This window comes from Parasphingorhabdus sp. (assembly GCF_048269915.1).
In the GTDB taxonomy this organism is placed as follows: Bacteria; Pseudomonadota; Alphaproteobacteria; order Sphingomonadales; family Sphingomonadaceae; genus Parasphingorhabdus.
Genome location: NZ_JBLWTY010000001.1, coordinates 1 through 57671 on the forward strand (window position 1 = coordinate 1; position 57671 = coordinate 57671).

Here is a 57671-nt window from a genome sequence, read left to right on the forward strand (position 1 = left end):
ATCAATCTTATGGTCGGCGCATCATCGGCGCTGTCGAGCAGATCTTCGGCGCTCGGAATATCCCCGGCAATATCGTCGAGCCCTTCTCCCGCCAGCGCCATATCGCCACTCATATTATGGGCCATGGCGGCGGCAGAGCCGTCCATCGCATAATGCGCGCTGAGCAGCTTCTCGAACGCCGGCCCGTCGACCATCTCGACATCAAAAGGCAACGCCAGATAACGCCGCACCTCCAGCAGGGCCGAGGGATCGGAACCCCCGCGCAGCGCGATCGAGGCACGCTCGCCGTCCATCGACTGCAGCAACACACCGTGATCCCGCGCATAGGTATAGGGTAGGTCGAGCAATGGTGATGGCGAAAGGATTACATCCGCATTATCGGACATCTTTCCGTCCGCAGAGAAATTTGGTCCGCTCACTGAAACATGCTCGGGCATACGCCCACCTGTTGCCTGTCAGAAGTTGGTCGACGCGAGACCGAAGTCTCGGGAAATCCGCCGCGCATCACGATTACCTTCCCACTGCTATCCAGATATGGGATAGGAAAATAATGTGACGACGCAGCGACTCCTTTTTGACAGATAGATTACAACGTGCAGCCTAGAATTTCAGAGCGGCGCTGAACGAAAAAGTGGTTCCATAATCATAACCATTGTTGATGATCACCGAATCGTTCAGCGTTTGCGATTCGGTGTAGCTTTCACCAAAAATGTTCCGTGCCTCGAATTTGAATTCGAATTGCTGACCCAGGATCACCGCCCCCTCGCGCATGATGAAATCGACCTGCAAGCCTGGTTTTTCGATCAGGTCAGGCTGATCCTGCGGACCGCGAGCGGTAGCACGCGGGCTGTTATAGGTCACCAAAATCGTCTGCTGCGAAAGATCGTCGCCCTCTTTTTCCATGCCGAATTGCAAATTGGCGACATGTCGCGACTGACCAGTCAAACGATCACCATCGGTAAACAAGTTGCTAGCGGCGATAGGCAGGAATGTAATCGGACTGATCGCCGTGTCATTGGCACCGACTTTGATCTTTGAGTCCGTAAACGTATAGTTGGCCGCGAGCATCAAGCGGCGTTCTTCCCAGAAGCTGCCACCCAGATCGTAAAGCGGGAAATATTTGACCGCCTCTAATTCAACACCCGTAAGTTGCGCGCTGGGAGCATTGGAAAAGCCTTGGAAAAACGCGCCACCACCTTGAACGAAGGCCACGGATTCGATCGGATTTTTGATGTCCTTGTAGAAGCCGGCGATTGTCAGCCGTTCACCGCGACCGATATAATATTCGTAGCGGGCCTCGATATTGGTTAGCTCACTGTCGGTCAGCAGCGGATTACCAATGAAGGTACGGTCGGTTTCCAGATCGAGAAACTGCTGCGGCGCCAGTTCGCGAAATTGCGGCCGGGCCAGAGTTCGCGATGCAGCAACACGGAACTGCATATCATCGGCAAAATTCCATGTCAGCGTCCCGGCCGGCAGCCAGTAGCTGTTGCTCAGCGTCGTTGCCGGTGTTGGCGCGCCACCGGCGAGCGTGAACGGCGTTACAATCTGATCCGCATCCTCATACCGGACCCCGAGATTCAACCGAAGACCTTCGGCCAATTCGACATCGGTTTGCACATAACCAGCCTGGACCTCGAGCTGTGCGGTGTACCGCGGCACGGAATTCTGGGCACCCACTTCGCGCAATTCGATGTCAAATGCATCAATGACAGCATCCCCGAGCAAGGAATCGATCCGCAACAGGTTGACGCCAAATGGCAAACCATTGGCTGGAACGAAACGGAAATCTCGACGGGAAGCGGAGCGGTCGTTCTTGTAATAATTATATCCACCCGAAACCGTAATCGGCGTAGCAGTGTCCAGTTCATAGCCGAGATCGGCGCCGGCACCATACACATCATCAATAAGATTGCTGAAGCGTATACGGGCTGACTGGCCAGGTGATGTCAGGTCATTAACGAACCGGTTGAGCGGCTGACCACCAGGCGTCTGGGCTTCGAGAAAATAGCTGTATGTGCGTTCATATGGCGCCTCGCGCTGCGAATTCGAATAGCTGCCGCGGAAATCGATCGACAACCGGTCAAACTCAAATTCACCTACCAGCTGCGAACTGAAGAGCTGTCGTTCGAACCAGCTCGTCCTTCCGGTATTGATCGGCTGGTTCGGGTCGACGCTGATTGCATCAATTCCGGCACTGATCGAGGCTTCCTTCACGGTATCGCGGATATATAGATTGGTGAAACGTATCTTGTGCTCACCAATTTCCGCGTTCAGGCCGATCATGCCATTGGCCACCATCCGGTTTTGTGTGGTCAGATACCGGAAGTCTCGGTCAGGCAAAAGACCATCCTGACCATCAATCTGGACGATGCCCTGCGTCTGCTGTTGCAGGCCACCGCGCGTACGCCAACTGTTACTGAGACCAGCGGTAGCAAAAATACCAATAAAGGCGCCGCCGGTGTCTATCGAATGACCACCGGTAATTTCACCGCTAAAATTAGCGGGAATGTCGTGATTTCGTTGAATCAGCGAAGTTTTCGCATTGACCAGACTTTGACCGAGGACCTGCAGGTCTTCGCTGGAAAAGTTCACGCCGTCATTGGCGATCAGGATATTGCGGTCGATTGCGCTTTGCAATTGCGTCGGGATATCACGCAATCCACTATCGAACCCGAACCAGTCATAATCGCTGCCATCATAGGCATAGCCAGTCTTGTTCGTCGTTTCGGTATTGCCGCTAATGCTGGTGCTAATTTCCAGAAAGGATTCATCAACATTGGACTTGGTGGTCAGGTTGATCAGACCACCGCCAAACTCTCCAGGATAATTGGCCGAATAGCTTTTCTGAACGACAGTAGAAGCGATCACGCTCGTTGGGAAAAGATCGAGCGGAACCACGCGGCGCAACGGCTCCGGTGAAGGCAGCGGGTTGCCGTTGAGCAGAGCCAGCGAATATCGCTCGCCGAGCCCTCGCACAAATACAAAACGCCCACCAACTACGCTCAGACCGGTTACCCGACTGAGCGATCCCGCGATATCGCCTTCTGCGGTTCGTGCGATTTCTTCCTGCCCCAGCACCGCCACCACTTCCGGCGTGGCGCGAATGGGATTGGGAATGTACCGGCCCCGCACGATGATTTCTCCGCTGAACCCTCCGGGCGCGGAAATATCTACATCTTCATCCGCTTGATCCTGCGCAGGCTCGTCGATGGTTGGTTCTTCTGGTCCACCGTCTTCATCGGACTTCACAGTCTCGGCAGTCGGCGCAGTCTGTGCCAGTGCAGCCGGCGAAATTAGTCCAGAGGTAAGGAGAATGGCTGAAATATACGAGGCCCGCTTGGTCATAGGAACCAGTCCTTGATTAAATTAACAAAAGGGGATGGCGGACAAAAGCCGCCATCCCGCTGTTCAAACTTCAGTATTAACCGATGACCGGCGCATCGGTACAAGCAGGGTCGACAGCATAGAGACCGCAAGTCCAACCCATGAACCGCGCGTCATTGGCATCTTTGACCGCACCGATATAGCTAACATCTTCAAACCATGCGTCTGCGCCGCTGGCCGCAAATGGCGTCACGCCATTTTCATTGGCGCCATTGATGAACGCCAGTGGCCAAGCACCAGCTGCCAATGTCGAAGTGCCGTTCGCAGTGTTGTTCGATCCGGCATTGAAGATGGTCTGGATAACCGCAACGGTGATATTGCCATCATCCTTGAAAGCCGTCCCGCAGCTCAGGAAGGTTGATTCGAAGATCGGCGGTCCGTTTTCGTCTGCTGCTGCACCGGCAGCCTGAACGATAGCGGCACCATCAAGATTGATACACTGATCCGGGCCGCTCATTACGGCGTTATAGAATTCAAAGTCGGCGCCGCCACGCAGGTGGAGCACTTCATCACCGCCGTTTGATACGAAAGTGACGTTGGCCAGCTTGTGACGCTGACGCGGTTCGGCATCTTCATCACCATTGGAATCACCTTCGACGATCTTGTCGCCACCGTTGGGGCGCTGCACCGCAAGGACGAACTGGTTCGCCCCCTGGAAACCAGAGTCGGAGTCAACCGAGTCATCGTCAATTCCGGTCATCACCAGGTTTTTGCCATTTACCCGGCCACCAAACCATTCCACGCCATCGTCAGAACTGTTGTGGACTTGAATGTTCTGGAAAAAAGTGCCGCTGCCTATACCAGCCATTGTGATGCCATTGAGCTCATTGCCTGGCGACACTTCGAAACCGGGATAACGAACCTGCACATAAGAAAGACGGCCACTCGAATCGGCTGGCAGTGTGCCACCGTAAACCGCGTTGGAAGGACCTTCCACGATAGCATCACAATCGGTGCGCGCACCGCCGGGGTTGGACGCACTGCCGGTTGCACAATCAGAGATGGGAGCACGACCCAGGATAACAATTCCGCCCCACTGGCCGATGCTGTCCACACCGGATGTGCCAAGAACATTCTGGCGCGAGGTAAAGATGATCGGCTTGGAAGCCGTGCCTTCAGCAAAAATTTGAGACCCGCGATTGACCAGCAGGAAGTCACCACCGGAAGATCCGAAAATGGTAACGCCGGGCTCGATTGTCAGGATACCGGAAGTCCCGCCGTCAATCCCGACTTCAACTGCTCCTGACAAGGAATATACCGTGTTCTCGGTGTCGGGCCGTTTGGGCAGAATCAGATTTCCCTGAATGACACCGGAAACCTGACAGTTACGAGCCATTTCACCGCTACCGGTTGTAATCGTTCCAACATTTGCGGTGCCCACCGGACAATCAGTGGCCGGCGTTCCTGGAGGGGTTGGCGTAGGGGTAGGTGCCGGAGATGGAGCAGGGGTAGAATTGTTGTTAATCGTAACATTGCCGCCCTCACCGGGCGAAGCAACATCGTCAGCACCACAAGCGGTTACTGCCAAGGCTGCAACACCAGCAAAGAGAACGGAACGGGTTTGCTTATTCAACATGGGATTAGTCTCCGCAAAAATAACAGGTTTGATACGTTCGAATCAAACGATGCGGAATCGAATCAGAAGCTCCCCATCGCCCTCAGCGAAGGGCTCTAGGGATGGGAGGTGACCCTGCGATGCACTTTGCATGACTCTTTGGCGACACAAATATTACGGATATTTTGCATTACTGCCGGCAACCGCGGATAAGCCCAAATTATACGCCTATCGCACGAAGAAACAGATCAAAATGCACAAAAAAGGCAGCCCGAAAAAGGGCCGCCTTTTGCATTATATATAATGGCGCGAAAATTTCCGCCGATATATTGCTCCGTTACCGAACGGCAAGCTGACTGTTCAAATTCTGCAATGCCTGATCGGCAGCATCCCGGGAATTGACCACGGTGCCGTTGGACAGAACCAGATCAAAATTGCGGTCGCTTTGCATAGCAGCCATAAACATCCGCGCGGCGTCCCCCGTACGGCCCATGCGCACATAGACCTGACCAAGATTGATCAAGCGTGCAGGATCATTCGCATCTACTTTTTCCGCCATCTCCAACTGCTGGAGTGCGATCTCATTGTCGCCAGCAACAAGAGCATCATAGCCCAAGGCACCCTTGGCATAACCAATTTCACCTGATTCTTGTGCGATAGCGGGCGCACCCATCAGCATCATTCCGGCTGCGATTCCGATTATTTTAGCGGTTTTCATAGCATCTTCTCCTAATCCGATATGACTTTGTTACACTTATATGACAGTCAATGCAACATAACTGTAATATTAATGTCAAATATCTGTAGGATAAGAAATATTTCTATGTTTTTCAGTGCGTTGAATCGCCGGCTTCTAATATCGAAAAACGGGGAAGACGCCATCGCCCCGCGCCGGTCAACGGCGCAGCGCATCATAGCTGCGCTTGCATAAGGGATGGAGCAATATCTGGAGGCCCGAGCCGGAATCGAACCGGCGTACACGGATTTGCAATCCGCTGCGTCACCACTCCGCCATCGGGCCGAAGAGAGGGCGCGAATTGCTTCTCTTTGCCCGGAAAGTCAACCCAAACTTACGTCCGCTGTTTCTGATACCAAAAATTATGCGAAAGCCCCCCCGATTGTCGCGCAAAAGACGCAGTCGGTATAAATTCACCGGAATCCATCTTGGCGCGGATGCCAAGGCGGGCTAGAAGCGTCGAAATTTCATCCATAGTGTATTGTGTAAATAATACAGACATGGCATGGACGATGGAACATTCATTGCGAGGATTGACGTTTGGGCCAGGAAAATTTCAAAGAGATGCGCAAAGCTATGGTCGTCAGCCAATTGCGTACAACCGAAGTCAGCGATCCACGCGTCATCGCGGCCATGAGCCACATTGCTCGCGAAGATTTCGTGCCAGCAACCCATCGCAGTTTCGCATATGCTGACCGCGGCGTACAGATCGGCGAAGGACGGTCCTTGAATCCGCCCCTCACCACCGGCCGGCTGCTGAACGTGGCGCATGTGACGAATGATGAAAAGGTGCTGCTGATCGGTGCGGCTACCGGCTATACAGCAGCCGTACTCGCTCAGCTTACAAACTCGGTCACCGCTATCGAACAAAATGCGAAGCTGGCCACCATTGCGAAAAAAAATCTAACAGACTTTTCCGCAATCAAAGTCGAAACAGGAAATCATGCAGCAGGCTGGGCCCAATCGGCTCCTTATTCCGTGATCGTGATCGACGGCGTTGTGGAGCAGATTCCCCAAACCTTGATTGATCAGCTTGCGCCAGATGGACGAATTGTGGCTGCGATAATGGACGAAGGGGTATCGCGTCTTGCGTTAGGCCGAAAAGCAGGAAATCACGTCGGCTATCAATATTTCGCCGATTGCGGAGCATGTCCCTTGCCCGGCTTTGAAAAAGTAAAAAGCTTCAGCTTTTAAGGCGTCCGGGAGAATGATGAAATGAGTAGAAGCGGCCTTTATATCGGAACAGCGATTCTAGCGGCACTATCTGCGCCGGTACAAGCCGACACCCTGCGTAACGCTTTAATAGCGGCTTATCAGACCAATCCAACGCTATCTGGCGCCCGCGCGGCGCAGCGGGCAACCGATGAAACCGTCGCTATCGCCAAAGCCGACGGACGCCCCAGTGCCACCAGCGATTTTGGTTTTCAGGAAAATTTTCTGCGTAGTGCCAATAGCTTCACGGCGCCGTTGCGCCAGTCCACAGCAGGTGGGTCGATAGAAGTTCCAATCTATTCTGGCGGTGCCGTCAAAAATGCTGTCCGTGCCGCCAGAACCCGAGTGGAAGCCGGCCAGCTTGACCTCCGCGCGACCGAAGCAAGTATCTTCAGCAATGTTGTCGCCACTTATATGGATGTCATTCGCGATTCGGCGATCGTCAAACTGAACCGGGCCAACGTCGGCGTTCTCTCCGTCAATCTGGACGCGACCAGCGACCGGTTTGAAATCGGCGACTTGACCCGCACCGACGTTGCACAATCCGAATCCCGGCTGGAAGTGGCGAAAGGCGATCTGGAAACCGCGCGAGCGAGCCTGATCCGCAGCAAGGAAATTTATATTGCGCTGGTCGGCCACGAACCCGGCGATCTAGAGCCGCCTCCACCCTTGCCAAATTTGCCGGCAACACCCGATCAGGCGGTTGATATCGCGCTGACCTACAACCCCGACTTGCTCGCGGCGAAAGAGCGGAGTCAGGCGGCTGAATTTGATATAAAAGCAGCCCGCGCCGGCAACAAACCGCGGGTGTCCACATACGCCCAAGGGCGCTATTTAAATTACCATGGTACGCTTGGCGGCAATATCGCTGGCACAACTTTCGTACAGGAACAGTCTACGGCCGAAGTCGGAGTCCGGGCAACCATGCCGATTTACCAGGGTGGTCGGCCGGCCGCGCGAATTCGGCAGGCTCAGGCGCGCTCTGGCCAAGCCTATGAGCAACTGATCGCCATCGAGCGTGATGTGATCTCGCAGACCCGCGCAGCCTATTCCAGCTGGCGCGCATCGGAGCGGGTTATCCAGTCTTCGGATCGGGCCGTGGCTGCCGCGAGCCTGTCACTGGAGGGTGTGCGCGCGGAAAATTCCGTCGGCAACCGGACCATTTTGGACATTTTGAACGCCGAACAGGAATTGCTCAACGCTCAGGTCCAGTTGGTGACGGCACGCCGCAACAGCTATGTCGCGGGTTTTTCCCTGCTCGCCGCTATGGGTCGGGCAGAAGCGCGTGATCTGGGCCTGGAAGGTGGTCCCCTTTATGATCCCGATGTCAATTACGAACGGGTCGATGATATGTTCTATGACTATCAGAGCGATCCAAATCCTGAGCCCCAGGCCACTAGAACCGTTGACACCCCGGCGCAAAAAGCAGACATAGAGCCCTTGCCGGAGGTTCCGACGCGCCGATAGGTTTAACGGCGTCGATCCACTCGGGGAGTTGGGGCGCAAGTTTTAGGGGTTTCGCATATGGCTGAGCAGAACAGGGAATCATCGATGGAGGAAATCCTCTCTTCGATCAAACGTATCATCGCAGAAGACAAAGAGATTGATGAGGAGCGCTCCCAGCCACGCCGCAAAGCCGCGCTAAAGCCGGCTTTGCAGGCCGTCCCGGATTTTGCCCCTGCCGACCAGAATGAAGAAGTCCTCGAACTGACCAACGAACTGTCGGACCATGAAAATCCATCAGCCAAGGGCGTGTTTGGAGACCGCCGCAAGGAAGAACGGCTGATTGATGACAACAAGCTCGATAGCATGCGCCAATCGCTCTCCGTGCTGGTCGAGAAAGAAGCGATCGAGCGCCATGCCCCGCGGCGCCAACAAGGCGGCACGTCGTTGGAAGATATGACCCGCGAACTGATGCGACCAATGATCAAACAATGGCTGGACGAAAATCTGCCGGACCTCGTCGAAGAGTTGGTCGCGCGCGAAATTCATCGATTGAGCGACAAATAGGCTTGCAGACCTAATCCCAATTGCCTTGTCGGACAGCCGTGCTAGACCGTTGGTCATGACAAATTTTTCCAAAGCACTTACCGCCGTTCTGCTCCTGACCAGCGCGGCATTAACGCCCACACTTGCTTCAGCAAGGCCAATGACAGCGGAGGATCTCGCCACGCTAAAGCGGATGGGTTCGGTAACCGTTTCTCCGGATGAAAAATGGGCGGCCTATGATGTCACCGAAACCGATCCCGAAAGCTACGAACGGTCCAGCGCATTATATATACTTGACGTTAACACAACCAATGCGATTCCTGTTCGGATTGCCGATCAGGCAGGTAAAAGCGAACATAGCCCGGCGTTCGCACCGGATGGCAGTCTCTATTATCTCAGCGACGCCAGCGGTTCGGACCAGCTTTGGCACATCGATATTGCTACGGGCGATGCGGTTGGTCAACCGGTTCAAGCAAGTGCATTGAAAGCCGATATTGCTGGGTTCAAACTTTCCCAGACTGGCGGAAAAATCGCGCTTTGGGGCGATATTGCCAGAGATTGCCCGACCTTCGGCTGTGACAAGAGCGGGAACAAAGCCGAGCCCGGCCCTGGAACCGGTCGGGAATATGATGAGCTTTTCATCCGCCACTGGTCGAGCTGGGAAACACCGGGCAATTACAGCCGGATATTTTCCTTTGATCTGAAAGACGGGAAAGTCGCAGGCGAAGGTGTAGCACTGGATGGGGATCTGATCGGCGACAGTCCCTCCAAACCTTTTGGTGGCGGTGAGGAAGTCACATGGGTGCCGGGAGAAGACGGTGTCTTCTTTACGCTCAGAATTGCTGACCGGAATGAACCCAGTTCCACCAATCTCGATATTTACGGCGCCAAGGCGGATGGCACGGAAACCGTCAACTTCACCGGCCAGAACAAGGCTACCGATACGCTTCCGGCCTTTTCATCAAACGGTGATTGGCTGGCTTGGGCGGCGATGGATCGGCCGGGCTATGAAGCTGATCGTCTGGTAGTCAAACTGCGCAAACAAGGCAGCGGTGAAGACGAGGCCATTGCGCTGACCCAGGATTGGGACCGCTCGGTCGGCTCAATCGTCTGGACCCCCGACGATAAGGGCCTGATCGTGACCGCGCAGGAGGTGCTCGATCATCCTGCCTTTCACGTAGACATAGCAACCGGCCAAGTTACTCGCCTAACCGGCGCCGGCAATGTTGGCGCGACCATTCCGCTGCAGGACGGCTCGCTTATTTATACGATGAACAGCTTGCAACTCCCCACCGATCTATATCGCCGCGCGGCGGACGGAACCGTTACTCAACTCACAAATATCAACGGACAGGAACTGGCCGAGATCGACGCTGTGGACATCGAGCGTTTTGAATTTACCGGCGCGGAAGGCGATCCGGTATGGGGCCAGATTATCAAGCCGCAGGGTGCTACAGGCAAGCTGCCGATGGCATTTCTGGTCCACGGTGGACCGCAGGGCAGTTTCGGCAATAGCTGGTCCACCCGCTGGAACCCGAAGGTGATGGCAGCGCAAAACTATGCGGTGGTTACGATCGATTTCCATGGCTCCACTGGCTACGGACAAAAATTCACTGACAGCATTAATCAGGACTGGGGCGGCAAGCCGCTCAAGGATCTGAAGCTGGGCTATGCGGCGGCAGTGAAAACCGATCCGCAAATCGACGGCGAGCGTTCCTGCGCCCTGGGTGGATCCTATGGCGGCTATATGATGAACTGGATTGCAGGCAATTGGGCGGACCGGTTCGACTGCCTCGTTAATCATGCCGGTGTTTTCGATTTGCGGGCGATGGCGCTCAGCACCGAGGAGCTGTGGTTCGACCAATGGGATCATGGCGGCCCCTGGTGGTCGCGGCCCAATCCGGAAAAATGGAATCCGGTCAACAAGATCGCCAACTGGCAAACGCCAACGTTGTTCATCCACGGCGAGAAGGATTTTCGCATTCCCTATACCCAGTCGATCATGCCGTTCACCGTCGCGCAGGAAATGGACATCCCCTCCAAATTGCTGATCTATCCGGATGAGAATCACTGGGTGCTCAAAGGCAAGAACAGTGTGCAGTGGTACGGAACGGTGTTCGGCTGGATGAACAAGTGGACAGCGGAAGAAGGTCTGGAGGGAAAAGACTGATGGTCTGGTTCCCGACCGAGGATCGCGATGGCACGATCATCGTCACACTGACCAATTCTGAGCGCAATACGCTCCAACCGGCGTTGCTGGAAGAAGGCATTGCAGTCTTTCGGGCATTGGCGGAGAACCGGCCAGAGGGGGGTATTGTCCTGACTGGTGCCGGCGAACATTTTACCTGCGGCATGGATACGAAAGTGGCCGCCTCGCTGGACAGAGCGGGCCAGAAACAGGCTGCCGCCGCGATTGATGCCTTTGCCGCGGCTCTGCACCGCCTGCCCTGCGCCTTTGTGGTAGCGCTGAACGGCAATGCTATTGGTGCAGGTGGCATCATGGCACTCGCTGCGGACTGGATCGTCGCGGCACAAGGCAACTACAAAATTGGTCTGCCCGAAGCCAAGGCAGGCCTGCCTTTTCCTCCTATACCGCAAGCGATTCTGGACCACTGGCTGGACCCGGTCTGGCGACGCCGACTAGCCCTCTCATCGCATTTACTGACCCCCGCAGAAGCGCTGACGGCCGGACTAGCCGACGAGCTTTGCATGCCGGACGAACTGCTCGATTACGCCGTTGCACGCGCGAAGGAGTTGAACGGTCAGCGCGGTTTTGCCGCCTGCAAGCGACAATTGCGGGCAAAGGCCAATGCGGAGATTGATGCTATCTTGGGTGCATGATCCCTCCTCACAAGGAATATCTTGTCGATATAATCGTGTTCCGCACTTGATACGGAGCTCCTGGCCGCTGGTATCGCGCTGCGCGGGGCCCCGCATCCGGTGCGGAGCACAACACGGCTTGAACCTGACCCAAAGCAATGCCAAAGGCTCACCATGACCTTAGACAAAAATTTCGATCCTGCCGCCATCGAGGCTCGCTGGTATGAGCATTGGGAAAGCAAGGGCCTTTTCCGGCCCGAACGCGACGACCGCGAACCGTTCACGATCGTCAATCCGCCGCCCAATGTTACGGGCAGCCTGCATATCGGCCATGCGCTGGACAACACGCTGCAGGATATCATCATCCGGCACGAGCGGCTGAAGGGCAAGGATGCGCTGTGGGTCGTCGGCATGGATCACGCCGGCATCGCTACCCAGATGGTGGTCGAACGGCAAATGAACGAGCGCCAGCAGAAGCGCACCGACTTCACGCGAGAGGAGTTCGTCGCAAAAGTCTGGGAATGGAAAGAGGAAAGTGGCGGCTCGATCACTCGGCAGCTGCGCCGACTGGGCTGTTCGATGGACTGGTCCAACGAACGATTCACCATGGACGAGGGCATGAACGAAGCCGTGCTCAAGGTCTTTGTCGATCTTTACAATGACGGCCTGATCTACCGCGACAAGAGGCTGGTCAACTGGGACCCGGCGCTGAAGACCGCGATCTCCGATCTGGAAGTCGAGACGGTCGATACCAAAGGAAGTTTCTGGCATTTCAAATATCCGCTGGCCGACGGCGTGACGCTGGATGACGGACGGGACTATATCGAGGTCGCAACAACCCGGCCGGAAACGATGCTGGCCGATATGGCGGTCGCCGTCCATCCAAGCGACGAGCGGTACAAAAGCGTTATCGGCAAGGAAATCGAGCAGCCAATCACCGGACGCCGCTTCAAGATAGTCGCCGACGAACATGCCGATCCGGAACTGGGTAGCGGTGCGGTAAAAATCACGCCGGGCCATGATTTCAACGATTTCGAGGTGGGTAAACGCGCTGGTTTTGCAGCGGGCGAGATGCTCAACATGCTCGATGGCGAAGCCAATGTCTGCCAGACCGCCGACGGGCTGGTGCCGGATGAATATCTCGGGCTGCATCGCTTCAAGAAAGACGGCGCCAACGGCGCGCGCGAACTGGTCGTCCAGCGGATGAAGGAACTCGGCTTCCTGATCCCGCATATGTCAAAAAACAAGGATGGTGAAGAAACCGAGCATGATGCCGAACCGCGGACCATTGCGACGCCTTTTGGCGATCGCGGCGGCGTGGTGATCGAGCCATGGCTGACCGATCAATGGTATGTCGATGCCGAAACCTTGGCTCAGCCCGCAATCAAGGCGGTGCGCGATGGCGCTATCGAGATTGTCCCGAAAAGCTGGGAAAAAACATATTTCAACTGGATGGAGAATATCCAGCCATGGTGTGTGTCACGCCAGCTGTGGTGGGGGCACCGAATTCCGGCCTGGCATGGGCCGAGCATAGAAGCAATCGATGGCTTGGATACAACATCGCCAGAAAAGGCGTTCGTTGCAAACACTGCTGAAGATGCTTTGGTACAAGCAAAAGAGTATTATTCAAAAGCTGACCAGAGCCGTAGAAAAATTTGGGTCGATATTGACGAATTGCCAGAAACGTGGATCAGGCAAAGTGAAGGATTGGGGATCCGGTTGCAGCGCGACCCCGACGTCCTCGACACCTGGTTCTCTTCCGCGCTCTGGCCTTTCGGCACCCTCGGCTGGCCGGAACAGACCAAGGACCTCGAGCGCCATTACCCCAATGATCTGCTGATCTCCGGCTTTGACATCCTATTCTTCTGGGACGCGCGGATGGCGATGCAGGGTATCCAGTTCATGAAGGACGTTCCGTGGAAGCGGCTCTATCTGCACGGACTGGTGCGCGCTGAAGATGGCTCCAAAATGTCCAAATCCAAAGGCAATGTCGTCGATCCGCTTGGCCTGATCGACCAATATGGCGCCGATGCATTGCGCTTCTTCATGGCGGCGATGGAAAGCCAGGGCCGCGACATCAAGATGGATGACAAAAGGGTCGAGGGTTATCGGAATTTTGCCACCAAGCTCTGGAATGCCTCCCGCTTCTGTGAAGTCAATGGCATTGGTGCGAGCAAAACGCTCGCTGCGCCCGAAGCCGCCCTGCCGGTCAACCGCTGGATCATTTCTGAAGTCGTGGAAACCCGGCAGGCGCTCGACAAGGCGCTCACCGACCTGCGCTTTGATGCCGCGGCCAACACTATCTATCATTTCACCTGGGACCGGTTCTGCGACTGGTATCTGGAACTGATCAAACCGGTACTTCAGGGCGAAGATGTAGGCGCAGCCGATGAAACCCGGACCGTCGCTGGTTGGGTGCTCGACCAGATCATCGTCATGCTCCACCCGTTCATGCCCTTCATTACCGAAGAGCTATGGCACAGCATGGGCGAAAGAAATTATGACCTGATCGTTGCCAAATGGCCGCAACCGAAGGCAAAAATCGATTCAGAAGCGAAAGCGGAAATCGATTGGCTCATCAAATTGATATCCGAAGTGCGTTCGACAAAGGTCGAACTGAATATCGCGCCCGGAACCAGAATGTCCGCCCATATTGGCGATGCCAGCGGAAAACTTCAGGAACAGATTGCCCGCCAAGGAGCAGCGCTGGATCGTGTCGGACGGCTCGAAACAATTTCGTTTGATCCGGCACCCGAAGGCGCATCGGCACAAATTGTTGTCGAAGGCGCGACCTATGTTTTACCGCTCGCGGGAGCCATCGACATTGATGCCGAAAAAGCACGTCTGGGCAAGGCACTGGAAGCTTCGCAAAAGGAAGCCAAATCGCTTTCAGGTCGGCTTGGCAACCCGAATTTTGTCGAGAAAGCCAAACCCGAAGCGGTCGAAAAAGCCCGTGCCGATCTGGCCGAGAAAGAAGCAGAATCAGAGCGGTTACAAGCGGCCTTGTCGCGCTTGGGCTAGCCGACCTTCCTCCTGAATTTACCAATGGTTGCGGGGACTAGCTATCGTCCCCGCGCCGCATTTTTGCCGCGCCGGCGCGCATTTTCTCGGCACCTTTGCGCATTTTTTCTGCACCACGCCGCATTTTGGGGACGCTTTCCAGTAGTTGCTGAGCGGTAATTTTCTTCTCACCACGCTGATTTTGCCGCGCCGCCTCATGTTCACGGAAGGCGGGGTCTCGTTCCAGCCGTTTCGCATAGGCTTCCATTTCATCGGCTCCGCGAAGCATCTCGTCGGCACCCTTCTCCATGCCGATAGCACCTTCAGCCAAACCTGCTGTCACCGCAGCCTTCACATCCCGAGCGAGCGTTTCGTTCCATTCTGTATTAAATACAGATGCACTATCACGCGCATGAACTGCCATTGTTGGCAATATCAACGCTGCGGCGAGACCCATTCCCGCAAATAGCGGGAAATAACGCTTATCAACCATCAGATTCTCCATGTCAGTCTGCCGCGCCCGATGTGCGGCCCATCGACTACAGTCGTAATCGATCATTGGGTATTTGCTACCCAACATCGACAAACCGCCAATGGAGATGGACGAACGGTAAGGACCGGAGTTACCGGCCTTGCGCTCTCCAGCGCTTGATAACCCGCTGGACTATTTCTTCTTCGCCGCCATGTTCGCGCCACAGGTCCGAGAAGATCGGGTCTTCCGAAGCCGGACGGCGTTCTGCGGCCAGCGTATCCAGCGAAACGCGGATCGGGATCGCGACACCTTCGCCGCAGCATATCACCTCGCGATTGCGCAACGCAGGGATAGAGTCGAGGAACCCGCGCGCGCCTTCCGGCATAGCCGCTTTCACGAACGCCTGATCCCGGTCATTATTGAGACGCATCGACAGGATAGTACCGCATTGTGAGAGGACACCTTCCGCCAGATCGGAGGGGCGCTGAGTAATCAGACCAAGCGACACCCCATATTTTCGGCCTTCCTTCGCAATTCTGCTAAGAATATCGCGAACGCTGCTTTCATCAGCAACGTCATCATTGGGAATATAGCGATGCGCTTCCTCACAAACCAATAGCATCGGGCGCTGTTGTTCATTGCGCGCCCAGATCGCATAGTCAAACACCAAGCGACTGAGCACGGAAACCACAGTGGGCGTGATTTCGGACGGCATTGCCGAAACATCAATAATCGAAATCGGCTTGTCCTCGGACGGCAGCCTGAAAATTTTGGCAAGAAATGCAGCCATCGTGTCACCCACGAGCATGCCGGAAAACATGAAGCTGTAACGCGGATCGGCCTTGATCTCGTCAATCTTGCTTTTCAGCCGTTGATAAGGCGCACTGTTGGTTGCCTTGTCGAGCTTGCCCATCTCATTTTGCAGGATCGATGTCAGGTCAGACAATAAATAGGGAACGGGAGAATCTACCGTCAACTTTCCGGTACCTGCAGAAGCCTGACTTTTTGCTTTTGCGGCAAGCAGACATTTGGCGAGAATGTCACAGTCCATCTGCTTGGCATCGCCTTTGGACTGCACGAACACTTCGCAATGCTCGCGAAAGTTCATCAGCCAATAGGGAAGGTTCAGATTGTTCACGTCGAACAACTTGCCGTTTTCCTTGAAAGCTGCAGAATATTCGCCATGGGGATCGATCATGAGGATGTGCCCTTCGGGGGCCAGCTCACAGATTTTGTGGAGAATCAGCGCTGCCGCAGTCGACTTACCGGTACCTGTAGATCCCAAAAGCGCGAAATGCTTGCCGAGCATCGCATCGATATAGAGCGCGCCGCGGATGTCATCCGTCGGATAGACCGTGCCGATCTCCACATTAGCGCGGCCATCAGACGCATAGACTTGTTTCAGGTCCGCAGTTGTCACTGCATAAACGACAGATGCTGGGGTAGGATAGCGGGTTACACCGCGACGGAAATTATAGATATTTCCGGTCAATTGTTCTTCATCCCCTTCACCAAGAAAATCAATCTCGGCGATAACTAGTCCCGACTGTCCTTCATGAAGGCGCTGGGTTCGAATATTGGCCAACAACCACGTCTGGCCAACGCGAATTTTAACCTGGCTACCCACCTGACCAGCCATTTTGATGGTAGGATCGGAATGGTCATTCAACCCTGAAAGAATGGCACCGTCCATCAGAATTTTGGAACTTGATCCTGCGATTTCTATGACTTCGCCAATTTTATGACCTTCGCTGCGCATTGAAGCGACACCGGGGTCCAAATTGTTCTGCGGTGCGTTTGTAGAGCCCGGCAGAGGATTTGCTGCGGGAAAATTGTGGGAACCCATGTCGGCCATTGCCGTTCTTCCTGTTTTGTTTTTCAAGCCACCAAACTAGTGGATCATGGTTAAGGAAGATTTACCCCCTGACAAAAAACATAGAGCAAGGAACCGGGTGCGGAACCAACGTCACATCTTGCGGAACAGATATCCGGCAGACCACCCCAAGAACACCGATATGAACACAGCGATCAGTCCATAAATAAAACCATATTGCTGCGAAAGATTGGTAATGAACCGCCCCATTCCCGTTTTTTCGATGGTGATATCCTTGACTTCAGCAGCCTCTACCCGGCCATCGATAATCAGAAATGTTTCCGCCGTATAATCACCGACTGGCACACTGGCCGGCAAGTTAATCCGTGCCTGATACAGCACACTATTGGTAATCTTGACGCTATTGGGCAAATTCTTGAACAAATCTCCCCGGGAATTCAGGTCGACCAGTCCATCGACAAAACGGTCCAGTTCCCGGCTGTCAATCGCACCGGCAGGAGAAAGCTGCAAATGATGTAGCCCCAATTCGTAAATGTCCGCCGTCTTGCCATCAACAATCTGTTCAATGGGCTTTGAAGAAGCAACTGCATAAAAGCCGGGAGATGAACGAAACTCGCTACTCGCCGCATTGATCCAGATACCGGCAATCTGCTGCTTCTCGCGCACAATAATCGATTCAACCGGGCCTTTGAGGACGACCACGATATCGGCCCGATCGGTATTGCGGGTATTAGGTGGATATGTGATAGCACCGAACAGAAGCAATTGCGCGCCGTTGAAATCACCTCTGATACTGATGCGATCCTGTGATACTTCGGGAACAAGAACGGGCGAAGCGGCCACCGTCAATATGGCAATGCCGAAAACGGCGAGCAAACGAGCCAGTATGAAACGGCACCGGTTCACAGGAGCTGTACCGTGTAAATCTCATCCGGCTGGAACCCAAGTCCAAGCGCCATGCGCAGCGCAACGAGGAGCACCATGGCGGCGAGACTCAACCGCAAATATTCGGGGCGCATCCGCTGCGCAAATTTTGCCCCCAGTTGTGCGCCGGTTACACTGCCGAGCAGCAACAGCGAGGCCAATACAATATCAACCGCTCGCGTGGTCATGCTGTGCATCATCGTCGATGCGATCGTGACGAACAGGATTTGAAACAGTGATGTACCGACGACCACTTGCGCGCCCATGCCAAGTAAATAGAGCATGGCCGGAACCATGATAAAACCACCGCCAACACCCAGCAACATCGTCAGAATGCCGGTGAGCAGACCGAGTATGAAAGGAGCAATCGGAGAAATATAGAGACCTGATCGGTAAAAGCGCCACCGCATCGGCAGACTGGCTACGAGTGGATGGTGTCGTCTTTTGCGTGCGGGCAGTGGTTTACCGGCGCGCAAGGCTCTCACGCTCTGCAATGATTCCTTGAACATCATTCCCCCGATGCTGGAAAGCATCAGAACATATAGCACATTGATCACAGTATCGATCTGCCCCCATCGCAGCAAAATCTGGAACAGCCCAGTTCCAATCCCGGTGCCAACAATACCCCCCACCACCAATATGGCACCCATACGAAAATCGACTCCGTGGCGACGCATATGGGCGGCAACGCCCGATATACTGGCGCCAGTGACCTGAGTGGAGGCGGAAGCGGCTGCGACCGTGGGCGGAATACCATAAAAAATCAGCAGTGGTGTGGTGAGAAAACCGCCACCGACGCCAAACATACCAGACAAAATTCCGACCAAGCCGCCCAGCAAGACGATGACAAAGGCATTGACCGAAAGATTGGCGATTGGCAGATATATGTCCATATTACCAATGGACTAATCTCTTTTTGTTACGGGATAAAGGGCGTTACCGCTTCGAGAGCGCAAAATCATCCAGTTTATCGAACAATAACCAAATCTTGCCTGCTTAAAAGCTGGTCGACATGGTTATCGTCAGTCCGCTTCCAGGCCGAGCATCTCCAGCGATCCTCGCCCTCCAGTCGACAGCAATGCGCGCGGTGGTGGCGGCGATAGGAACTCTGATATCAGCCCGTGGCCCAACATCCATTCGGGTGAGTTTGCGCTGGCCTCCGATCCACATGCCGGGCCCTATTGAGATAGTGTTTGCAGAAGATTCCACAATTGAGCGTTGTAACGTTGCAGACGCATCAAAAAAATACGTTTCATTCTTGCCCAGAATATAACCTCCTTGGACGTAGGTTTCGAGCGCAATGTCTGCGACAATTTGATCCGGCCCGGTACCGCCAGCCACATAAAAGGCGGTTCCGCGATTGCCGCCCGAGTTTACGTCCAGCCTTTGCTCAACATGGAGCGCAACGGGTAAATCGCGAACCAGGTGCATGCTTGCACCAAAGGCAACCTCCTCTTGTGCCAATGGCGTTAATGCCGCCGTCATTCGGCCATAAACCGATAGTTCCGACTCCGGCCTGGTCCGAATCGGATAAGATAATATCGCTCCGGCCTGGCTTCCGCCATATTGGCCGTTCGATATGGTGGGCCCTTCCCTAATTGCACCCAAGTGAGTCCCATTGGTGCCTTGCCGTGCAAAGAACCACAAATAACCCTGCAGACCGTTACGATGCGGCTTCTTGGAAGAATTTTCCGGGGGTGTAGAAAATTCTATACTCCGTTGGACAAGACTTCCCGATTGCGCGGGTAATTCCGTTGGTAAAAACTGGGCTCCGGCCAGTCGTAATTGAGACGCCGGCAATGAATATTGGCTGAGCGTATAGGACCAAGCGGGGCCAGTCAGACTTTGAGACATCCGCTCTGCCTCGTATGCCTCGCCAATAACCTGCGTTTCACTTGCCCCGGCGGAAAAATTGATTGGCGTCAAAAAATTGAGCTTGGCCGAATCTCGCGATTGTGCGCTTGCGGCCTGCTCCGTGGCATGAATCGCGGTATCCTCCGGCTTCGGTATCACCGGAATGACGACAGTATTTCCCGGAAGATTCCAGGCGACAATCCGTCCCAATATCCAAATCGCAGCAAGCGTTGCGATAGCGCGAAGCGGCGCTCCGGTAGCCGTCTGGCGCAGACTATCCGTTTCGTTTGCCAATGGCATTATTTGGTCTGAGCTGCTGGACATGCTCGGTTTCAGGGTAAAAGTGACGCGTTTTTTCCCAATTGGCTGGTCGGCCGGAAAGCTGGTCCAGATAATGGCCAATAGCACGCCAAGCTGCCAAAATATTGATCAGATTGCCAACGATCGTCCGGGGTAGAGACAAAAGTGCTTCACGAAAGCCATAAAGCGCAAAGACAAAATATCCTTTCATCAGCAGCCGCCAGGTAAGAAACCCTGCATTGACGAAAAGTAAAAGTTCCAGAGATTCAGACACAGGCTGAAGCCTGCAGGCACCAAAAAGTTCAGCGAGCAACAGTACGCCCGTCAAAATTATGGCAACATAAGCGATGGCCAAGACAATGGCGGCAAAACTGGCTTTGCGATCGCGCAATCGCATCCAATTCTCTCTCCAGCTCTTTTTCCAGCCAAGTCGATCCCATCCGGACAATGCGATACCCGCCATCCACCGGCTTTTCTGACGAATGGCATCTTCCAGTTTTTCCGGAAAAAATTCCTGTGTAGCGACCAGTTGCCCATGCTGATCGTGAAGCCGCGCAAAAATACCGCGTGCTGGTCCTCCCGTCAGATTGAGTCCGAGCTCATAATCTTCGGTCATGCTGCCGGCGTCAAATGGCTTCCCCTTCGTTCGGACAGCCAAATTTTGCAGCGCATCTCGGTCAAAGGCACACCCTACACCGGCTGAGGGGATGGAAGCGCCCAACGCCTCGCGCATAACCATTTGTTTGCCATGCAGCTCGGCAAACTCATCGCCATAATGGCCGGCTATCCACCGCGATCTTTTGGCGCGACGCGGAATGACCGGTAGTTGGATCAGGGTGGCCCTTCCGATCAAATGGCCAAACAGTCTTAACGCCTGAGGATGAACCAGGTCCTCGGCATCATGCAAGATAACCGCCGCATAGTTATCCTTTTCTTCAACTTCGTCCCTGCACAGAGCATCCCAGAGGTGATTGAGGCAATCCGCCTTTGTCGTCGGTCCGTCCTGACGACAAATAACAAGGCGAATTTTCGCAGTTCCGGAGGATGCAGCCGCCACAGCAGCTATGGTTTCTCCGTCATTTGGGTAGCAGCCAACATAGATTCGATAGCTGCTCGATGTCCATTGCTGCAGACATCTCGTCAGCATTGCACCAATGACCGGCGCTTCTTGCCATGCGGGAACGAATATCGCCAATCGGCAGTCCGATGAGATATCGTTCAGGCTTTCCACGGTTGCACGTTGGTGGACTGAATAGACGAACAACCTGCGCTTCAAACAGTGGAAAATCCATAATCCGTCGAACACCAGATCGTCGATCGAACCAACCAGAAAACACAGGCTTCCAAAAAGCAGCAGCTCCTTTTGGACGAAGTCGAGAAATAGCAAAATATGAGTGATCACCATAGCCGTGTTCCAAGGCTCGCAGAAGCCGGGCTTGTGCAAAAAGGAAAAAAACAATCAGAAAATATGCAGCCAGTTGCGCGCAGACACTAACCAGAATCGATATCGCCGTTCTGTAGCGTCGCCACATTTTCATTGGATCCGATCGCCAGAACCACAAGCATAGGATAGGCCCAGAACACCGCTCCAGTTCCAAAAGCTCGAGGAGTAATCTGCGGCGCCATCATAACCGCAGTATGAATCGTCACCGCGAGCAACTGAAATGCTGTCACCCACATCGGCCAGAAGCGGTCGGATTTGAAAGCTAGATATGTCAACGCAATAAGTGCACCAATGTCGACAGCGAATATGCCACTCTCCGGCTCTGCCCAAGAATGTCCAAATAGTCTAGCTACGACCAACGTACATAATGACCCGATGATAATAATGGCTGCCCCAAGATATTCGAAACGGGAACCACGATAAACTGCATATCCACAACAGATAATGAGAAATATATAGTAGATATAAGCCCACAATGTATTGAAGATAGTAGCCTCCTAGCCTTGTTCATGTTCATTTCAACCATTGATAGGACACATCGAAATACAGATAGCTAAGCCGCATGGTCACTCATGGTAACGATGTTTTCATCCCGCTCGTATACATACGCTTTTGGTTTCATATCGTCGGTCCCCAACGCCATAGCTTGCAAACCGATCTGATCGCGCGTCTCTGCCAATCGGTTATGGGTTGCGACCAACAGCCCTCTAGCTCCAACCAACGCAGATAATGTCTCGGCTGCCTGGGCGATGGCATCCTGACCAACAACCGCTGACAAATTTGCGTTCGCCCGCGCAATCGGCATATATCCGGTTAAATCAGCCATTTTGCATATCGCATCGTCAATAGCCTGTTCCGCCAAAAATAGTTTTTTTGTCAGTTTCTCGGCTGCATCGCGTCTCTGTTTTAGCATGATTATTCCTTTCGCAAAGGATACACGTCCCAGTGAACCTATGTGGCAAAATCAACGAGCAAAGGCGCTGCGCTGAACGGGTAACAATTACCCATTGAGGCGGGAAAGGGCTTCCAATCCCGCTATAAGACCACCGAAAGATAAAGCGGATCCGATCGCGATGGCCAATATCCATCCTAACCTCTCCACCGCACCGAGACTGTTTTTCTCTCCGCGATATTGCGGAATCGGAAACCGTCGGTGTCTGACTTCAGGTTTTTCAAACGCTCCGTTGGGAACACCAGCATTCCCGTTCGAATTATGATCCACCAAGTCAGCGCAATCACTTCCAACGCCCCCGGCAATAGTTCCGGCGGCAATACTTCCGGTCGATGACCGCAAGTTTGCGATTTTTGTCTGCAGTGCAACATCCGATGGTTGATATATCAACGATTGATATGCGTTTTCTTGGTCAAACGCGGCAAATTTCTTCGCCGCATCAAAGCGGGACTGTGCATTCAATATGCGCATGGCCATGCGCAGCCTTTGATCTACAGTATGCGGAGAAACATCCAGTTCCCGAGCAATTTCCTTAGAATTAAAATGCGCCAGCACAAGCCGCAAACAATCGCGTTGCCCGTCATTCAATCTATCTACCGCGGGCATGCTCATGTTTGGCAGAGCCCGCGAAGCCGGATATCCTGGCTTCGAATGGATCGAATATCACCGACAAATTTGCCGCAAAACTCTATTCTCAATAGCGGATAATGGTCTCCGCGTGCCATATCTGCCCCATTGTTGCGATAAATTGATCAGCTTATACCGTTCGTTACAATATCAGAAATCTGCCACTTCGTGAAATTTATTCATAATGCCCGACCATAGCGATTCTGAACCGTCACCCTAGCCGGATCGCCTTAAAGTCCTCTGGACTTGAAAGGAAGTTCAGGCCATCACCGAAAAAAAAAGGAGAGAGCATGAACGCGACACAGGCACAGGCTGTGACCAATTCCGGTGTGACCAATACCGGGCAGGCATTTGGAACCAGTGGTTATCGAGGTTATGTTCTTTTCTCACTGCTCGTAGTTTACACGCTAAACTTTATCGATCGCGCCCTGATTGGTGTCGTTTCGGAACCGATCATTCGAGAATTTCAACTCACCGACCTGCAATTTGGTTTTCTTTCCGGTTTCGGCTTTGCCTTGACCTATACGTTGTTCGGGATTCCTATCGCCCGCTTTGCGGAACGATTTAATCGCGTCCGTATTATCGCATTCAGCGTCATTCTCTGGTCCGCTATGACGGCTCTCTGCGGAATTGCCGGCAGTTTTGTTGCACTTCTGATATTTCGTGTTGGCGTCGGTATCGGCGAAGCTGGCTGTACGCCGCCGGCGAATTCGATCATTGCCGACTATTTCCCACCGCGAAGCCGAGCGCGCGCCTTGGCGATTTATGCGATGGGTGTGACGCTGGGCAGCGCATTGGCGGCTGCTTTTGGCGGCCCTATTGCCCAAGCGTTTTCCTGGCGAGAAGCGTTCATCATCCTGGGGCTGCCAGGGGTGGTCGTCGGGCTCGTCATCCTATTTTCCATAAAGGAGCCGCCGAGGGGCTATTCAGATCCTCCAGGAACCCCGCATGTAGAAAAGCTGGGCTTCGGTGAAACCCTTAAAAAACTAAGTGGTAATCGCAGCTACTGGATTAACGCGCTGGCGGCCACGATTGTCGCTTTTGTCGGCTATGGCGTTTCCAGCTTTCAGGTTTCCTTCTTCGTCCGCGTCCATGAATTGAGCATTTCCGACGTAGCTCTCCAATTGGTGCTTCCGATATCACTCGCTGCCGCTGCCGGTACATTCGGCGGAGGATTTGCAATTGAACGGCTGAGCAGCCGTTTCCCCAACGCCGTCGCCTGGGTTCCCGGCTGGTCGCTGCTTGCTTCGCTGCCGCTTTACTGGATTGGCTTCACAACAGACAGTCAATCGACTGCTTTGATGATGCTGATCGCTGCCGGATTCCTCCATTACACCTATCTCGGTTCGCAATATACCATCGCCCAGGGGGTGGTCGACGTAAAGGCCCGGGCGACAGCGATTGCCATATTGCTGTTCGTCGTCAATTTGATCGGATATGGTCTCGGCCCGCTGTTTGTCGGAGCGATCAGCGATATCCTGTCACAATCCTATGTCAGCAGCGCTGCAATCAGTGGTCAAATGACCCTGGAACTTTGCAAGGGTACTGATGCCGACATATTGGCGACTGGGAGTCAGGCCATGCTTGAAGCCTGCCGCCAGGCCACCGGCGAAGGTGTCCGGGATGCACTGCGCTTCACCGCTATGATCTATGGCATCGCAGGACTTTGCTATCTCTGGCTTTGCAAGCATCTACAGGCAAATCTATTGGCAAAAATGCATTAATCAAAATGATCAGACACCAGTGAAAGCGAATTGCGTCTATGGCCCGACCTGAACCATGGCAGCTCGATCCTGCCAACTATCCCATATCCGTCATCACGCAGACGCGATTTCAGGATATTGACCCTAACCGGCACCTGAACAACGTCGCCTTCGCGGCGATGTTCGAAAATGCGCGGGTTCGGCTGAACCGTAACCTGCGTCCCTGGGCCGACCGGCCGAAGAACGAACGGAGCATGGTCGCGGCGGTGACGATCAACTATCTCCGCGAAGGACAATATCCCGATGACGTCGAGATCAGCTCGGGCGTCAGCAGGATCGGCACGTCCAGCTACGTGATCACCCAGGCCATGTTTCAGAACGGCCATTGTATCGCCACCTGCGATGCCGTGATTGTCTGTCGCACCGATGGCGAAGGCAAACCCCTCCGCCAGGCGGTGATTGATGAACTCGAGAAGATGCGGACGAAAACTTAGTCCGTAAAATTGGCCGCCCGTTTTTCCATGAACGCCATCACCGCTTCTACCTGATTGGGTGTTCGGCTGACTTTGTCCTGTCCGACCGATTCCATCATCAGGATTTCATCTTCGTTCATATCGGGCAGCTTGTTGATCAAGTCCTTGGCGAGTTGCACGGCCTGCGGATGCTTGCTGGCGATCTCTGCAGCAATTTCCATCGCCCTGGCATGCGGATCATCCGACAGATGCGTGACAAAACCCAGTTCTTTGCCTTCTTCACCGGAAAATATCCGGTTGGTATAGGTCAGTTCGCGCAGGATATCATCGCGGACGAAACTGCGCCAGGTGGTGAAACTGCCCATGTCCGGGATCAGGCCCCAGCGCATTTCCATAATCGACATTTTCGCATCCGGCGCCACCACGCGAATATCTGCGGCACTGGCAAACTGCAGGCCGCCACCGATACAGGGACCGTGGACAGCGGCAATCACCGGGGCTTTCAATTTTCGCCACTGGAGCACGATATGCTGATATTTATTGGCATTGCCATGAGTGCGTTCGGCTAGCGTCGCCGCAAGCGGTGAACTGTCGCTATTCTTGCTTGCTTCGACAGCAGCAGCAGCGGATGCTGCGAAACTACCCATATCAAGGCCTGCGCAAAAAGCCTTACCTTCCCCCGACAGAACAATGGCTCTGATGCCGTCGATCGCCGCCAGCTTTCCGCCCGCCTCTACAATTGCGTCAATTTGAGCGGCATCGAGCGCGTTCATTTTTTCCGGTCGGTTGAACCGGACGTCGGCAATATGATCCTTGACGGAAATGGTGACGCGTTCTGACATGATTTGCTCCGTTTCTTGGGATTCGGGTCTGATTATTAGCCCCGTTTAATCGCCCAATTAACCAGCGGCAACTGATCATTGCCGAAATACATTCTTTCACTTTGGCGTTCACCCTCTGCAAAGGGTACAAAAATGCTGGGCGACCCATAGGCACCGCGAGCGACCGCCTCTTCAGTATTGGAGCGCAGCCGATCCTTGATTGCTTGCTCCTGCGTCTGCGCAGCTAGCGCTTCACCATCCAGGCCGATTTCATTTGCGATAGCAATCAACACTTCCGGATCATCGAGATTCCGCCGATCGCAATAATAGGCATTAAATGCTGCCGTTGCGAATTTGTGCAGCGCTACCTGATCCTCCTCCAACGCACAGCATAGCCGCATCGCGTGCACCGACTTCACTGGATGATGTTCGCTCGGGAAGTTCATCGGCAGACCGGCCAGCGCTGCCCAATCCTTGAGCACATGGAAACTGTGGACGAATTTCCGATTATCAGGGTTTTCCCGCGCCGCGTAGACGTCCTGATTGACCGCATTGAATACGCCACCAACCAGAAACGGCTTCCAGATGATCGCGGCGTCATTATCTTTGATAATCGGCTGGATATTGTGGAAGGCGAGGTAGGTCCACGGTGATGAGAGGTCGAAGTAGAATTCTACGGTTACCGTCATTGCGTCATCCTTCCATTCTCCGGCAAAGGTCGGAGCGCTATTCCTTGATTCCAAACAACGTCTTGCGCACCTCGGCATCATCCTGCGGATTGCGATTAATCTTGTCGCGCCCCACTGCCATTCCCCGCCGCAATCCTTCGCGTTGTTTCAGCTCTTCATACCAGCGCTTAACATGGTCAAAATCATCGAGATCAATCTCCTGTCGCTTGTAGGTCTGCACCCAGGGGAAACAGGCAATGTCGGCGATACTATATTCTTCTCCGGCAAGATAATCATGCTCCGCCAAACGCCGGTCCATCACACCGAACAACCGCAATACTTCGTCCCGATAGCGCTCAGTGGCATATTCAATCCGGTCGGGTGCGTAGAGTTTGAAATGGCCATGCTGCCCCATCATCGGCCCCAACCCGCCCATCTGCCACATCAGCCATTCGGTTGCCGCAATTTGCCCGCGCAGATCGTGCGGTAGAAATTGCTCCGCCTTGTCCGCCAGATAGAGCAAGATCGCACCGGTTTCGAAGACAGACAAAGGTTCGCCGCCATCCGCCGGATCATGATCGACAATCGCGGGGATCCGGTTGTTCGGACTGATCGCCAGAAATTCCGGAGCGAACTGCTCGCCCGCGCCGATATTCACCCATTTGATATTATAGTCGAGCCCGCACTCCTCGAGCATCACGGAGATTTTCCACCCATTGGGTGTCGGAGCGAAATAGAGATCGATCAAGAGATCATCAATTCCTGAAAATCACAGATCCCGGTCGCCGCATGCCCCATCAAATCGCTTCGCTTTGTCCCGGCGTATTGACACCCATTTTCTGCAGATATTTCTTCACATTGCGCGCTGCCTGACGGATGCGTTGCTCGTTCTCGACCATCGCGATACGAACGAACCCTTCGCCATCTTCTCCATAACCCACACCGGGCGCGACTGCGACGCCGGCTTCTGTCAGCAATTGCTTGGAAAATTCGAGGCTACCCATATGGGCGAGCTTCGGTGGCAAGGGTGCCCAAGCGAACATAGAAGCTGCCGGTGACGGGATTTCCCAGCCCGCCCTCCCAAAGCTTTCCACGAGCACATCGCGGCGTTTGTGATAGAGTTCGCGGTTCTTTGCAACCTGGTCCTGCGGACCATTGAGCGCTGCGCAGGCGGCTGCCTGGATCGGGGTAAAGCCGCCATAATCAATATAGCTCTTCACCCGGGTAAGCGCTCCGATAAGGGTCTTGTTGCCGACCGCAAAACCGACCCGCCAACCGGCCATGGAATAAGTCTTGCTGAGCGAAGTGAACTCCACCGCGACATCTTTCGCGCCCGGGACCTGCAATATCGAAGGTGTCGGGTTGCCGTCGTAGTAAAGCTCGGAATAGGCGAGATCGGACAATAGCCAGACTTTATTCTCCTTTGCCCACGCCACCAGCCGCTCGTAGAAGGCAAGATCGACGACTTCCGCCGTCGGATTGGAGGGATAGTTGACCACCAGCAGCGTCGGACGCGGCACGGTAAAGGCCATTGCCCGCTCCAGCGATTCCCAATAATGTTCGTCAGGCGTCGTCGGCACGCTGCGAATAGTCGCGCCGGCAATGATGAAGCCAAACGTGTGAATAGGATAGCTCGGATTGGGTGCAAGGATGCAATCTCCCGGCGCAGTGATTGCTGTCGCCAGACTGGCCAGGCCTTCCTTTGACCCAAGCGTAACAACCACTTCCGTGTCAGGATCCACATCGACACCAAAGCGGCGACCATAATAATTGGCTTGTGCCTTGCGCAGGCCAGGAATCCCCCTGGATGCCGAATATCCATGCGCATCGGGTTTCTGCGCCACTTCGCACAGCTTGTCGATGACATGCTGCGGCGGCGGCAGGTCGGGATTGCCCATGCCAAGATCGATAATGTCTTCGCCGGCCGCTCGCGCCGCTGCCCGCATGTTATTGACTTCAGCAATCACATAGGGTGGCAGGCGTTTAATACGGTAAAATTCTTCGGACATTATGGATCGTTTCTAGCTTTAAGTTTTATGGAACTCCGGCTTTGCGAAATTTTGATGCGATTGTCGAGCACATCTATGCGACAACCGCCGGGATAGCGAATGCCCAGCCACCATGGACATGGTTAGAGTGCTTAGCTCGCCAGCTTATTCGTTCCCCGCAAGACCGTCTGGCTTTTACTGCCCCTCATCGCGATCGACTTCGCCCGGATCGTATCCAGAAAATGCCAGGTCGACGTCGCCTTTTCCGGGGTCAATACCACCGTCATATAACCGCGGTTGGATGTGTCAGTCCATTGCAATCCGGAATTCGTGCCAACCAACGCCTTCGCCGCGACATCGGGACGGGCTCCGGCGAGATAGGATTCAAGTCCGGGAGAGGTTACGCTATGCCCACCGAATTCAACCCCGGCCACACCGTCATCGGTAACGAGGTTAAAGGCCCAAGCATTGTGACTGTCGCCGGACAGCACGATCAGGTCCGCTTCGGCTTCTTGGGCATTCGACAAGGCGCGTTCGCGAGCCTTGGGATACCCATCCCAGCTGTCAAAGTTGATTGGCAGCCCAGATTTCGCTGCCAGGGCACCAACTGCCAACCGCGCCTTGGCATAAGGCGGCGCGTTATCGGCGACCCAATTGACGGCCTCCTGTGGCAGTTTCAGCTCACCCATTACACATTGCTGCGACCAGACCTGCCATTTTGTACCTGCGGCCTTTGATTTGCGCATCGCCCCGGCCAGCCAGGCCTCCTGCTCTGCGCCGATCATCTGCTGTGCCGGGTCCTGCCAGACCGTATCACGGAAGGTCTCGATCGCTTTCAGGATATCTTCCTGCCCCTTCAGCGCCGCGCCAAGGTCAAGCTGTTCGCTGCGGGCACTGATCCGGCTCTCCGTGACAAACAAAGTAGCCAGATCACCGATCTGATATTCGCTCCAGCGCGGGCTACCATATTTCTTGTCGCTAACCGGCATCCATTCACGGTAGACGCGTTCGGCAACCCTTTTGCGCGTTTCCCAGTCACCTTCGCTGGCATCATGGTTTTCGGCGCCATCTTTATAGGCATCATTGGCAAATTCGTGATCATCCCACATCGCGATCATCGGCAACACCTGATGAATGCGTTGCAGGTCGGGATCCCTGCGATAGGCTGCATAGCGCAGCCGGTAGTCCGCGAGCTGGACTATTTCCGACAATGGATCGATTTGCCGCCCGGCGAGCGCCTCTGTCTTCGATGGATATTTTCCAACCGGATATTCGTAAAGATAATCGCCGGTATGAACCATCAAATCCAGTTCGCCATTTTGCGCGGCATGGGCATAAGCATTAAAATATCCGAACGGCAGATTGGAGCAACCGACTACCCCGATGGTAAATTTCGGAGTAGGTCCCTCGGGCAAGGTCCGGGTTCGACCGATAGCGGATTTTGACCCGTCAGGGCCGATGAAGCGGTAAAAATACCAGCTGTTCGGGTCGAGGTCCTGCACCGTGATCTTGGCAATATGGTCACGATCCACCAGCGCTTCGACTTCGCCAGCAACTTTGGCGTCCGAGAAATCGGCGCTCGCCGAAATTTCTGCGGTAAGCTTGCTATTGCCGCTTCCAACATAGCGCGTCCACAGCAGTACGGATTCTTGCGAAGGCTCGCCGCTTGCGACACCGTGGGTAAAGCCTCTGGCATTCATCAACGCGGCTGACGCCGGCACGCTGAGCGCGCCGAGGCCAAAAGTACCCAGCGCCATCAACTGGCGGCGATCAATATTCATAGTCATGATTTTTATCCCAAAACACCAAGTGTGAGTAAAATAGCCAAGAATAAAGTCAGGCTTATGACGGTGAAAACCAGCAAGAACGAAACCCGCACCAGCGCCTCTGGCCGGGACATCTGATAGGCGTAACGCAATTGTCGATACATGTGGAACGGCGGATAGAAAACCAGCAGCCCGACCCAAATCTCCCCGGTGACACCCAGTGCGGCAAGAACCGCACAGGAGATGAACAGCAGTGACATGAAGCTGATTGAATAGGTTGTGAATACGGCATGGTCGTAAAAATGATAGCCGCGCCGACCGATTGTGGTCAGCCAGACAAACGGCAAGGAAATCGGAATCAACAGCCAGGCAAATTTATAACCATTGGCCTTGAGCTTGTAGAATAACAATGAAGGATTTGCGTTGGCCTTTTTCAGTCCACCGTTCAGTTTCATGTCCAGCCAGCGCAAACCAGTGCTGACTTGATTGGTCTGCTTCGAACTGGCGAATCCAGACTCGTCACCACCACTATCCTTCTCGCTGTCAAATTCACCTATCCCGGGGCTATCGTCGCCCAGTCCAACCTCGGGATGGGGCATATCACTCATGGTCATGGTTGCCACCATATTGCGGGCTCTTTTGAGCTCGAGAATCTCCTGCTCGATCCCGGATTTTTGCTCGCCTTCGGCTTGGTCTAGCTGTGCTATCTTCGCCTTGATCTGGCCGTCCAATTTCCTCGCTTCGACAACGACACCGCTATTCCATTCATTGTCACTATCGGCCCCCGAAAATGGGTCACCGATGAAGGAAAAAACCGCAAACATCATGAATATGGAAAAAAGAAACAGTGCCATTGGCGATATGAAGTTCGCACGCTCCCCATGGACATAGCGCCGGGTGAGCTCCCCCGGTTTCCAGACCAGCAACGGCAGTGTGCGCCAGAACTTACCTTCAAAGTGTAGCACGCCGTGCAAAATATCATGCCAGAAGGCCCCGATGGACCGGTGGATATGTCGGGCCTGCCCGCAATTGTCACAAAAATTTCCAGTTATCGGGCTGTTGCAGTTCAGACAATTACCGGCAGTGTCGTCCTCTCCCCGCACAGACACGCCTTTGCCTTCAACCGTCTTGGCGACAAGGCCGCCTTCGATCATGGTGCCTGCTGCTTCAAATTCGTCCGACATGGATCAAGTTGTTGGACAATTCAGGCAATAAGGCAAGCTTGGAGTTATTCGGCTGCGGGTGCCGGGGACATATATCCATGCATTTACCACAACCATCGACACGAACCGCCCCATATCCGTTCAGATTCTTGAGATAGGCAAAACCGCCTTAGGGTGCCACTTCGGTCATAACCTCGTCCGCTGGCAAATCCCATGGAAGGTGGCTTTCATCAAGCACAACCATGTTTTTATCCGTTATCAGAGTACCGAGGGTTTTGTAGCCCAGCAATTGCATAGCCGTTATTTCCGGGTTCCGGGCGAGAGCCATGGTTTCATCGGACGAGAAATTTGTCAGGCCTCTCGCCAACTCGTCCCCGGATTCACTATATATATGGATGACGTCACCTTTAACATACGGCCCCTGAATAGAGAGTACATCTTTCCGGTTGATATTACGCGTGCCCGTTTTAAACGCCTCGGCCACCTCCGCCGTTACAACGATGCTCCCAGCCATTTGCAGACGGTCTGTCAACCAGTTGGCCCAGGCAGATGCGGGCCGTTCATTCGCCGGAATTTTTGTATGAGGTCTCTCATCATTCAGAACGGATGTCACCGGTTGTTCAAACTCTCCATGCGCAATCCGCGTATCACACCCTGCATTTTGCGCCATGTGCGCCGCCTGAATCTTGGTCAGCATCCCACCGCTACCGAGACTGCTGACACCTTCCGTCACCGCAAGATATGGTGAGACGTCGGTTACTTCTTCAACCAGCTGGGCACCGGGTTCAGCTGGATCTTTGTCAAACAGACCGTCAACCTGGGTGAGGATAATCAATTCATCCGCTTGCACCATTTGCGCGATTTTCGCAGACAAGCGATCATTGTCGCCAACACGAATTTCTTCGGTGGTGATTGTGTCATTCTCGTTGATGATCGGCATGATATTGGCTTCAAGCAACCGGTCGACCGTGTTTTTCGTATTCAGGAACCGTTTACGATCCTCAAGATCACGCAAGGTAACAAGCACCTGCGCTATCTCGAAACTATATTCATGGGCGACTTGTTTGTAGGCGTTGAGCAATAACGGCATGCCGCATGCTGCTGCTGCCTGCTTGTCTCGCAAGCCAGCCGTGTCAGGGCGCTCACCGAGCATGTTCAGCCCCAGAGCGACCGATCCGGAAGAGCATAATATAACCTTGGCACCACCTTCCCGCAACCGGGCGATATCCTCCAGCAAATTGTGCATGAACGCCCAGCGTGGAGTTAATCGTTCTGCGTTGGCAAGCAGGCTCGAGCCGATTTTTACAACTATCGTTTTGCCTTGTACCATTTAATAAAATGCCCTTTTCAATACGTCTCGGAGGTAGGGTTTGAGCCAATCCAATGCAATAATTTAGTAATGAAAACATTCAAAAGTGCTCATAATTGGGTGAAAGACCAGCATTTGTTGACATATGCGGTTTGTATCCTAAGCCGGTCATGCAACCTCCCTTTTCATGAACAGCAAGAGATTCAATTGAGCAAAATATTACTACTGGGATGCGGGAACATGGGCGGTGCGCTACTGAAAGCGTGGGCCGCAAAAACCGACCATATATTTACAGTGGCTGATCCGGCCCAGCTTGATCTGCCCGGAAATGTCTCTCGGGTCGGCTCTGTCGAAGAATTGGGCGAGGATATGTTTGACTATCTTATCATCGCGCTGAAGCCCCAGATAATAGATGAGGTGCTTCCCGCATATTTGCCCCGATTAAGCCCTTCCGGCGTATTAAGCTCTATAGCGGCCGGATATTCGGCCGAACGGCTCGCGGCTCATGCTCCAGGCCGGTCTGTCATCCGCATCATGCCCAACCTTCCGGCGGTCATCGGCAAGGGTGTGAACGGACTGTACGCCCATGGTTCTGTATCCGACAAAGAATCCCGCGAGATTGAACAACTCGCCTTATGTTCGGGTGAAACCGTTTGGGTGGAAAGTGAGGACATGCTGGACCGCCTGACGGCAGTCGCCGGCAGTGGCCCCGGATATGTATTCGAGATGCTGCGCGCTTATGTCGAGGCTGCAGAAAATCTCGGTTTCAGTGAGAAAGACGCCAGGAATCTGGTTCTGGGAACCGTTCGCGGAACAGTGGAGCTCGCGCTAGAATCCAATCAGTCTCTCGAAGAGTTGCGCAAAAGCGTAACCAGCAAAGGCGGGACCACGGCAGCTGGCCTCAATGCGCTCAATGGCGGAGAAGAATTTTCTGCCCTGATCCGCGACACACTCGGTGCCGCCTACAAGCGTGCCGTCGAACTCAGATAAGGGACACCACTTTAACGGCAGATATAATCGGACCAGATCAGTCTGTTGGCACCCCGTGCTTCGAAATCTACCAGATTAATGCCAATAGGGTGAGGCAGAATCTGCTTCAACCGGAGAAGTCGGGTGCCCGATAAATCTCGCTTCCACGCCGATAAACGACGAGCTTCTTGAGCGTAACCGGGTGGAAAAAGGCCTCAATCGCCTGCCCGCTTTCGGTACGAGCATAAACTTCATAACAATCACCCTCGACCTGAACCTTGAGCAACTCCCAGCCTTCCATCCAAGCCTTTTTCTTCAGCTTCGCGATTGGCTTCCAGTTTTTGCTGGGGCCTGCGTTGCATTTGATGTCACCGTCCGCATAAGCTGGTTGTGCCAGCATAAACGCGCATACCGCAGCAATAGCGGCCATATATTTCCGGGATATTTTGTTCATGTCATACTCCGTTGTGTTCGATGACGCCGCCGGCGACCCATAGTCCGCAAAATCCAGGCTACGATAAGCGGGGCGAGATGAACCAAGGCTGGCTGCCAGGCCCAGTCCAGCAGATACCAGTGCAGCAGCCCGATGATCAGCGCCAGATACACCAGCCGTTGCACCTTCTTCCAATTCTGGCCAAGCTTCCGCATCGCGTAATTAAAACTGATTGCGGCGGGCGGAACCACCAGCGCGAAGGCCAGCCATCCGGTCCAGATTCCGGCGATGACAAATTCGTCGAGCATCGCCGCCAGGCTGTTCATGTCGATGATGTAAATCACCAGGTGGAGCAGCGCATAGCCAAATGCTGCAACCCCCAGATTGCGCCGGATGGCCAGCCATCCCCGGAAAAACCGATTGCGGCCAAAAAAATCGGACAAAGGCCCGGGCAGCATGGCCAATATCATCAGGCGGATCGACATTTCTCCGCTCGGATGCAAGAGATCCATAGCCAGTACGTCGGCTTTCGAGAGTTGCCAAATCATCATGCTCGCCGGGATCGACAACAATATCCAGAGCAGGCCCTTGGCCGCGTAGCGGTTCATACCGCCGCCCAGCGCCGCAGCATATTGTGATAGACATGGATCAGCCGGTCTATATCGGGATCATCATGCGGCCGGTCCTGCGTCAGAGATTGTATGGTCTGATCCAGGTCAAAGAGCATTTCCCGCGCCGATGCATCGGCAACTGCGCTTTGCATCCAGGTGATCGCGCAAATCCGCTGGCCGCGGGTTACGGGCGTGACCTGATGCAGGCTGGACGAGGGATATAGGACCATGTCTCCGGCTGCCAGCTTGACGGGCTGTGCGCCGTAGCGTTCTTCGATCACCAGTTCTCCGCCGTCATATTCATCGGGTTCGGACAGGAACAGGGTCGCGGAAAGATCGCTGCGAATGGTCATGTTCGCTTCCGCAAGGCGCATTAAAGCGGCGTCGCTATGCGTGCCATAATGGCCGCCATCCTGATACAGGTTGAAAATCGGAGGCCAGATTTTTTCGGCCAATGATGCAGAGATGAACAGGGGATCATTCCCCAGCTTGCGCAGGATGATGTTTCCCAGCTCGACCGAAAGCGGATTTTGACGGCTGAGCTGCAAATTCTGCTTTACCTTCACCGAGCGCGTCCCTGCGGAATCCGCCCCGTCGGTCCATGTCGCAGCCTTCAGCTTTTCTCTGAAATCGCGAACCTGTTCGTCATCCAGTATGTTTTCGATGATGGTAAGCATGGGAAAAGCCAGTTGTTGGATTGGAAAGAAGGGGGCCGCGATTCGCCGCCCCCTTCCTTCGTATCAGAAACGTCCGGTCAGCGTTAGCGTAGCGCGACGCTCGTCTCCCTTGTACAGGAAGTGCCCGCTGCGATAGCCAGCAAGATAATAATCCTCGTCGGTGAAATTGGTGACATTCACCCGTGCAGAGAGATTTTCGTTCACCTTGTAGCTGGCGAAGGCATCAAAGGTCCAATAGTCCGGAATCCGGTATGTGTAGACTTCCAGCGCACTGTCATAGCCTGCGGCATCATCCGGCTGGCCGGTGAACATTTCTCCCTTGTAGGTCGCCGTTGCACCAAAGGCGAATGCCTCGGTTGCCTGGTAGCGCAGCTGGGCCGACGCCTGGGTATTGGAGAAATTGCTCAAACGACGACCAATTTTGGTCGGATCGTTGGAGCCAGTGATTTCGGAATCCATGAAGGTCACCGAAGCCTGACCGGAAAGTTTCGGCGTAATATTGCCGACCAGACCAAGCTCGATTCCGCGCACCCGGTTTTCGCCGGTATTGAGGCTGCCGCCTGCTTCGTAACCGCTACCAGCAGATTCGAATACATCGCTCTTGGTGATCTGAAAGGCCGCTGCCGTGAGCAACAGGTGGTCATCAAACAGATCGGCTTTCACGCCCACTTCATAGCTGGTCGACGCTTCTGGTCGTCCGTCACCGATACCCGTGCCGTCATCGACACAGATGCCGCCATAGCCGCAATTGCCGCCCAGATCGGATTCGCCGCCGTTGATATTCTTGGCGGTGCCCCAGTTGAAATAGACATAGACTTCTTCCATCGGTTTGACGCCGACACCAGCATGGCCGTTCCACAGCGTATCCTTGTAGCGATAGCCGGTTACCGTTCCGCGGCTGTCCACCGTGTTGCTATAGTCAAAGGCGTCAACCCGGACACCGCCATGAATGGAGAGCCACGGATTCAAGTCGACTGTATCCATCACATACACCGACATTGTTTCCACCTGCCAGGCACTGTCCACGCTGCCGAATGCAATATCCCGCTGCAGAATATTATGGATGTCGGTGACGTTCACATTGCGGTTTTCATCGGTAATGCAATAGGCGGGGCGTGGGCCGCCACGTCCATCAGCGACGCAGTTTGTTGCACCATTGGTGGTCAAATCATAAGTTCCGTTGGTTACCTTGAGATTGGAATATTCGGTGCCGGCGACAATGCTGTGGCCAATGGAACCGGTATCAAATTCGCCGAGGATATTGAACTGGTTGACGAAATATTCGACTTCCTGATTGCCCTGATGGGTGCTCAGGGTCACCGGTGCGAACAAATCCGTAGCGGGATCATAGGCACCGCCGCGCAAGCCGGTCAGGACATAGCCGTTCGAAGTCTCGCCGTAGCGGGTCGAGTTGACGATGGTAAAACCGTCAAACGGGGTGATGAAGATGCGGCCGGTGACCGTGTCGACATTGGTGTTGAGAAAATCTTCCGACTGGGTGTAATTGGGCACGTCATCCCACGGGCCATAGACGGTCACGTCATTCGGCCCGGTTCCGGTCGGACGGGGAACATAGCCGCCCAGATCTGGCGTATCATCGGCTTCCAGGTGATAATAATCGAGCAGGACACGAACCGTATCGTTGAGCCGGAAACTGCCGGAAACCGCCGCACCAATGCGCTCGCGATCCGAGAAGTTGCGGTTCGGAGCCTCATCATAACCATATAGCAGGTTGGCGCGCAGCGCGATATTGTCGCTCAGGGCCCAGTTGCTGTCCAGTGTGATGCGATAATAGTCATCGGTGCCGATGCCCGCATCAATCCGGTTGAAATTATAGTCGGTGCTGGCCTGTTTGGTAATGGAGTTTACCGCCCCGCCGGTTGAACCGCGGCCGGCAAAGGAGGAGCTCGGGCCCTTGGTGATTTCAATCTGTTCGACAGCAAAGGTTTCGCGCGTCGTCATGCCGGGATCCCGCAGACCATCGACGAACACGTCGCTGCGCGCTTCGTGGCCGCGAATGATATAACGGTCGCCAAAGGCATTGCCGTTTTCCCCAGTGCCAACGGTGACGCCGGGCTGGTTATCCAAAACATCGCGCAGGTTGGTCACACCTTGCTCTTCCAGCTGGGTTTCGGTGAGCACGGTGATTGTCGCCGGCGTTTCCGACAGTGGCTTCACACGGCGCAGGTCACCGGAGACGCGGGCCTTATAGGGCGCGCCTTTCTGGGTATAGGGATTAACGTCAGCGGCATTATCCTCGATCTGCAGTGTCTCCAGCTCCACTTCTTCAGGTTCCGCATCCTGGGCAAGGGCCGGGGTGGAGGCGAGAGCCGTGGTCAGGCCCAGAGCAACTACCGCGCTACGCTTGCCCAGCCCCGAGCGGCGCAGACTGGCTGGCTTCGATATTTGCGCTATATTTTTTTTCATCGTGAACTTTCCTTTTTTCAACGAGTTCTGAGTGAGTAATCAATGGGTAAAGAGATGGTGACCTTGTCGGGCACCATCGAGGCGGGCATGGTTGGCAGAGGCGCGACGCGCTGCATCAGATCCAATGTCGCCTGATCGAGAATGGCGTGGCCGCTGGAGCCGGTGATTGAAACGTTTGAAATATTGCCGGCGCGATCGACCGTGAAGCGGACTTTGACGACACCTTGCTCCCGGGCTTTACGGGCTTCGGTAGGATATTTTTTACGCTGGTTCAGATGCGCGCTGACCATCGCGTAATAGTTCGCCTTTTCCTTTTTCGCCTTCGGGCTGTTACCGGAACTGTTGCTAGGGGCCGGGCTGGCGGAAGCGGCTGGTGGCGCCTCTGCTCTTGCCGGTGCGGATGCTGCCACCGGCGCACTGTTGACTTGGGGCATCGGCATGGACGGCCTTGCCGGACGCTTCGGCTCGGGCGGCAACAGCACAGCATCATCGGGCAGGGGCGCGCGCACCGGCGGTAGCTTGAACGGTAGAGCCTGTTGCGGCGGGATAGTTTCCGGCTGCGGTGCGGGCGCAGGCTCAGACACGGCCTCACTCGCACTCGCAGGGGGAAGCTCTACAAGGACCACCGGTTCAGGGATAGGGGGGTCGTGTGGAGCCTTCCAAGCCAAGGCAGACAAGGCCACAAAGCCATGCGCTGCCACAGCAACGGCTGCGGCCGAAACCCAGCGACGTTTTTCGTCAGACCTGAGCATTGCCTCATTCATTTTGCCGAACCTGATTCCGCGCCCACCAGGGCAACATGCAGATAGCCGGCAGAGCGCAGCGCATTCATCGCGCCCATGATCGTGTCATAGGTGATGGTCTTGTCAGCACGCAAAAATATCCGCTGCTCCCGGTCGGACCCGGTGGCCGTCTCGATTGCGGATCCAAGACCGGCTTGGGAGACCGCGGTTTCGTTCACCAGAATATTGCCATCCGCCTGAATGGACAAAAATACCGGCTTGTCGGGTTTCGGTGCTGCAGCGGCCGTAGAAACCGGCAAATCAACTTTCACGTCCACAGTTGCCAACGGCGCCGCCACCATGAAAATAATCAGCAGCACCAGCATCACGTCAATGAAGGGTGTGACGTTAATCTCGTGATTGACCGGAAGATCGTCGCTATTGTCCGAAAGCCGGATCGACATATTCTCAATCCTTCCCGATCTTTACCGCGCCACGGCTGAGGTCCCGGGATACCAGCCGCAAAATGGCGGCGGCCGTATCCGAAACAAGCGCGCGATAGGCGGAAATCTGGCGGGAGAAATGGTTGTACATCACGACAGCGGGAATGGCGGCGACCAGGCCCAGCGCAGTAGCCAGCAAGGCCTCCGCAATACCGGGGGCGACAACGGCAAGATTGGTGGTTTGCTTCTCGGCAATGCCGATGAAGCTGTTCATGATTCCCCAGACCGTCCCGAACAGTCCGACAAACGGCGCCGTCGCACCGATAGTGGCGAGTATGTTGACACCGCGCGTCATTCGCCGCGACAGAGCGGCTTCATATCTTTCAAAGCGGGAAACGATGCGCTCCTTGATACCGTCGCCATCTGTCAGGGCATCGGCGGAGAGCACCAGTTCGGCAGAGGCTTCTTGCACCAGCGCGGTCTTGGCCAGGGCCGGATCCCGGGTAGCATCCTCAAGTGACCGAAGCTTGTCGACCGCATCATGGACAATCCGCTCCGCGGCCATTGCCTTGCGCAGCTCTGAAATCTTGGCGAGAAATATCGTCCAGCTGACCAGCGAGGCGATGATCAGGCCGACAATCACGATCTTCACGATCCAGTCCGCCTGGGCGAACATTCCGCCGATACTCAACTCGACGGGTATGGTGGATATGGGTGAGGCAGCGGTCGCACCTGCCGGCGTCAGCATTGCCGCAATTGCCACGGATTTTAAGATACGCCCCATACGTCTTCTGGCCACTCTCGCCCCCTTGATAGTATTTCTGCGAATCATTCGCATTACAGAGAGGGCAATTACAGCTAACTAATGCTAATGCAAGTGATTCTCATTAATCCAGGGCTAATAAGTTGATATATTGCACCGCACTTGTTGCTCCGCGGCAGCGGAAAAACACCGCCCACTCTTCTGTCTACTGCGACGATGGCACAGATTGCCGGATCGCTTGCGCGGCTCTATATCAAGCGCATTGCTGCTGACGAATATCAAGGCCCACCCAGTGATAAATCCAGCATCGGCGGATTCCCCGGCATCTTCACATTGGAACGCGATGATTTTGAGAAACCGATTTGCTTTCCAATGCGCCATAGATGCCATTTTGATAGACTGGCAGGGCACCGCGCCCGGCCGCGCCAATCCCCGTCGCAATGGTCGAACCCGAATTTGCCGATACGGGGACCTGGTGCTGGACCATATAGATCATGATCAGATCGTGGACGGGATCTGCCTGCCACCAGGTTCCGAATATGCCGGGCCAGGTGATGGAGCCGGGGGCACCAAAGCTGTAGGGGTTGTCGACCAAATCCTCCGCGATTGAGAGTCCCAGCCCGAAACCACTTTTTTGCCAGAGCGGCATGCCAGCGAACGGAACCCGGCGCTGACCTTCGGTCAGCCTGTTGATCTGCATCAGCCGCACCGTGTCGGGCTGCAAGATGCGCACCCCGTCCAATATTCCTTCGCGCAAAAGCATCTGCGCAAACCGAAGATAATCGGGGGCCGATGAAATCAACCCGCCACCACCCGGCGTATAGGCAGGAGGTGCATCGTACATTTCCGGCGCCACCTTTGTGAGCCCGCCCGCCATCTCGTCATAGGCATAGAGACTTGCCAGTTGGCTCCGCTTTTCGACCGGTAGCCAGAAATCCGTGTCTGGCATAAGGAGCGGCGTAAAGATTCGTTCTTGAAGAACCTCTCGGAAGGGCTTTGCCTCGATTCGACCGATCAGAAAACCGAGAACATCACTGGAATGGCCATAGTGGAAGCGCTCGCCTGGCTGATAGGCCAAGGGCAAGGAGCCAAGCGCGGCCAGCCAGGCGTCAACAGTCATGCGGTTCATCCCCGGATCGCCAAGCGCCATTTCATAGGCTTGCTGGATCGGGCCTTCAGAAAAAGGCGCATAGGCGATGCCCGCGCGATGTGTGAGTAAATCTTCCACGGTTATTGCTCGACGGGCCGACACTGTATCGTCGAGGGGTCCGGATGCATCGCGCAGGACAGCGGGCTCAGCAAGTTCGGGGATCCATCGAGCAATCGGGTCGTCCAGCGCCAGCCTTCCCTCCTCAAGCAGCATCAGCGCCGCCACCGAGGTGATCGGCTTCGTCATCGACGCGATGCGGAAAAGTGAATCGGACCGCATGGGAGTCCGGGTCACGATATCACTCCAGCCGATTGTCTCGGACTGAATGATCCGGCCGGCTTGTGACGTCAGCGTAACAATTCCGGCAAGTTCTCCGGCATCGACAAATGCCTGGAGCGCGGGGCCGATTGCAGCGAGCTTTGCGCTATCGAAATCGGCTGCTGGGGCCTTCAAGTTATTCACCATTAAAGAATCAGTCCTGACCCGGCCGAAGAAATCGGGGAAGCCCCCGCAGGACGGCAGCGACGCGTCCCGCGGGATTGCACGGACGGACAACATATTGTCGTCCATGCTTGGCTGATTTCGGAGTGAAGGTTTCCCCTAAGCAACAAGGCTTTGGTGGCCATAATCAGAACTTCTTGCGCAAGTTGAGAGCCACAAACCGACCGATCGGATTATAATTTCCACCAATGCCGTCGGTCCCTGGAAAGAATGGCGGCTTCTTGTCAAACAGGTCATTGATCTGAAGGGCCAGTTGCGTTCCCGACGCAAGTCCAGTGTCCGGCAAATTCACCGAAATGCGGAGATCAACCGTCGTATAGGGATCGGCCTTGTAGGTGTCCGTCCCGGTGGGCGTGGCATACAGGTTGGTGACACCATCGCGGTAGTTGACGAAGGTTACGAAATTTACCGGCCCAGCCGTAGCACCCGCCGTAACCCTCAAAGTAGCCTTTGGTACGCCGAGACTGAGGCTGTCCGCAACCGGCGCGGTGGGCGACAGCTGGGTGTCGAATTTGAAGATATAGTTGCCAGCCACGCCTGCGTAAACGGTCCCGAAACTGGTTGGCCGCTGATAATTGACGTCGAAGTCGAGGCCGTTGGTTTTGCGCACGCCGAAATTGCCGCGCCGCAAATCGAGCGCGTTGCCGATTGCTGGCAACGGTGTCGGCAAATTGACCGGTACAGCAATCGAAAGCAGGCTGCTGAGCTGGGCCGCCGTCGGATCGCGGAAGACGACCGATGCAAAGGTGGGATCGGTGAATACCAAACTCGTCGGCGGTGTTCCGATTACATCGGTAAATTCGATATCATAGAATGTCGCCGAGGCGCGGAAACCGGGCAGGAAACTAGGATTCAGATCGACGCCCAGCGAATAGGTGCGTGCCTTTTCCGGTTGCAGGTCCTTGTTGCCACCGAGCAGATATACAGTGTTGACCTGGTTTGCGCCGCGCAATGGATCGCGTGCACCAACCGCCGCGCTGGCGGCATCAAGATAATAAGCGCCGACGGTCGCACCGACGTCACGTAGACCCGGCGCCCGGAATGAACGGCCATAAGTTCCGCGGAATGTAACGCCTTCAACCGGGGCCCAGTCGATCCCGATCTTCGGATTGCTTGTCGATCCGAAGTCGCTGTAATGATCATATCGGCCCGACAGCGACAGCGACAGGCGATGCATGAACGGCGCTTCGTTGCCCGGTCCGAAGAGCGGCACGAACAGTTCACCATAGACAGACTCGATATTGCGGCTGAGATCCTCGGGTACGGGTGTCGCGCCTACAAAACCGCGCTGTTGAAAGGATTCGTGTCGATATTCGCCGCCTACGGCGACCTTCATCTGCCCGCCGGGAAGATCGAATAGCGGCCCGTCGAGCTTGATGGCGCCAAGCTTGGTTCGCTGCTGGATCGTGACATCGACCGAATAGTCCGTGATCGCGTCAACGACTGCCGACGCAGTGCCCTGACCAAAAGGATCGAGAGCCGTAGCGGGCGTGGTTCCGGCTGCAGCCGCGGCGAGCGCCGCCGGATTGATCAACGGCTGATGCGCGACATGCTTGCCCCAGTCGTAAGTCCCGTAAATGCTCAAGTTGAAATCGTCGAACAGGCTGACGTCGACGCCAGCCGACGAATTGCCGGTCTTCACGCGATATTGCTGGTCAAAATGATCCGCACCGACGAGATTGTCGGGCCGGAAATATACGACCTCAAAGGCTGGCACCGTCCCCGGGGGAGCCTGGAAAAATGGATTGCCGGGAGTCAGCACGACAGTCTGGCTGGGGATCGCCGCCTGTACCGTGTCCTTGCGGTCGGAATAGAGGACTTCACCCCAAAGCTTGACACGGCTTCCCAGCTCCTGCTGGGCCGAAAGGAAGACGCTGTGCAGACGCGACGCCGGCAACAGGTCGACCGGAGCCCCATTATCGCAATAGTTGATGCCCGGCGCGAGGCTGGGAGCCGCATAAACGGCGGCTCCGACCAGAACGTTCGCCACAGGGCAAACCGTTCCGCGCGTGTCTACTCCACCGGATGAACGGAAGTCCTGCATCCGATAATCGCGATCCCGTCCGGTTATATTGCCATTTTCGCTATATTGGTAAGCCGCCAGAATGGAACCGCTGCCCCATTCTTCTCCGACCAGTCCGCCTGCGCTGAAACTGTCATAATCGTCAGCCATCCCGTAACGCACCGACGCTTCGACGCCGGCGTAATTTTTGCGGGTGATGAAGTTCACAACACCGGCAATGGCATCGGAACCGTATATCGAGGATGCCCCGTCAGCAACGATCTCTACCCGCTCTATCGCAAGTTCCGGGAGAAACGGGAAATCAGGATTGGTTTCGTTCGCACCACCGGCAACCAGACGATGGCCGTTCATCAGCGGCAAGGTCGCGCTGGCCGGCAAGCTGCGCAGGCCCGGCGCAAAGGACCCGGCACCAGCATTATTGGCCCTTGGCGCGGTGTTGAAACTGTTGAGTTGCGGGACGCTGGCGAGCAGGTCTGGCGTGGTTGTGGCACCAATGATCGCAATGTCTTCACGCGTGACACCGATCAGATTTGAACCGGTCGGCGGTACGCCGCGGATACTCGTTCCGGTGACCACGATGATATCCTTTGCAGCAGCAGATTCTCCCTCCGGGCTGCCCGCTGTCTCGTCGGTGGCTTGACTCGTTTCGTTCGAAGTTTGTGCCATTGCGGGTTGAACAACCGCCATCAATGCCGCCAAAACCGATGTACCGCACAGGGCGATTTGTCTGTTAGCCTTGCAAGTTCTCGTCATAATATTCTCCCTCCGTTTTGATGATTAATCGTTATTTTATTTGATGTTGACCGGATATTTGGTTTGAATTTGCGTAGATTGTTCGTACAATATCGCTGTGCACTGGCCATTTGGTGGCCGGGAAATAATTGACCATCACGGTCACCCGGACATTCGTTTCCGGGTCGATGAACGCGATTGTACCGGCTGCGCCAAACCAGCCATAAGTTCCCGCCCGAACTCCCTGCGGGACATCTGTGAGATAAACCCAGCCGCCCGCACCGAAGCCTTCCGCTGCCGTCGTATCAGGCGTGCCTTCACCAATGCGCTGCACACCTGGCGGCAGCAGATTTGACAATGCGAGGGTGACGGTCTCTCGATCCAACAAGCGAACGCCATCGACACACCCGTGGCCGGCGAGCATTTGGAGGAACCGGTCATAATCCCGTGCCGACGAGACAAGTCCCGATCCGCCATAGGTCACGCCGTTGGGTCGCAACCAATCTGAACTTGCGCCCGGATCAACAGGTACACGTCGCCCTTCCACCCAGGCATAATTTGTAGCCAGACGCCCGGCAGCAGAGGCCGGAATGGTCCAGTAGGTGGACTTCATGCCAAGCGGGTCGAGTATCCGCATCTGCACGAACCGGTCGAATGGCATGCCGGACGCCACTTCGATCACGCGGCCCAATATATCGATACCGACCGAATAGTTCCATTGCGTTCCAGGCTCGGCAAGCAGCGGCAGTGTCGCGACCCGGTCCGCGAAACCCTCAAGGGTTGATGGCTGTCGTTCGCGCCCTGCGGCGTCTGCGCGTCCGCCGAGCAGGCCGAGGCGATCATATTCCTGGCGTAATGTCTTCGGTCCCAGGAACTGATAGGACAGACCGCTGGTATGGGTGAGCAGATGGCGGACCGTGATCGCTTGTTTCGCCGGACGGCTTGCCAGCGAATGATCGGGTGCCTCCAGCACCCGCATATTCCCGAATGCCGGAATGAAGTCGCTGATCGGCTGGTCGAGTTCCAGCCTGCCCTCTTCCACGAGCATCATTGCGGCCATGGCCGTGACCGGTTTTGTCATTGAGTAGATACGCCACAGACTGTCCGGACCGGCTGGGCGCGCGTCGGCATCATCGGAAATCCGGCCCGACGAAATGAACGTCGGTGGCGCATCGCCCTGTCCAATCGCGGCAACAATCCCGGGCATTTTTCCGGATCCAACATATGCATCAAAAAGAGATTGCAGTTTATACTGCGTATCTTCCGCAACTGCGGAATTGTCCGCAGGCGGATAATCGGGTGCTTGTGCCGCACCATGGGAGTGGAATGTGGCCAGAACGCAAGCTGTCAGTAGCAGCGATTTCCGCATCTTTAATCCCCTCCAATTGCAACGATTACGCCGCTTTTCCTGTTCCGCTGATCAGCTCAGCGCCGATCGCCATTCTTATTTTGAAGGGCGTTAGACCGGGTCACGCCGACAAGTCAAGTTCATTTATTTAGCGCTAAATAAATGAATGTTCAGCCCCTTGACCGAATGAAAGCGCTGTCCCATGGTCCCACTTCTGAAATCCAGCAGATGGTCTCTCAATCAGACCGACAATCAAGGAAGGTTAAAGGTTATGCCCGCCCCTAAACGCAAAGCCCGCCGCACCCGCGCCGAGCAGCGGGCTGAAAGCGTAAAAACGATCCTCGACACAAGCGAGGGCCTGTTTGCGAAATTCGGATATTTTGGCGTCACGATTAAGGATGTCGCCGACGGAATGGGCATTCATCCGGCGCTGATCCATTATTATTTTGATGGCAAGCAAGCACTGTTCGATGCCGTTTTCGAACGCCGGATGGAATATGCGGTGGCGACGCGGACCGAAGGTTTGGACGCCTATGAAGCGGAAGTCGGCGATTGCCCAACGGTCGAGGGCGCCCTGCGCGCTTATTATGATGCCGCTTTCGACGTCTATATCGAAGGCGATCAGGGTTGGCGGGATTTCGGACGGATTTTTGCACAGGTCAACAACGCCCCCGGCTATGGCGTGGAAAAGATGGACCTCTATTTCGATCCGCTGGTGTTGCGGCTGATCGGCCTGCTCAAAAAGGCCCTGCCCGATGCCGAACCCGAGGATCTTTTCTGGAGCTTTCAGTTTACCTCGGGTGCCTATACGCTGATCTTGTCCCGTACCGGCCGTATCGACCGCTTGTCAGACAAGCTCTGCCTATCCGATGATTTCGAAGCGGTTCGCGACCGTTTTGTCACCTTCATGGCAGGGGGTTTTGACGCGGTGTACCAGAACAAGAAAGCGACACCCGCCTGATCACTCGCGATTAAACGCTGCTCAGGACGACAATGTCTCCCTTTCGATTTCCGCCAGTCGCGCCTCCCGCAGCGCAGCGCGGCGTACCTTTCCAGCTTCGTCGCGTAACGGCTCCGTCGTGAATTCGATCCGCTTGGGCAGCTTGTAGCGCGTCAACCGTTCCCCGACGAAATCGAGCAGTTCCCGTTCGTCCGGCGTGCATCCCTCGACGGGTTGAACGATCGCGTGAACAACCGCACCCCAATCCTCGTCGGGCAAGCCGATGACTGCGCTGCTGCGCACGCCCGGATGGGCCTCCAGTGCAGCTTCAACCTCTTGCGGGTAGATATTGGCTCCTCCCGAAATGATCAGATCGTTGCGACGGTCGGAAAGATAGAGATAGCCCTCGGCATCAACCCGTCCCAGATCACCCGGTGCCTCCCATTCGCCGACACGCCGCGAGGCGCTGCCCATATAATGATAGGTTGATCCCGGCCCGCCCTCTGGCCGGAAGAATATCTCACCCACTTCACCGGTCGGACATTCTTCCCCCTCGGCATCCAGAATTTTCATGGCATACCCTTCGCGAACCCGGCCGACAGAGCCGCGGCGGGCCAGCCAGTCGGTACCCGAGATCATCGTCGATCCCGTACCCTCGGTCGTGCCATAATATTCCCAGACACGCTCGCTGCCGAGCCAGTCAATCCACGCTTCCTTGAGCCAGGGCGCGCATGGGGCTGCCATATGGAGCATCATGCGCAGGCTGGGCAGTTCAAAGCGCGACAACACGTCCGGTCCCAAGCGCCAGATGCGGTGCATCATCGTGGGAACCATCGTAACCCAGTCGACATGGTGGGCCTCGATCAGTTCCAGCGCGCGCAGCGCGTCGAATCTGCCCATCTCCACAATAGTGGCACCCACGAACAGCCCCATGTTGATGCAGTGGAAAGGGGCATTGTGATAAAGCGGACCGGGATTAAGGATCGTGTCGCCCGGACGCTGGCCAAGAAAGCCCTCCTGCGGGTTCCATATTGCCGGCATGGCATCCACGATAACCTTCGGCCTGCCGGTAGACCCACCGCTCGTCATTGCTTTCCAATGGGGTGAAATCACTTCTGCTAGCGGATCTGCAGAATATTGTTGGGCGCCGGCTTTGTCGCTGGCCAACACTGGAATATCGGCAGGTGGAGCCGAGCCCAGAAATAGCTTCGGACGAACGATGTCGAGGATCGCCTCCAATTCCGGACGCGCGAGCTTGGCCGATACGATATTGGGAATCGCGCCAAGCTTCCAGATCGCGAAAACTGTCTCATAAAATTCTACGCCGTTGGGAAGCGCAACCGTGACGAAATCACCTCCACCAACGCCATGAGCAGCGAGCATCCGGGCGCGCTGGTTCGTGCGGGCGTCTAGCTCGTCATAGGTGATCGCGATGTCATCCACGATCAGTGCCACGCGCATCGGCGCACGACGAGCATGATAAGCAAGAATGGAACTTAATGTGACTTGATGACTCGGCATAACGGTAATGGCTTTCTGGACAATCCCTTGTCGACGGCACATTTCTAGTGGCACGCACGCAAGAGCTGGTGGACATGGATAAACAAGTTATTAATTTAGTGCTAAATTAATAACAAGAAGATATTCTGCTCACGCAGCTCTATTGGTGCTCAGTATCAGTCTGACGAAAGGAATTTTTCTCTCGAGGATTCTGACTTCGGTCGCGTTTGATGCACCCAGTGGCGGGCCGATCTGGTCGCGCCGATGTTTGTTCCAGAGGGCAATAGAAGGCTAACAGCACTATCGATTGGCTTGTCTTTGATTTGGAAGAGGCGCACGTTCGCAAGCAGATCGGATCGCCCGTTATCTGCCCAAATAGTATCCCGCCAGTCGGAGTGTAATTCTACGACTACGCACTCAGTCCATGATCGCGAAATAACAAAAGTTGGTTTCGATCGCTATTTTGCGCCTAATTTTTTTTGGCCAACTCTGCCGCCCGCAATAGCCGGAGTACGTTACCGCTTGTCATTTTTTCAATTTGGTCGGCTGTATAGCCTTCTGCCAACAGGCGTTCCGTGATCAGCGGCAAGCCTGAAATATCCCTGAGTCCGTCGATGCCGCCACCCCCATCCCAGTCGGCTCCGAAACAGACATGATCAACACCCGCTACGATGATCAGGTGAAGTAAAGCCGCAATATATTCGTCAAAGCTTGTCGCCCACATCGGCTCGGTTTGATCAAGCCTGCGCCACTGCAACACAAGCTCTGATTGTTCCGCCACAGTGAGATCTGCAATATGTTCATAGCGCTCAAACAGGCGGGCGCGTTCAGCGCTCATCTTCATGCTACTCATGAAAATAGTCGACATACACATCGCGCCGCCGGCTTCGGCTAGCCGACGAATTCGCTTGTCATCAAGATTGCGCGGATGGTCAAAAGCCCAGCGTGGTGAACTGTGCGAAAGAATAACGGGTGTCCGCGAAAGTTCGATCAATTGATCAAAGGTCGCATCCGATGAATGGCTGGCGTCAATCACCATCCCCAGGCGGTTCATTTCGGTAACCCACTTCCGTCCAAGCGGACTTAGCCCATTCCACTTTGGCTCATCCGTCGCCGAGTCTGCAAACTGGTTTGTGCCCGAATGGACGGGGCCGGCCATTCGAACGCCGTTTCTATAGAATTCCTCGAGTAGCGATAAATCTTCACCCAACGGATAACTATTCTCGATACTCTTGAATGCTATGAGCTTGCCCGCTGTCGAAAGCTTTTTGGCATCCACCACACTTGTGGCCTTGCCTATCAAACTCGGAAATTTGTCAATTTCCCTGTCTATCGTTTCCGATCTTGCTCTCGCGAAAGCAAGAGCGTCGCGATAACCCTCAGCGGACAGGGCACCCTGCTCTGTATATATAACGAAAAATCCACCATCAAGATTGCCGTCAGCCATTCTCCCGAGGTCAACCTGAGCAATGTCATTCTCCAAACTGTGGCGTGCCGAGAAATCCCAACCGGACCGACCGAAGTTAATCGGCGTATCGAGATGCGTATCGAGCACGAGCAGGTTGCGGTGAACTGCTGCCGTATCTATCGTCCCGGGTGCCGGTGTCGATGCGCATCCTGAAAGCAGCGCCAACACACCGACCAGTGAGAATTTCTTGATCATTTTGCTTCTCGCATTGGAGTGAGATCGAGGTCGCGATAATCGTAACTGAAGTCCGCAAGAGGGGACGCGGCCACCATCTTGACACGCTCGACCGCTCCAGTTGCATCCAGTTGGAAAGTCACCAGCGCCGGTTCTAGCGCGGGATCCGTAAACTCGGTTCGAAACGTATCATATTGGTAATGGACGAGCTTGCCCTCCATCCGCGGTGTACTGGCAAAGTTGATCCACAAGCCGCCATCGCGTTCACTGACCACCACCTTGCCGTACCAGGGGTCACTATAGGTTGCTGCATAGCTTTTCGTTGCAAGAGATGGCCCGACATTCACCGGCTTGTCGTGAATCTGGGCCAAAGCCGCCTTGCCTCCTGCCAGTCGCTCTTTCACGAAACGGTCCCACTTGGCTGGCCAGTGATTAAACGGGAGTCCCAGATAATGGTCTAGCAGTTCGTACATCAGTCCGCGTCGAAGAGCTGCTTCTTCCGAGTTTATGACGATAGCAAAGCCGACATCCTGATCAGGCAGCATAACGACCATTGTAATGGCCCCAAATACACCCCCACCATGCCAGATTAGTTTTGCACCGCGATAATCCTCTACTTGCCACCCCAAAGCATAAGCGCTGAATTTTGGCGATAACGGAGCCAGCTCGCCAGGCCATTGGGTCAGAGGCATGGGTGTGACGGGCGTCCACATTTCGTTCGCTGCTTCCTCGCTAAACAGGCGGCCACCCTCAGGCAGTGCGCCATGTCCCAACTGAATCTTGAGCCATTGTGCCAAGTCGTTCGCACTCATCGCCAGACCGCCCGCCGGCATCGCGTTGCGACCGAGCTCATCGCGCTCGTCAAGCACCACATTGGGTCCGTCACCGCGCAACTTTCCCTGGATTCTGGCATGCGGAAATGCTCGGTTCTTTGTGGCATATCGCGCTTCATATGTAGAAGTTGAATTATCCATTCCGCCGCGCTTCAAGATTTCGGTGGCAACAAAATCTTCCCACGTTCGTCCAGTGATTTCCTCAATCAACTGCCCCGCTACGACATACAGAATATTGTCATAGGCGTAATTAGACCGAAAACTGGTGGCCGGCTTTATGTAGCGCAGGCGCTCGACTGTCTCCTTTCGCGTGAGACGGGTCCGAGGCACATATAACAGATCGCCTGCACCAAGTCCCAGACCGCTTCTGTGAACCAGTAAATCGCGTACGGTCATTTCATTTGTGACCCACGGGTCGTACATACGGAACCACGGCATATGATCGATAAGCTTGTCGTCCCAGCCGAGTCTGCCTTCATCAACCAGCACCGCAAGCGCAGCTACGGTAAAGGCCTTGCCGGTGGAACCGGTCTGAAAAATGGTATCCGCGTCAACCCGAGCGGCCTCACCAAGCTTGCGAACGCCCCAGCCACGCGCAAGCGTTGTCTTGCCTTCCTCCACAATCGCAATCGCAACACCAGGAGCACCTGAATCCCGGCGCAATTGTTCAACCCGTTGTTCAAAATCGACCGGCGGTTTTGCACCAGCCGGCGTTACGATCAGGACGAGGGGCACGACCAGAGCAATGCGCAATATCTTAATCATAAGCAGTACCTTCTTGTTTGGACGAGCTTTGGGAATGTCGCTTCAATTTCACAGTGCCGATCGTCAGCAACGGAACCACAAATGTCACAAAAAATACAATCGCCATAAACCGGTAGCCAGAGGCAATAAGATCCACGAGCCCGATCCTGTTTGCGATAAACATGCAACCGGCGAGGATGGATACTGTCAGTGCTGGCCTAAACCAGCGAGAAGGGTCCACAACCCCTTTTCGTGAGTAGCGAAACGCGATCGCACGTTCGTTGAGGGCGTGGATAACACCAACGCCACTTTCCAGCAGTGCGCCGAAAACCATGATTTGGAATGCGAAACGAAAGGCCGGACTGCCCATTCGTTGCAAGATATAATCCGATGGCAAAGCCTCCGACAGGATGGCGGGGAAAAATCCTACCATCGCAATCAAAAAGGCAAGTGCCGGCACGATGGCCAAGGGACCGGCTATGGCGCCTGCAATCAATGCATCGCGCCGCGAACCCAGATGCCGTAAAACGGGCAGGATCATGACAGCCGCAACAATATTGTAAATTCCATAGGTCAATCCAGAAATCGGCCAACCGGGCTCAACACCCCCGATTTCAAAGACGGCATCAATCCGCTCGCCAAAGCGGGAAAGTGCAATAACCAAGAAAATTGCATATATGGTATAGAGCAGTGCGGAGACATATTTGAACATCGTTTCGACCGCTTTTTCGCCAAGTCCGGCGATAACTGTAATGCAGATTGCAAGGGCCAGCGTTCCGATGATCGCGGGCGTTGCGAAAAGACTTGCGCTGACTTCACCTGCAGCGGCACCAAATACTGCGAGTAGTAAAATGGAGAAAAGCAGGTAGCAAATTTCAAATGCAATAGAGGCGCGGCCTAGCAATTGACTGATAAATGCTCTGTAATCATAGGTTCGAAATTGGTGCGCGAGAGCAAATGTAATAGCAGCGACGATACTCCACATAATTGTTGCCACAAGCATGGCAAGAAGGGCACCGACTGGCCCTTGGCTCAAAAAATATTCAGTGAGCTCCCGCCCGGTGGCATAACCACCGCCGATAATGACTCCCTTGAGCGCGAAAGACGGCAGCAGGAAGCGTTGAAAAAAAGTGCCTTCCTCTGTCGGCTCCCTTTTGGTCATACAAAGCAATTCATAACCAGTGCCGAAAATGCTTCACCGCCGCGAATTGGGTCTGCCACCGGAAGTCCCAGGCGCCTCTCTTCCAACGAGATCAGATCGCTGGCTTCATCCGCTTCCATGCTCGATGTATTAAGGCTGACACCTGCGCAACGAATAGCAGGATTGGTAAGACTGCCGAGCCGGATAGTCATATCGATAACTTCTTCCACCGAAGGTAGCGTGAAACCCTCTACTCCTAAAATCGCGTGACGCGTGGGATCATGGCAAACAACAAAGACGTCAGGTTGACTGCCATGAAGCAAGCCCAAGGAGACTGCTGCATAGGAAGGATTGAACAGGGATCCCTGCCCTTCGATCAGGTCCCAATGATCAGCCGGCGCGTCAGGACTGAGAATTTCGGCTGCGCCGGATTCAAAATCTGAAATGACGGCATCCATCGGAATGCCGCGGCCTGCAATCATGATGCCGGTCTGGCCTGATGCTCGAAAATCGGCATCTATTCCTAGGGAAACAAACGCGCGATGGAGAGCAAGCGCTGTATATTTCTTGCCTTGCGCGCAATCGGTCCCGACGGTGAGAAGTCTTTTTCCGGATCTTTTGCGGCCCGTTCCAACCGGAATGTTCGTCGGTGGTGTCCGAACATCTACAAGCCGTCGGCCAGTCCGTTTGGCTGCTTTCGCAAGTGGCGAAATTCCGCTCAGACGCACATGCAACCCACTAACAATATCCAGTCCCGCCTCGATCGCTTCGACAAGCGCACCGATCCAACTTTCCGGAAGAATACCTCCCGGATTGGCTACACCTATTACCAGTGATCGAGCACCTGCAGCCACAGCATCGACGGGAGACATTTGCGGTAAACCTACAGTGATCCCATTTTCACCGATCGAGAATTCTCCAACACATCGCTCGGGTGCCCAGTCCGCAAGGCCAAAGGCTGTCTTTGCATAGCTCGGCTCGGCAATGTCTCCAAGAAAAAGCAAATAAGGTTGCGGTAGCACCGCAACGTCCGCAAACTTTTTGAGTGGGGCGTTCATTATCGTGATTTTCCCTTTGACTTAGAAGTCGAGTTCTAAGGCAACGCCAACCGTACGAGGCTGTAGCGGCGTAATCGAAATAAAGCTTGGCTGATTAAGGCCATCGGTAGCTATCGCATGATTTAAATCTCCACTGTTGTCGAAAACGTTCCGGGCGTAAGCGCGCAGCGTCCAATGCTCGTCGAACGTCACCCCGGCGGTAATATCTACCGATGTAAAGGGTTCGGAGCGTAGGGAAAGCGGATCGCTATCCACCAATGATGGACGGGCACCCGAGTGGCGCACTCCAATTCCAAAGGAACCATTCGCCTGCTCGCCCAATCCAAATCCATAATCAAGCCGCGCAGCACCGCTGAATTTGGGAGTATTGGGTAGCCTGTCACCAGCAAGGCCGTTAATCTCCGGCGCGTCTTCTTTCAGCGTTGCGTCGGTATAGGAACCTGTGGCGGTCAACGAAAGCCCGGCAGTTGGACGGACAATTAAGGTACCCTCTATTCCCTGACTCTTGGCCTTGCCACCATTTGCCTGGCCAGATATGCCACCAAAAGTTCGCGTGATCTGGATATCACTCCAGTCCATATAGAAAGCGGCAACATCAAGCGAGACCATTCCACCTGCTGTTTCGGCTTTTATGCCAACTTCATAATTGGTTAGGCTATCGGAATCTACTTGTGGCGGGATACCAGGCACATTGGTATTGGGGCCTCCCGGTCGATAGCCGGAAGCAACGCGCGCATAAATCATCGCATTTTCATTGATGCGGAATTGAGGGCTGACCGAATAAGTGAAGACACTTTCGGAAGATTGCCCCGGGTCGTCCGCTACAGGCACTAAAGAACCCGAACTGATCTGGCGGAAAGTCTGCTTGTTATGCGCCCAGCGCATTCCAGCGGTCAGTTCGAACTGCTCATTAAAACGGAATGTGCCATTACCGAACACTGCATATTCCTTATACGTCGCCGGCAAGGATGCAATGGCCAACGGATTCAATGCAGCGATCGGATCGCCGTTCATGTCAAATGCAGGGATGAACTGGGTATTCGTCGTGTCCTCTTCGGTGTAGAAACCACCGACCAGCCACTCAAAGCGCCCACCGCTTTCGGAAGCCAGGCGGAATTCCTGCGTCCACTTCTCCAGACCCAGATCAATTGTAAATGGGGTCAGGCCAGGTGGGATAGCGCCGCCCGTCAATAACGGGAACAACACTCCGAAAATATAGGTTGCGTCGGTATTTTGGCTGGACTGTGTCTGGCTGTAGGTTGTTGCAGAGGTCAACGTGAGACCACCAAAATCATAGTCGATCGTCGCAGCATAATAGTCGAGATCGAAATTAAAGGGTTCAGCCAGAATATTATTGAAAGACCGGCCATCGCCGACATTATTCCCTGCCAGATCTGCCGCATATTGCGCATTGCCTCCGGAATCGATCGATTGCCACAGACCGCTGAGCTTAACACTCAGGGCTTCAGTGGGCGTCCACAATAACGCCACACGTCCACCGCGTTGCTCATAATCATTCTGATCGTCGAGATCGGTATTGTTAACGCTATCCACCCAACCAGGTGTGCTGCGCCACGAGAAACTCCCGCTGACACCAAGCTTTTCATCAACCACCGGAACGGAGACCAAAGTGTTGGCCGCCCAACCAAAACCGTCGCCGCCCTTTACATCGAAAATTTCCACTCCTCCGCGGACGTCATAACCACTGGTTTTGGGTGAAACAGTGACATATTTTACCAGTCCGCCGATGGAACTCGCGCCATAAAGCGTACCTTGCGGCCCCTTGAGCACTTCGACACGTTGAATGTCATAGGGCAGCAGATCGATGGCGAAAGAATTTGCACGGTTATAAATATTGCTCGATCCAACCGGAGCATCGTCTAGATACGTACCAACGGTCGATGAACCGCTGAGCGGAGCAATGCCGCGTAGCGTCACTGTCCCCTGACCTGGTGTGCCACTACTCGTCACCTGCATGCCTGGCACATAACCGGAATAATCTACCAACGATGAGGCACCCTGTTCCTGCAACTCTTCGCCGCTCACGACACTGATAGAGAAGGGAATATCCTGCAATTTCTGCTCACGTTTTTGAGCCGTAACAACAATAATATTATCGTTCGTACCAGCTTGCTCCTGTGCGAATACGGGGCAGGAGGCCGCCATCGACGCAATAACGATCAAACCGCTATTCGAAAAAAACCTATTATTCTTCATTTCCGATTCCCCAATCGCCTCAGTTCGAGAGGCCTTCCCTGATAGCAATGCCGAGATATCACTCGTGTATCGCCTGATTATTATGTCTTGAAAGAGCAGCCGGAACACAGATGGTGCACCGCTACGCTTTACCCAAGCTATTCGATGTACATGTGATAATCATCCTAATTAGAGAATTGTCAACCCAATCAGGACTATTATTTTCATGATCCCCAAATATTATCCGGACAATCTATTGTTCCGGCTTGATAGGTGACACCCGGTTGCCGGTCCCGGGCGAGGAATGTCGGACCATCCAGATCAACTATGTCGCATAGCTGGCCGACTAGATATGAGGGTGCCATAGAAAGGCTCGAGCCCATCATGTTGCCGACCATGACATCCAGTCCATGCTTGCGTGCAAGCCTCGCAATTGCGAGCGCTTCGGTCAGCCCGCCGCATTTATCGAGCTTGATATTTACAACGTCAAATCGTCCGATCAGTTTTGTTGTATCTTCGAGCGTAACAGCGCTTTCGTCCGCCACGAACGGAAGCGGGCGTTTAAAGCCGTCCAGATCCTTTTCATGGCCTCTGGCTAGCGGCTGTTCAAGCTGACTGATCCGGTTGGAAGTTAGGGCAGGAAGCAATTTCCGTAGTGTTTCAATATCATAACCCTGATTCGCGTCGACTCCCATCCAGACCTTGGGGCGGGCCCTTCGGAGCGCTTCAATCCGACGGATATCGAGCTCTAATTCGCCGGTTAACTTGACTTTGACAGGGGCGTCAGGGTCTAGCTTTAGAGAAGCTTGGGCCATAGCCTCCGGTTCATCGGCACCTAAGGTAAGAGTGGTACGAAGCGGGCGCGGCTTTTCAATGCCGATTAGTTGCCACACCGGAATTTGTTTTTGCTTGGCTTCCAGATCCCAATAAGCGCAATCGATCGCGTTCCGCGCTCCGCCCGGCGGAAGAAGTTTCTGTAAATCCTCTCGTGTGGCGCCGGACTCTATGGCTTCGCGTACACTTTCGGCCTGGGTGACCATATGCTCAATATCGTCACCCAGATAATATACGCCTGCCCCCTCACCATAGCCGCGCTGTTTGCCATCGAATAGTTCAGCGACAAGTACCGAGGTCTTTTCAAAAACATGACCTGATATCTGGAACGGTTGGCGATAGGGATATTGTTCTACGGTAAGAGCAAGTTGAAGCTTGTCGTTCATCACGCCCGCCATCAATATACCATCCCAATTCCATATAGGTGGAACTGAAGGGTTACCCATGTCAGCACGAGCCCGGAAAAGACGAGGAGAAATGCACCGGCTTTCATTGTCCAGCCACTCTTGTCCCTGAAACATAGCCAAAGATGCCAAACTGAGGTAGCGAAAAGCCCAAATGCGGCCAGCGGGGTAATGAGCCGCAGCAAATATATCAACCAGTCAAGAGGACCGCCAACACTGCCGAGGTCACTGGAGAATGTGACAATAAACCCTGTCCACCCCGCCACAGCGAGTAGCACCAACCACGCAAAGCCGCGCGTCAGGCGGTAAGCGAGTAGTGGCCGGTCCCGCAACATGAATTCGGCGTTGAAACGCCTCCTTACCAGAGCCCTTATGGGCCAAGCGAACGCCGCCAATGCGGTGAGGCCGAGAGCGACGATCAGCGCCGGTATTAGCCAGCCGGCATTGACTCCGGCCGGAGCTGGCTCAAGCACCGTAAACGGTGAGAAAGTATCGATGCTAAATCGCACAACCTGACCATTTTTGACCTCTGCTGCCAGCCGCTCCCCGGTCGTACTGTCACGCCAGACAAACGGCTCGACCT

47 protein-coding genes, 1 tRNA gene and 1 pseudogene (1 of these 49 running past the window's edge) are annotated in these 57671 nt (G+C 54.7%); 11 read left to right on the plus strand and 38 right to left on the minus strand.

Annotated features, from left to right (window positions below; all coding sequences use genetic code 11):
* From ACN0WX_RS00005 to ACN0WX_RS00025, 5 genes and pseudogenes are all read right to left on the minus strand, one after another.
* A pseudogene (locus ACN0WX_RS00005) lies at window positions 1-386 on the minus strand (type II secretion system protein GspE); the annotation flags it as partial.
* A 214-nt stretch (window positions 387-600) separates the two neighbouring features.
* Window positions 601-3348, minus strand: a complete 2748-nt coding sequence (locus tag ACN0WX_RS00010) for a TonB-dependent receptor domain-containing protein (protein ID WP_417620134.1) — start codon at window positions 3346-3348, stop codon at window positions 601-603.
* Window positions 3349-3424: 76 nt separating this feature from the next.
* Window positions 3425-4963 carry a hypothetical protein gene (locus ACN0WX_RS00015; protein ID WP_417620136.1) on the minus strand — a complete coding sequence of 513 codons (1539 nt, stop codon included), beginning with the start codon at window positions 4961-4963 and terminating at the stop codon, window positions 3425-3427.
* 316 nt (window positions 4964-5279) lie between these two features.
* Window positions 5280-5660: a tetratricopeptide repeat protein gene (locus ACN0WX_RS00020; RefSeq protein WP_417620138.1), complete on the minus strand. Its 381-nt coding sequence runs from the start codon at window positions 5658-5660 to the stop codon at window positions 5280-5282.
* Between the two features lie 229 nt (window positions 5661-5889).
* Window positions 5890-5963, minus strand: a tRNA-Cys gene (locus tag ACN0WX_RS00025).
* A gap of 255 nt (window positions 5964-6218) precedes the next feature.
* Between ACN0WX_RS00025 and ACN0WX_RS00030 the strand changes: the two genes are divergently transcribed.
* From ACN0WX_RS00030 to ACN0WX_RS00055, 6 genes are all read left to right on the plus strand, one after another.
* Window positions 6219-6872: a protein-L-isoaspartate O-methyltransferase family protein gene (locus tag ACN0WX_RS00030; protein WP_417620140.1), complete on the plus strand. Its 654-nt coding sequence runs from the start codon at window positions 6219-6221 to the stop codon at window positions 6870-6872.
* 21 nt (window positions 6873-6893) lie between these two features.
* Window positions 6894-8357, plus strand: a complete 1464-nt coding sequence (locus ACN0WX_RS00035; RefSeq protein WP_417620142.1) for a TolC family outer membrane protein — start codon at window positions 6894-6896, stop codon at window positions 8355-8357.
* Between the two features lie 57 nt (window positions 8358-8414).
* Window positions 8415-8900: a DUF2497 domain-containing protein gene (locus ACN0WX_RS00040; protein ID WP_417620144.1), complete on the plus strand. Its 486-nt coding sequence runs from the start codon at window positions 8415-8417 to the stop codon at window positions 8898-8900.
* 55 nt (window positions 8901-8955) lie between these two features.
* Window positions 8956-11049 (plus strand): prolyl oligopeptidase family serine peptidase, encoded by a 2094-nt coding sequence (locus tag ACN0WX_RS00045; RefSeq protein ID WP_417620146.1) that lies wholly within the window; start codon window positions 8956-8958, stop codon window positions 11047-11049.
* Window positions 11049-11720 carry an enoyl-CoA hydratase/isomerase family protein gene (locus ACN0WX_RS00050; protein ID WP_417620148.1) on the plus strand — a complete coding sequence of 224 codons (672 nt, stop codon included), beginning with the start codon at window positions 11049-11051 and terminating at the stop codon, window positions 11718-11720. The genes ACN0WX_RS00045 and ACN0WX_RS00050 overlap by 1 nt, the downstream gene beginning before the upstream one ends.
* Window positions 11721-11873: 153 nt before the next feature.
* Entirely contained in the window at window positions 11874-14720 is a 2847-nt protein-coding gene (locus tag ACN0WX_RS00055; protein ID WP_417620150.1) for a valine--tRNA ligase, read from the plus strand.
* A 37-nt stretch (window positions 14721-14757) separates the two neighbouring features.
* Here ACN0WX_RS00055 and ACN0WX_RS00060 read toward each other — a convergent pair whose 3' ends face one another.
* From ACN0WX_RS00060 to ACN0WX_RS00095, 8 genes are all read right to left on the minus strand, one after another.
* Window positions 14758-15192: a hypothetical protein gene (locus ACN0WX_RS00060; protein ID WP_417620152.1), complete on the minus strand. Its 435-nt coding sequence runs from the start codon at window positions 15190-15192 to the stop codon at window positions 14758-14760.
* Between the two features lie 130 nt (window positions 15193-15322).
* Window positions 15323-16930, minus strand: coding sequence for an ATP-binding protein (locus ACN0WX_RS00065; RefSeq protein ID WP_417621173.1), 1608 nt, complete (start codon window positions 16928-16930; stop codon window positions 15323-15325).
* A gap of 207 nt (window positions 16931-17137) precedes the next feature.
* Window positions 17138-17911 (minus strand): TIGR02186 family protein, encoded by a 774-nt coding sequence (locus ACN0WX_RS00070; RefSeq protein ID WP_417620154.1) that lies wholly within the window; start codon window positions 17909-17911, stop codon window positions 17138-17140.
* Window positions 17908-18822, minus strand: coding sequence for a sulfite exporter TauE/SafE family protein (locus tag ACN0WX_RS00075; protein WP_417620156.1), 915 nt, complete (start codon window positions 18820-18822; stop codon window positions 17908-17910). Before ACN0WX_RS00075 ends, ACN0WX_RS00070 begins: the two co-directional genes overlap by 4 nt.
* Window positions 18823-18925: 103 nt before the next feature.
* A complete protein-coding gene (locus ACN0WX_RS00080) occupies window positions 18926-20077 on the minus strand; it encodes a hypothetical protein (protein WP_417620158.1) in 1152 nt (383 codons plus the stop codon).
* Window positions 20058-21488: a glycosyl transferase family protein gene (locus tag ACN0WX_RS00085; RefSeq protein ID WP_417620160.1), complete on the minus strand. Its 1431-nt coding sequence runs from the start codon at window positions 21486-21488 to the stop codon at window positions 20058-20060. The genes ACN0WX_RS00080 and ACN0WX_RS00085 overlap by 20 nt, the downstream gene beginning before the upstream one ends.
* A gap of 592 nt (window positions 21489-22080) precedes the next feature.
* Complete coding sequence (locus tag ACN0WX_RS00090) at window positions 22081-22440, minus strand: hypothetical protein (RefSeq protein WP_417620162.1); 360 nt, start codon at window positions 22438-22440, stop codon at window positions 22081-22083.
* A gap of 87 nt (window positions 22441-22527) precedes the next feature.
* Window positions 22528-23091 carry a helix-turn-helix domain-containing protein gene (locus ACN0WX_RS00095; protein WP_417620164.1) on the minus strand — a complete coding sequence of 188 codons (564 nt, stop codon included), beginning with the start codon at window positions 23089-23091 and terminating at the stop codon, window positions 22528-22530.
* 305 nt (window positions 23092-23396) lie between these two features.
* Between ACN0WX_RS00095 and ACN0WX_RS00100 the strand changes: the two genes are divergently transcribed.
* Both ACN0WX_RS00100 and ACN0WX_RS00105 read left to right on the plus strand, forming a co-directional pair.
* A complete protein-coding gene (locus tag ACN0WX_RS00100) occupies window positions 23397-24830 on the plus strand; it encodes a spinster family MFS transporter (protein WP_417620166.1) in 1434 nt (477 codons plus the stop codon).
* A 38-nt stretch (window positions 24831-24868) separates the two neighbouring features.
* Window positions 24869-25303, plus strand: coding sequence for an acyl-CoA thioesterase (locus ACN0WX_RS00105; RefSeq protein WP_417620168.1), 435 nt, complete (start codon window positions 24869-24871; stop codon window positions 25301-25303).
* Here ACN0WX_RS00105 and ACN0WX_RS00110 read toward each other — a convergent pair.
* The 7 genes from ACN0WX_RS00110 to proB all read right to left on the minus strand — a co-directional run bounded on the left by ACN0WX_RS00110 (window position 25300) and on the right by proB (window position 33018).
* Window positions 25300-26124, minus strand: a complete 825-nt coding sequence (locus ACN0WX_RS00110) for a crotonase/enoyl-CoA hydratase family protein (protein ID WP_417620170.1) — start codon at window positions 26122-26124, stop codon at window positions 25300-25302. The two genes, ACN0WX_RS00105 and ACN0WX_RS00110, sit on opposite strands and share 4 nt — an antisense overlap.
* A 35-nt stretch (window positions 26125-26159) precedes the next feature.
* The gene (locus ACN0WX_RS00115; protein WP_417620171.1) at window positions 26160-26792 is read right to left on the minus strand and encodes a 2-hydroxychromene-2-carboxylate isomerase; all 633 of its coding nucleotides are present in this window, start codon (window positions 26790-26792) and stop codon (window positions 26160-26162) included.
* A 37-nt stretch (window positions 26793-26829) separates the two neighbouring features.
* Entirely contained in the window at window positions 26830-27519 is a 690-nt protein-coding gene (locus ACN0WX_RS00120) for a glutathione binding-like protein (protein ID WP_417620172.1), read from the minus strand.
* A 49-nt stretch (window positions 27520-27568) separates the two neighbouring features.
* Window positions 27569-28780 (minus strand): LL-diaminopimelate aminotransferase, encoded by a 1212-nt coding sequence (locus ACN0WX_RS00125; protein ID WP_417620173.1) that lies wholly within the window; start codon window positions 28778-28780, stop codon window positions 27569-27571.
* Window positions 28781-28911: 131 nt separating this feature from the next.
* Window positions 28912-30546, minus strand: a complete 1635-nt coding sequence (locus ACN0WX_RS00130) for an alkaline phosphatase D family protein (protein ID WP_417620175.1) — start codon at window positions 30544-30546, stop codon at window positions 28912-28914.
* Window positions 30547-30551: 5 nt separating this feature from the next.
* Window positions 30552-31709: a DUF3667 domain-containing protein gene (locus ACN0WX_RS00135; RefSeq protein ID WP_417620177.1), complete on the minus strand. Its 1158-nt coding sequence runs from the start codon at window positions 31707-31709 to the stop codon at window positions 30552-30554.
* Window positions 31710-31857: 148 nt separating this feature from the next.
* Window positions 31858-33018, minus strand: a complete 1161-nt coding sequence (gene proB, locus ACN0WX_RS00140; protein WP_417620178.1) for a glutamate 5-kinase — start codon at window positions 33016-33018, stop codon at window positions 31858-31860.
* Window positions 33019-33204: 186 nt separating this feature from the next.
* Between proB and ACN0WX_RS00145 the strand changes: the two genes are divergently transcribed.
* Complete coding sequence (locus ACN0WX_RS00145) at window positions 33205-33987, plus strand: pyrroline-5-carboxylate reductase family protein (RefSeq protein WP_417620180.1); 783 nt, start codon at window positions 33205-33207, stop codon at window positions 33985-33987.
* A gap of 106 nt (window positions 33988-34093) precedes the next feature.
* Here the strand turns inward: ACN0WX_RS00145 and ACN0WX_RS00150 are convergent, their stop codons facing one another.
* From ACN0WX_RS00150 to ACN0WX_RS00195, 10 genes are all read right to left on the minus strand, one after another.
* A complete protein-coding gene (locus ACN0WX_RS00150) occupies window positions 34094-34420 on the minus strand; it encodes a PepSY domain-containing protein (protein WP_417620182.1) in 327 nt (108 codons plus the stop codon).
* On the minus strand, window positions 34417-35007 hold the full coding sequence (locus tag ACN0WX_RS00155) for a ferric reductase-like transmembrane domain-containing protein (RefSeq protein WP_417620183.1): 591 nt from the start codon (window positions 35005-35007) through the stop codon (window positions 34417-34419). The genes ACN0WX_RS00150 and ACN0WX_RS00155 overlap by 4 nt, the downstream gene beginning before the upstream one ends.
* Window positions 35004-35687, minus strand: coding sequence for a Fe2+-dependent dioxygenase (locus ACN0WX_RS00160; protein ID WP_417620184.1), 684 nt, complete (start codon window positions 35685-35687; stop codon window positions 35004-35006). Before ACN0WX_RS00160 ends, ACN0WX_RS00155 begins: the two co-directional genes overlap by 4 nt.
* 63 nt (window positions 35688-35750) lie before the next feature.
* Window positions 35751-38114 carry a TonB-dependent receptor gene (locus tag ACN0WX_RS00165; protein WP_417620185.1) on the minus strand — a complete coding sequence of 788 codons (2364 nt, stop codon included), beginning with the start codon at window positions 38112-38114 and terminating at the stop codon, window positions 35751-35753.
* A 17-nt stretch (window positions 38115-38131) separates the two neighbouring features.
* On the minus strand, window positions 38132-38698 hold the full coding sequence (locus tag ACN0WX_RS00170) for an energy transducer TonB (RefSeq protein ID WP_417620187.1): 567 nt from the start codon (window positions 38696-38698) through the stop codon (window positions 38132-38134).
* A gap of 176 nt (window positions 38699-38874) precedes the next feature.
* Entirely contained in the window at window positions 38875-39300 is a 426-nt protein-coding gene (exbD, locus tag ACN0WX_RS00175) for a TonB system transport protein ExbD (protein WP_417620189.1), read from the minus strand.
* Window positions 39301-39304: 4 nt separating this feature from the next.
* The gene (gene exbB, locus ACN0WX_RS00180; protein WP_417620191.1) at window positions 39305-40078 is read right to left on the minus strand and encodes a tonB-system energizer ExbB; all 774 of its coding nucleotides are present in this window, start codon (window positions 40076-40078) and stop codon (window positions 39305-39307) included.
* A gap of 292 nt (window positions 40079-40370) precedes the next feature.
* Window positions 40371-41657, minus strand: a complete 1287-nt coding sequence (locus ACN0WX_RS00185) for a serine hydrolase domain-containing protein (protein ID WP_417620193.1) — start codon at window positions 41655-41657, stop codon at window positions 40371-40373.
* Between the two features lie 163 nt (window positions 41658-41820).
* On the minus strand, window positions 41821-44469 hold the full coding sequence (locus ACN0WX_RS00190) for a TonB-dependent receptor plug domain-containing protein (protein ID WP_417620194.1): 2649 nt from the start codon (window positions 44467-44469) through the stop codon (window positions 41821-41823).
* A 31-nt stretch (window positions 44470-44500) separates the two neighbouring features.
* Entirely contained in the window at window positions 44501-45655 is a 1155-nt protein-coding gene (locus ACN0WX_RS00195; protein ID WP_417620196.1) for a serine hydrolase domain-containing protein, read from the minus strand.
* A 17-nt stretch (window positions 45656-45672) separates the two neighbouring features.
* On the opposite strand from ACN0WX_RS00195, the gene ACN0WX_RS00200 reads away from it, so the two are divergent.
* Together ACN0WX_RS00200 and ACN0WX_RS00205 are read left to right on the plus strand one after the other, a co-directional pair.
* Complete coding sequence (locus ACN0WX_RS00200; protein ID WP_417620198.1) at window positions 45673-45948, plus strand: hypothetical protein; 276 nt, start codon at window positions 45673-45675, stop codon at window positions 45946-45948.
* Between the two features lie 119 nt (window positions 45949-46067).
* Window positions 46068-46757 (plus strand): TetR/AcrR family transcriptional regulator, encoded by a 690-nt coding sequence (locus ACN0WX_RS00205; RefSeq protein WP_417620200.1) that lies wholly within the window; start codon window positions 46068-46070, stop codon window positions 46755-46757.
* A 21-nt stretch (window positions 46758-46778) separates the two neighbouring features.
* On the opposite strand, the gene ACN0WX_RS00210 is transcribed toward ACN0WX_RS00205, so the two are convergent.
* The 8 genes from ACN0WX_RS00210 to ACN0WX_RS00245 all read right to left on the minus strand — a co-directional run.
* Window positions 46779-48257: an AMP-binding protein gene (locus tag ACN0WX_RS00210; protein ID WP_417620201.1), complete on the minus strand. Its 1479-nt coding sequence runs from the start codon at window positions 48255-48257 to the stop codon at window positions 46779-46781.
* A 448-nt stretch (window positions 48258-48705) separates the two neighbouring features.
* Entirely contained in the window at window positions 48706-49899 is a 1194-nt protein-coding gene (locus tag ACN0WX_RS00215) for a dipeptidase (RefSeq protein WP_417620203.1), read from the minus strand.
* On the minus strand, window positions 49896-51476 hold the full coding sequence (locus ACN0WX_RS00220) for a serine hydrolase (protein WP_417620205.1): 1581 nt from the start codon (window positions 51474-51476) through the stop codon (window positions 49896-49898). The genes ACN0WX_RS00215 and ACN0WX_RS00220 overlap by 4 nt, the downstream gene beginning before the upstream one ends.
* Window positions 51469-52617: a hypothetical protein gene (locus ACN0WX_RS00225; protein WP_417620206.1), complete on the minus strand. Its 1149-nt coding sequence runs from the start codon at window positions 52615-52617 to the stop codon at window positions 51469-51471. The genes ACN0WX_RS00220 and ACN0WX_RS00225 overlap by 8 nt, the downstream gene beginning before the upstream one ends.
* Window positions 52614-53654 (minus strand): DUF1611 domain-containing protein, encoded by a 1041-nt coding sequence (locus tag ACN0WX_RS00230; protein WP_417620208.1) that lies wholly within the window; start codon window positions 53652-53654, stop codon window positions 52614-52616. The genes ACN0WX_RS00225 and ACN0WX_RS00230 overlap by 4 nt, the downstream gene beginning before the upstream one ends.
* Before the next feature lie 21 nt (window positions 53655-53675).
* Window positions 53676-55871 carry a TonB-dependent receptor gene (locus ACN0WX_RS00235; protein WP_417620210.1) on the minus strand — a complete coding sequence of 732 codons (2196 nt, stop codon included), beginning with the start codon at window positions 55869-55871 and terminating at the stop codon, window positions 53676-53678.
* Window positions 55872-56074: 203 nt separating this feature from the next.
* Window positions 56075-57070: a dipeptide epimerase gene (locus ACN0WX_RS00240; RefSeq protein WP_417620212.1), complete on the minus strand. Its 996-nt coding sequence runs from the start codon at window positions 57068-57070 to the stop codon at window positions 56075-56077.
* Window positions 57071-57081: 11 nt separating this feature from the next.
* Window positions 57082-57671: the end of a serine hydrolase domain-containing protein gene (locus ACN0WX_RS00245; RefSeq protein WP_417620214.1), read on the minus strand. It continues 1390 nt past the right edge of the window; 590 of the gene's 1980 nt are visible here — the last part of the coding sequence; its start codon lies off the right edge, out of view; its stop codon occupies window positions 57082-57084.

What these genes read in the sequence shown, in the direction of transcription:
- ACN0WX_RS00010 (WP_417620134.1), bottom strand. Translation starts at nt 3,348, where the DNA reads ATGACCAAGCGGGCCTCGTATATTTCAGCCATTCTCCTTACCTCTGGA.
- ACN0WX_RS00015 (WP_417620136.1), bottom strand. Translation starts at nt 4,963, where the DNA reads ATGTTGAATAAGCAAACCCGTTCCGTTCTCTTTGCTGGTGTTGCAGCC.
- ACN0WX_RS00020 (WP_417620138.1), bottom strand. Translation starts at nt 5,660, where the DNA reads ATGAAAACCGCTAAAATAATCGGAATCGCAGCCGGAATGATGCTGATG.
- ACN0WX_RS00035 (WP_417620142.1), top strand. Translation starts at nt 6,894, where the DNA reads ATGAGTAGAAGCGGCCTTTATATCGGAACAGCGATTCTAGCGGCACTA.
- ACN0WX_RS00040 (WP_417620144.1), top strand. Translation starts at nt 8,415, where the DNA reads ATGGCTGAGCAGAACAGGGAATCATCGATGGAGGAAATCCTCTCTTCG.
- ACN0WX_RS00045 (WP_417620146.1), top strand. Translation starts at nt 8,956, where the DNA reads ATGACAAATTTTTCCAAAGCACTTACCGCCGTTCTGCTCCTGACCAGC.
- ACN0WX_RS00050 (WP_417620148.1), top strand. Translation starts at nt 11,049, where the DNA reads ATGGTCTGGTTCCCGACCGAGGATCGCGATGGCACGATCATCGTCACA.
- ACN0WX_RS00055 (WP_417620150.1), top strand. Translation starts at nt 11,874, where the DNA reads ATGACCTTAGACAAAAATTTCGATCCTGCCGCCATCGAGGCTCGCTGG.
- ACN0WX_RS00060 (WP_417620152.1), bottom strand. Translation starts at nt 15,192, where the DNA reads ATGGTTGATAAGCGTTATTTCCCGCTATTTGCGGGAATGGGTCTCGCC.
- ACN0WX_RS00065 (WP_417621173.1), bottom strand. Translation starts at nt 16,930, where the DNA reads ATGCGCAGCGAAGGTCATAAAATTGGCGAAGTCATAGAAATCGCAGGA.
- ACN0WX_RS00075 (WP_417620156.1), bottom strand. Translation starts at nt 18,822, where the DNA reads ATGGACATATATCTGCCAATCGCCAATCTTTCGGTCAATGCCTTTGTC.
- ACN0WX_RS00085 (WP_417620160.1), bottom strand. Translation starts at nt 21,488, where the DNA reads ATGGTGATCACTCATATTTTGCTATTTCTCGACTTCGTCCAAAAGGAG.
- ACN0WX_RS00090 (WP_417620162.1), bottom strand. Translation starts at nt 22,440, where the DNA reads ATGCTAAAACAGAGACGCGATGCAGCCGAGAAACTGACAAAAAAACTA.
- ACN0WX_RS00095 (WP_417620164.1), bottom strand. Translation starts at nt 23,091, where the DNA reads ATGAGCATGCCCGCGGTAGATAGATTGAATGACGGGCAACGCGATTGT.
- ACN0WX_RS00100 (WP_417620166.1), top strand. Translation starts at nt 23,397, where the DNA reads ATGAACGCGACACAGGCACAGGCTGTGACCAATTCCGGTGTGACCAAT.
- ACN0WX_RS00105 (WP_417620168.1), top strand. Translation starts at nt 24,869, where the DNA reads ATGGCCCGACCTGAACCATGGCAGCTCGATCCTGCCAACTATCCCATA.
- ACN0WX_RS00110 (WP_417620170.1), bottom strand. Translation starts at nt 26,124, where the DNA reads ATGTCAGAACGCGTCACCATTTCCGTCAAGGATCATATTGCCGACGTC.
- ACN0WX_RS00115 (WP_417620171.1), bottom strand. Translation starts at nt 26,792, where the DNA reads ATGACGGTAACCGTAGAATTCTACTTCGACCTCTCATCACCGTGGACC.
- ACN0WX_RS00125 (WP_417620173.1), bottom strand. Translation starts at nt 28,780, where the DNA reads ATGTCCGAAGAATTTTACCGTATTAAACGCCTGCCACCCTATGTGATT.
- ACN0WX_RS00130 (WP_417620175.1), bottom strand. Translation starts at nt 30,546, where the DNA reads ATGACTATGAATATTGATCGCCGCCAGTTGATGGCGCTGGGTACTTTT.
- ACN0WX_RS00135 (WP_417620177.1), bottom strand. Translation starts at nt 31,709, where the DNA reads ATGTCGGACGAATTTGAAGCAGCAGGCACCATGATCGAAGGCGGCCTT.
- proB (WP_417620178.1), bottom strand. Translation starts at nt 33,018, where the DNA reads ATGGTACAAGGCAAAACGATAGTTGTAAAAATCGGCTCGAGCCTGCTT.
- ACN0WX_RS00150 (WP_417620182.1), bottom strand. Translation starts at nt 34,420, where the DNA reads ATGAACAAAATATCCCGGAAATATATGGCCGCTATTGCTGCGGTATGC.
- ACN0WX_RS00155 (WP_417620183.1), bottom strand. Translation starts at nt 35,007, where the DNA reads ATGAACCGCTACGCGGCCAAGGGCCTGCTCTGGATATTGTTGTCGATC.
- ACN0WX_RS00160 (WP_417620184.1), bottom strand. Translation starts at nt 35,687, where the DNA reads ATGCTTACCATCATCGAAAACATACTGGATGACGAACAGGTTCGCGAT.
- ACN0WX_RS00165 (WP_417620185.1), bottom strand. Translation starts at nt 38,114, where the DNA reads ATGAAAAAAAATATAGCGCAAATATCGAAGCCAGCCAGTCTGCGCCGC.
- exbD (WP_417620189.1), bottom strand. Translation starts at nt 39,300, where the DNA reads ATGTCGATCCGGCTTTCGGACAATAGCGACGATCTTCCGGTCAATCAC.
- ACN0WX_RS00185 (WP_417620193.1), bottom strand. Translation starts at nt 41,657, where the DNA reads ATGGTGAATAACTTGAAGGCCCCAGCAGCCGATTTCGATAGCGCAAAG.
- ACN0WX_RS00190 (WP_417620194.1), bottom strand. Translation starts at nt 44,469, where the DNA reads ATGACGAGAACTTGCAAGGCTAACAGACAAATCGCCCTGTGCGGTACA.
- ACN0WX_RS00195 (WP_417620196.1), bottom strand. Translation starts at nt 45,655, where the DNA reads ATGCCCGGGATTGTTGCCGCGATTGGACAGGGCGATGCGCCACCGACG.
- ACN0WX_RS00200 (WP_417620198.1), top strand. Translation starts at nt 45,673, where the DNA reads ATGCATCAAAAAGAGATTGCAGTTTATACTGCGTATCTTCCGCAACTG.
- ACN0WX_RS00205 (WP_417620200.1), top strand. Translation starts at nt 46,068, where the DNA reads ATGCCCGCCCCTAAACGCAAAGCCCGCCGCACCCGCGCCGAGCAGCGG.
- ACN0WX_RS00210 (WP_417620201.1), bottom strand. Translation starts at nt 48,257, where the DNA reads ATGCCGAGTCATCAAGTCACATTAAGTTCCATTCTTGCTTATCATGCT.
- ACN0WX_RS00215 (WP_417620203.1), bottom strand. Translation starts at nt 49,899, where the DNA reads ATGATCAAGAAATTCTCACTGGTCGGTGTGTTGGCGCTGCTTTCAGGA.
- ACN0WX_RS00220 (WP_417620205.1), bottom strand. Translation starts at nt 51,476, where the DNA reads ATGATTAAGATATTGCGCATTGCTCTGGTCGTGCCCCTCGTCCTGATC.
- ACN0WX_RS00225 (WP_417620206.1), bottom strand. Translation starts at nt 52,617, where the DNA reads ATGACCAAAAGGGAGCCGACAGAGGAAGGCACTTTTTTTCAACGCTTC.
- ACN0WX_RS00230 (WP_417620208.1), bottom strand. Translation starts at nt 53,654, where the DNA reads ATGAACGCCCCACTCAAAAAGTTTGCGGACGTTGCGGTGCTACCGCAA.
- ACN0WX_RS00235 (WP_417620210.1), bottom strand. Translation starts at nt 55,871, where the DNA reads ATGAAGAATAATAGGTTTTTTTCGAATAGCGGTTTGATCGTTATTGCG.
- ACN0WX_RS00240 (WP_417620212.1), bottom strand. Translation starts at nt 57,070, where the DNA reads ATGAACGACAAGCTTCAACTTGCTCTTACCGTAGAACAATATCCCTAT.